This window comes from Sphingomonas arvum (assembly GCF_026013565.1).
GTDB lineage: Bacteria > Pseudomonadota > Alphaproteobacteria > Sphingomonadales > Sphingomonadaceae > Sphingomicrobium > Sphingomicrobium arvum.
Window position 1 is genome coordinate 608,220 of the sequence record NZ_JAPDOB010000002.1, and the last position, 55,778, is coordinate 663,997.

Here is a 55,778-nt window from a genome sequence, read left to right on the forward strand (position 1 = left end):
CGGCGGCGCGGACCGGGTAGTGCCCGCTTGCCACCGCCGCATAGGCGGTGGTCAGCTCCAGCAGGCTTACCCCCGCCGTGCCGAGTGCCACGCTTGGCGTACTGGGCAGCGGCGTGCTGATCCCGAGGTCCCGCGCGGCCCGCAGCACATTGGCCCGTCCAACGGCTTCGGACAGCCGCACCGTTGCCGCGTTGCTCGATCGCGCGAACGCCTCCTTCATCGTGATCTCGCCGCGATACACGCCGTCGCTGTTGGCCGGCTTCCAGCCATCGATGGTGATTGGTGTGTCCGACAGCTTGCTGTCCGGGGTCCACCCGGCGCGCAGCGCGGCGAGATAGACGAACAGCTTGAACGCGCTGCCTGGCTGCCGCCGCGCCTGGGTGGCCCGGTTAAACGGCGAGCTCTTGTAGCTTGTGCCGCCGACCATCGCGACCACCCGGCCGTCTGGCCGCATCGCCACTAGCGCCGCCTGCGCCCCGTTCAGCTTGGCACTGGACACCGCCCGCACCGCCAGCCGCTGCAGGTCCGCATCCAACGTCGTGCGCACCTGCACTTCGCCGAAGTCGGCTTGGAAGGCATCGGCCGCCTGCGGCGCGACCCAGTCGGCGAAGTAGGTCCCGGTCGGTACCTTGCGCGCGTTCGCGATCGGCCGCGCCGAGCGGGTTGCGCGCGCGCGCGACATGCTGATTACGCCCGTGTCGGCCATCTCCTGCAGCACCAGCCGCGAGCGCTTCTGGGCGGCCGGGAGGTTGCGCGTCGGCGCCAGCCGGGAGGGCGCCTGCACCATGCCCGCCAGCATCGCCGACTGCGCCAGCGACAGGTTCTCCGGCGAGCGACCGAAATAATGGTGGGCGGCCGCCCGGAGCCCGTACACGCCGTCACCAAAATAGACCGACGACAGGTAGCGCGACAGGATCTCGTCCTTGCTCAGCCAGGCCTCCAGCCAGAAGGCGATGATCACCTCCTGCGCCTTGCGCTTGAGGTTGCGGTCGGCGCTGAGGAAGCTGGTCTTGGCCAGCTGCTGGGTGATCGTGCTGCCGCCCTGTCGAACGCCGCCGGACGAGAAGTTCGCCACCATCGCCCGCCCGATCGCGCGCGGGTCCACGCCCCAATGCCGGTAGAAGCGGCGGTCTTCGATCGCCACGAAGGCAGCCGGGGTGAGTGGATTCAACCGCGTCACGTCCACCGGCGCTTCCTTGATCGCCCCGCGCCGGGCGATCGGCTGCCCCTCGGCCGACACCATCAGCATGGCCGGATCGGGCAGCGGCTCCAACGCACGGCCCAGCGGGGCGGTGAAGATCAGCCACAGGATGACAACCAGCAGCGCGGCGAAGAAGCCGGTCACCCCCCATCGCAGCCAGCGCCGGCGGCGGCGCGGCGGCGGCGCCTCGACCTCGTACTCATAGGGCGGCGGCGGCGGCGCGAATGGATCCGGCAGCTCCTCCATCGGCCGGCCGTCGCGTCGAATCCAGGGTGAGTCGCGGTCGGCCATACGCTTGCGAACCCTTGTTGAACTGGCTTAGCCGCCTAATACAGTGCGCGCGCCTTGTGAAGGCTTGGGATTGAACGGGCTGAACGCTAAAGCAAGGCAGATGAATGCACGCCGACTTGTCCTGCTCGCCGCCGCGCTGCTCGCCGCGGGCTGTCGCAAGCAGGAGGAGGGGGCGGTCCGTGTGACGGTGATTGGCGAGCCGCCCGCGATCGTTGATCCTGCCGCTGCCCCGCTGACCGAGCCGCAGGCCGTGCTCCTCGCCAACACGGCGCAGGGGCTGGTCCGGTTCGATGCCGCCGGCAACATCGTCGCTGGCCTCGCCGAGCGCTGGAACGTGTCGGACGACGGCCTCAGCTACATCTTCCGGCTGCAGACCGGCACCTGGCCTTCAGGCCGCAAGATCAGCGCCCAGGACGTCGCCCGCCTGCTCCGCCGGCAGACGGCGCGGGCCAGCCGCAACCCGGTCAAGGACACGGTTGGCGCTATCAAGCAGATCGTCGCCATGACCGACCGCGTGCTGGCCATCGAGCTGTCGGCGCCGCGGCCCAACCTGCTGCAGCTGCTCGCCCAACCGGAATTCGCACTGGTCCGAAGCGGGCAGGGGACCGGCCCATTCATCGCCACCCCGTCTGGGGATGGCCTGCGGCTCGTCCGCGAGCTGCCGGTAGGCGAGGAGGAGCAGCCCCGGCGCGAGACCGTCCAGCTGACCGCCGCCAATGTCGAAGCCGCCGTCCGCGCCTTCGCCGGTGACCGCACCGACCTGGTCCTTGGCGGGCGTTTCAGCGACCTGGGCGTCGCGCTCGGCACCCGCCTGCCGCGCGGCGTGCTGCGTTTCGATCCCGCCTCCGGCCTGTTCGGCCTCGTCCCCGCCCGCGCTACCGGCCCCGCCGCCGACAAGGCGGTTCGCGTCCTCCTTGATCAGGCGCTTGACCGTGATGCGCTGGTCGCCGCGTTGGGTGTTGCCGACCTTGTGGCCCGCGCCTCGATCCTAGAGCCCGGGCTCGACGGCGGCCTCCCCCCAGCCGTGCCGCCCTGGACCGCCCAGCCGTTGGCGGATCGCCAGGCAGCCTTGTCCGCTGAGGCCGCCCGTTTGTTGCCGCGCGAAGAAGGCCAACCGCAGCCAACGATTCGCGTGGTCCTGCCGGAGGGGCCCGGCGCCGCCATCCTGCTCCAGCGGCTGCGCACTGATTGGGGCGCCCTCGGCCTTGCGGTCGAGCTCGCCGGCAAGGGCGCTCCGGCCGACTTCCGCCTCCTAGACCAGGTCGCCCCATCGACCTCCCCGGCCTGGTTCCTGCGCACGTTCCGCTGCGACGCCGTTCCGGTCTGCTCCGCGCCAGCGGACGAACGGCTCGAAGCGGCGCGGGCCACCCTGGACCCGCGCCAGCGCGCCCAGTTCTTGTTCGAAGCCGAGCGACTGATGCGAGACGATGTGTTGTTCCTGCCGCTGAGCGCCCCCGTTCGCTGGTCACTCAACCGCAACCTGCCCGGCTTTGTCGAGAACCGTTTCGCGCGCCATTCGCTTATCGATCTGCGCAATCGACCGGAGTAGCTCACGAATGGCCGTCCGCCCCGACAAGTTCACCCGTCCCGTCCTGCCGCCCCTCGGCCGCGAGCCGCAGGACGTGCGCGAGCGGATGGAGGCGCTGGAAAAGCTGCTCGAGCGGATGGTCGTCATCCCCGGCATCAACCGTCCGGTCGGACTCGACGTGCTGCTCGATTTTATCCCGGGCGTGGGGCCGACGATTGCCGCGGGGCTGGGCGCCTATCTTGCCTGGGAAGCGAAGAATCTCGGCATGTCGAAATGGCAGCTGACCCGCATGGGCGGCAACATCGGCGTCGACTGGCTGCTCGGCCTGATCCCGTTCGTCGGCGCCGTCCCCGACTTCTTCTTCCGCTCCAACACCCGCAACCTGCGCATGATCAAGCGCCACCTCGACAAGCACCACCCCAGCACCAGGATCGTCGACGTGGACGCGAGGCGCGAGAGCTAGCGGCGGCGGCGCACTGGATAAGGAGAACGTGAGTGGCGACAGCAGCAGCGGCCGTGGTGGCGAAGGCGCGCCGGGACGTCATCTCCCACTTCATGCAGGCCCGCGCGGTGGACGCGGCCTCCGCCTCCCGCTGGGTGCCCGATCGCCGGGTCCAGCGCCGGATGCTCGCCCGCCTGGTCCGCCAGGGCGTGCTGATCGAGACAGCCGCCGACGCCTACTTTCTCGACCTGCCCGCCTATGACGACTGGAAGCGAACCCTCCGCCGCCGCATCGCCCTCCTGACCGGCTCCGCCGCGCTGATCGCCGCACTCGCGGGCATCTTCGCGTAAAAACCGCCGGATAAGCAGCCACCATCGAGGTCCGCTCACGACCCAAGGCAGGCTTAAGACTCTCGATACTAAAATCTCTGCTTTGGTAAGCATCAGCAAGGAAGAGGGATAAGTTGTCACTCCATGATGAGAATGCCGAAGTGCTGCGTCACATGGCAGCTGCCGGCGACGACCTCAGGCGGCCGCGGCCGATGGATTTTAATCACATTTTCCCGACGCGAGAGGGAGCTATTGCCTTTGCGCGCCGCGTGGATGCCGAAGGGTTCTCGCCCGTGGTCCGGCCCTATGACAAACCCGGCTTCCCATTTGACGTGACAGTCACAACGGAAATGGTGGTTCCAACTTGTGATCTCATCACGGCAACCGAGCAGCGCTTGCAGGCACTCGCCGCTGAGTATGACGGGCGGGCCGACGGCTGGGGCTGCATGGAACCTTGATTTGATTGCCCGGATGCCCGCTTTCCACCCAAAGCAGACCTTAGCTCAGAGCCCGTAACAGCTGCGCTAATCCCGCAGGGGCACCACGCTCTCGTGGCTGCCCGTGATCACCGGTCGGCCGACGTCGCCTTGGCCTACCGTCCGCCCGGCCATCTCCAGCATCCGTTCCAGCGGCACCCCTGCCTGGTCCATCAACTCGGGGCTGAGATCGACCCGCGGGGAGAGATCGCGCAGCGCTACGTACAGCTTCTCCAGCGTGTTCAGCGCCATGTACGGGCACATGTTGCAATTGCAGTTGCCGTCGCCGCCTGGCACCCCGATGAAGGTCTTGCCCGGCGCCGCTTTCTCCATCTGGTGGATGATGTGCGGCTCGGTCGCGACCAGGATCACGTCGCTGGGCGAGTTCACAGCAAAGTCCAGGATCGCGCGCGTCGACCCGACATGGTCGGCATGATCGACGATGTGCGGCGGACATTCGGGATGGGCCGCGACCGGAGCGCCCGGATACTCGGCCTTCAGCTTCAGCAGTTCGGTCTCGCTGAACGCCTGGTGGACGATACAGATGCCCGGCCACAGCAGCATCTCGCGCCCGGTCTTGCGCGCCAGATAGCCACCCAGGTGCCGGTCGGGCCCGAAGATGATCTTCTGCTCCTTCGGGATCTGCGACAGGATCACGTCCGCGCTCGACGAGGTGACGATGATGTCCGACAGGGCTTTCACCGCCGCCGAGCAGTTGATGTAGGTGAGCGCGATATGATCCGGATGGGCCGCCCGGAACGCCGCGAACTGATCGGGCGGGCAGCTGTCCTCGAGTGAGCAGCCCGCGTCCATGTCGGGCAGGATCACCGTCTTTTCCGGGCTCAGTATCTTGGCCGTCTCGGCCATGAACCGCACGCCGCAAAAGGCGATCACGTCCGCGTCCGTCGCCGCTGCCTTGCGGCTGAGGTCCAGGCTGTCGCCGACGAAATCGGCCAGGTCCTGGATCTCCGGCTTCTGATAATAATGCGCCAGGATGACCGCATTGCGCTCTTCCTTCAGGCGCTTGATCTCGGCCAGCAGGTCGACGCCCTTCAGGCTGTTGGTTTGGGCGGTCACTCGATTTCTCCAGGCGCGGGGCAGGGGAGCCCGCTTCGCACCCGAGATATGCGCGGCGTCAGCCGGCCGCAATGCTCGCGGCGAGCGTCGCGGTCAGCGGCAGCCGCGACGCCAGCTCAACGGCCAGGTGGGTGCCGACCAGCACCGCCGCTACCGTCAGCGTCGCCGGGTGCACCTGGCCGAGCACCTTGCGGTCGTGCCTGGCAATCACCGCCACCATGCCCAGCTGGACCGCCATGGCGAGCAGTTCGCCCCAGGTTTGCCCGAGGATCGGCATCGGCAGCAGCCGGCCCAGCGCCGGCTCGGTGATCAGGATGCCCGAACCGACCATCAGCCGCCGGTGCCATTGCACCTGCCGGCGGAACACGACTGCCATGATCACCACCAGCGCGAAGGCGGCGAGGCCGAGCTGATTCAGCGCCAGGAAGAAGGCGGGCGTGAAGAAGGGCGGGACCCGCCCAATGGCGATGGCGTGCAGCCCGGTGTAGCTGCCCACCACAACTACGGCGACCGCCACCCCGAGGGACAGCCAGCCGGTCTTGCGATGGTCCACCACCTGCCCGCGACTGATCAGCACCCCCTGCAGCACGAACAGGCTCAGCCAACTTAGCATCAGTGCGCCGTGCAGGTGGAGGAACGCCGGTGCCGTGCGGAAGTTGGCATAACCGCGCAGCTGGAACTGCGCGAAGCCGAGGACGATGAACATCGCCAGTCCGGCCGCGAACAAGGTGAAGAACCGCTGGTCGGCCATGAAGCCGCGCGCCGGTGCCCGACCTTCTGCCCTCCTCGCCGCCACCCGAGTCGCCATGACCATACCCCCTGTTAACCCGGCGCGATCATAGCGTTAACGGCGACTAATGGCAAAGTTCCGCCGTTTCAGCGGCCCGCCCGCTCCGCAAGAACGTCCGCGATCGAGCGGCTGACATCCCATCGTTCGGAGTCCTGCCGGCCGCGATCCGGCCCGCGCACCTCCACGTGCACTTTGCCCAGCCCGGCCGCCGCCAGCGGCGCCTGCAGGTTGCGGGCGATCGCCGCCCGCGCAGCCTCCGTCGCTGCCGCCACATTCTCCGGCTTGGCCGCTTCCGCCGCCGCCTGCTGCCGCGCGCCGACCGCCACTCCGCCGCGCAGCCGCGTCTGCATGTCGCGGGTGATCAGCGGACCGTTGTAGGCGACCACCTGCCGGCTTTCGTCGATGTTGGGGGCTTCCGGCCGCACGGTCGGCGCCCGAACCAGCAAGGTCCGCGTCCGCTCGTCCCACACATAATCGTCTAGCCCGATCGCGCCCATGTCCACGAAATAAGCCACCGACCAGGGCTGCTTGACGGTCATGGTCCCCTGGAGAATGCCGCCCGGACCGCCCGTCGTCTCCCGCTTGGTCGTGACGCTCCCCGACAGCCGATAAACCTGCAGCCGGTTGCGGTTCTCGCGCAGGGCGACGACCAGCTGGTCGATGCTGCTATGCTCGACCTTCACCTGCTCCTGTCGGTCGAAGTAGCGGGCCAGCAGGTAGCCGGCGCTCACCAGTAGCGCCGCGACCAGCAGCGTCTTGACCATGCCGGTTAGCGGCAGTCGGTTCGGGGCGGTGCTCACGCTGTCGCGCTCCATTGCTCGTCCGCATGGCTGACCAGCCCGCGTTTCGCCAGCTCCAGCAGGTGCGCCAGCACCGACGCGCCCGCCGCCGGCACCAGCCGCGGGTCGAGCCCTGGGTAGGCGGCAGCGACGATGCGCTCCACTGTCCGATCCCCAGCCTCGACCCGCCGCAGGATCTGCCGCTCACGCTGCAACCGGTGGCCGATCATCCCCCGCACCAGTCGCTGCGGCTCCGCCACCGGCTCGCCATGCGCTGGGTAATAGATGCGGTCCTGCGTCCGCCCGCGCAGCTTTTCCAGGCTGCGGACATAATCGCCCATGTCGCCGTCCGGCGGAATAACCACGCTGGTCGACCAGCCCATCACATGGTCGCCGCTGAACAGGATGCCCGCGGCCTCGTCGGCGAAGCACAGGTGGTTGGACGTGTGCCCCGGCGTGTGCACGGCGGTCAGCGTCCGCGAGTCCACGACCACGCTCTCGCCGTCGGCCAGCACCCGGTCGGGTGCATATAGGTGGTCGAAGCCGGCCTCCGTCCCACCCTCAATCACCAGCGGCGCGCACCCGACTACCGGCGCGCCGGTGGTCGCGCTGAGCGGCCGTGCGCCCGGCGAATGGTCCTTGTGTGTGTGCGTCACCAGAATCGCGGCGACCGGCCGCCCGCCGATCGCCCGGACCAGCGCGTCGATGTGCGCCGCGTCGGCCGGCCCCGGATCGATCACCGCCAGCTCGTCGCGGCCGACCAGGTGCACCTGCGTACCGGTGAACGTATAGGGCGTCGGATTGGGCGCCAGCAGCCGCGCCACGCCCGGCTCCGCCTCGATCAGCTGTCCGTAGGGTGCGTCCACGTCGGGTCAGGCGGGCAGGGCGGCAAGCCCGGCCTGCGCACCTGTCAGCGCCGCGCCGCGCCGCGCCAGCGCCGCCGGTACGATCTGGTTCAGCAACACGTCCATGCTGTGGGTCCAGGTGAACTCGCCCGCCACATAGTCGCGTGCCAGCCGGGCCATTGCCGCCCGGTCGCCGCGCCACACCTCCAGGATGTTGGCCGCCATGGCCGCGCTGTCGCCGGCCGGTCCCAGCAGGCCCATGCCCGGCCGCACCCGCTCCGGCATCGCGCCGCCCGCGACGCCGACCACGGGCAGCCCGGACGCCTGCGCCTCGATGACCGACACGCCGAACGTCTCGTTGGGCATGGCCGACACGTACAGGTCGCTCGACGCCAGCCAGCGCGCCAGCTCCGCCCGGTCCGTGACAAACCCGGGGGTGACGATCCGCGGATCGCCCAGCTTCGCGACCTGCTCGCGGATCGGTCCCTGGCCCAGCAGCACCAGCTTCGCGCCCAGCTCGGCCGGCAGCCGGCGGAACGCCTCCACCACGATGTCCGGCCGTTTCTCGATGTCCATCCGCCCGACGTAGATCAGGAGCGGCTGGTCCTCGCCCATGTCCAGTTCACGCCGCAGCGCCGGATCCCGCCGGTCCGGCCCGAACGCGTCCAGCTCCACGCCCAACGGCAGGATGTGCACCGGGTCGACGCCCAGCTCGTTCAGTTTGGTGCCCCCGCCGGCATGCGACAGCGCGTAGACCGCGTCGAACTGGCGATAGAGCCGGCGGCAATAACGGTAGCATAGGCGCGCCGCGGCCTCGCCGGCCGCGCGCCCGAATGCCTTGGAGAATGGCCGCCCAGCATAGACTTCCGGAAAGTCGGTCATGTAGCCGGCCACCAGCGCCGTTTCGGGGTGCCGCTCGCGATGGCGCAGCGCCGCCCACGGTAGGTTGTAGGCGTCCTGGCACTCGATCACGTCGGGCGCGAACCGCTCCAGCACGCTCCGCACCGCGCCATTCCTCAGCAGCAGCCGGTAGTGCGGGCTGAACGGCACGTGCGGGCTCTTCACCCAGGCCGTGATCGCCCGCCCGCCGTCACTCTCCTCCACCGCGTCCTCGGCACCCGGCAAGATCATCAGGTGGCGGTGCGGGGTATTGGCGATCAGGTGCGCGCGCTTGGCCCGCAGGTAGGTGCCGACGCCGCCGCCGACTGACGACCAGCTCTGGGTCAGGTCGCACAACAGACGCGGTCGAGAGGCGAGCGGCGCGTGCATCATCGGCAGCAACAACTCACCTGCGCGTTAGTGCCCCGCGCAACCTGTCGGAAAAGCTGACACTCGGCCATCGGCTGCTGCGGGCTGAAAAGATCAAAAGCCCGGAAAACAGACACTCTCCCAGAATTGGCACGGCCGTTGCACCATCATTGCCGTCCACATTGGTTCCACGCCAATCGGAAGGGACGGCGCCGCGGTTCTCTGGTCCCGCGACTGCCGTCCCTTCTTCGTTGGGGCTATCAGGCCTGCGCTTCGCCGCTCACCAGCTGCTGCAGCTCGCCGCTCTCGTACATCTCCATCATGATGTCCGACCCGCCGACGAACTCGCCGTTGACGTACAGCTGCGGAATGGTCGGCCAGTCCGAATATTCCTTGATGCCCTGCCGGATCTCCTGGTCCTGCAGCACGTCGACAGTGTCATAGTCAGCGCCGACCCGGTCCAAGATGGCGATCGCCCGGCTGGAAAAGCCGCACTGCGGGAACAGCTGCGTGCCCTTCATGAACAGCACCACCGGCTTGGCCTTGACCAGTTGTTCGATCCGGCTCGTTGCGTCACTCATCACTCATTCTCCGTCTGGGGCGCGGCAGTCTCAAGCTGCAGCGCGTGAAGCTCGCCCCCCATGCGCCCCCCGAGCGCGCGATAGACCAGTTGGTGCTGGCGGACCCGCGGCATTCCCGCGAACGCCCCGCTCACCACCCGTGCGGCATAATGGTCGCCGTCGCCGGCCAGGTCGCGGATGGTCACCTCCGCGTCTGGCAGCGCCGCCTTGATCAGGCCCGCGATCTCGTCCGCCGCCATCGGCATCGTTACTGCCCGTCCACTAATTGGCGCTTGGCCTCGAGCGTCTGCCCGGCCAGCGCTTCACGGATCTGCGCCTCGTCCGTGTCGACGCCCGCGCTCGTCAGGTCGCCCAGCAGCTTGCGGATCACGTCCTCGTCACCGGCTTCCTCGAAATCGGCCCGGACCACGTCCTTGGCATAGGCCTCGGCCTCGACGTCCGACAGCCCCATCAGCCGCGCCGCCCACAGGCCCAGCAGCTTGTTGCGCCGTGCCGCCAGCCGGAACTTCATTTCCTCGTCATGCGCGAACTTGGTTTCGAAGGCGCGCTCGCGGTCGTCGAAGGTGGTCATTGGCTCCCCTTGGGTTCTGCGTTGCCTCGCAGATAGGCGGGGAGCGCCCGCGACTCAACCGAAGCCGGTCAGGCCGGCGCGAAGCTCAGCGCCAGTCCGTTCATGCAGTAACGCTTGCCGGTCGGCCGCGGTCCGTCGTCGAACACATGGCCCAGATGCCCGCCGCAGCGCGCGCACAGCACTTCGGTGCGCGCCATCAGCAGGCTGCGATCACTGCGCGTCGTGACCGCGCCCGGCAGCGGCCGGAAGAAGCTTGGCCAGCCCGTGCCGCTGTCGAACTTGGTCGTCGACGCGAACAGCGGCAGCCCGCAGCCCGCGCAATGGAAGGTGCCGCGGCGATGCTCCGCATTGAGCGGGCTGGAGAACGGCCGCTCCGTGCTCGCCTCGCGCAGCACGGCGTAGCGCTTCGGACCCAGCTTGCGCTTCCAATCCGGCTCGGACAGCCGCAGCGGATTGGGCAATTGCGCCGCATCGACCCGCGGCGGCCATGCGACCAGCGCTGCGCCGGATGGGCCGAGCAGGCCAAGCATGGTGCGGCGATCCAGGGTTGCGCTCATGGCGGTGTAACTCTGCCTAGCGCATTGAACCCGCCGTGAATGGGGGAGCGATGCACCGCTCGCTCCCCCGCCACACGGGTCAGGGCATGACCACCGTGTCAATCACGTGGATGACGCCGTTCGACGCCTTGACGTCAGTCGCCGTGACGCGCGACGTGCCGCCCTTGGCATCGGTCAGCACCACGTCGCTGCCGTCCAGCTTGGCGGTCAGGGTCCCGCCCTGCACGGTGGTCAGCGTCGTGCTCCCGCCGCCCTGGCGGATGGCCGCCAGGATCCGGCTCGCCGGATAGCGACCGGACACCACGTGGTAGGTCAGGATGCCGGCAAGCGTCGCCTTGTTGGCGGGCTGCAGCAGCGTGTCCACCGTCCCCGCGGGCAGCTTGCCAAACGCGGCGTTGGTCGGCGCGAACACCGTATAGGGCCCCGGCTTGCTCAGGGTGGTGGCGAGGTCGGCGGCCTGCACCGCGCTGACCAGGGTCGAGAAGTCGGGATTAGCAGACGCCACGGAAACGATGTTGTTCGCCGGCGATGCCTGCACGACGGCCGTGGCCGGAACGGCGGCGGCCATGCCGGCAAGACCTGCGGCAGCGGTCAGAAGTCGAATGACGTTCATAATGCACTCCCTTGCTGTGGCACGCGGCACGCGCCCGCCACCAAGCGAGCAGCGGACCGACAGCACAGGTCGGGAGCGGCGAACCGAAAGTCAGATGGACTTTGGGCCGTGCCGAACCGCTGCTTGGAAGCCGCGGGGGTGCAATTGGCGGCATGCGACCCCATATGTAACCAATCGCCGGCGCACGATGAGCGCCGGTGGCGGGACGGCGCATGTGCTTTCCCCGCCTGCGGGAGCTGCCATTTGACCGACCCAGTAATTACCCTCGACGAACCCGCCGCCGCCACCCCGGCCAAGCCGCGGATGGCTTTTCGCCGCTCCGCGCCCAAGATCCGCATGACCCCGGACGACGCCCGCCGGCAATCCTCGATCGTTCAGGCCGCGTGGAAGTCGTTCGGCGAGCGTGAACCCGCCATGGCCTTTCTCAACACGCACCAGGACGGTCTTGAGGGCCGCCCGCTCGACATCGCCACCAGCAGCGACGAGGGCCTCGCCGCCGTGCAGCAGATGTTGGCGGAGCGCGGAGTCTAGAGCTCCACCACCAGCTTGCCGATCACTGCCCGCGCCGCCATCGCGGCGATCGCCTCGCCTGCGCGCTCCAGCGGGTAGGTAGCGCTGACCCGCGGGCTGATCTGCTGCGCGTCCCACAGCTCGAACAGCTCGGCGACGTGGCGCTGGTTGGCCGCCGGATCGCGCATCGCGAACGCGCCCCAGAACACCCCGCACACGTCGCAGCTCTTCAATAGCGTCAGGTTGAGCGGCAGCTTGGGGATGCCCGCCGGGAAGCCGACCACCAGGTAGCGGCCTTCCCACGCGATGCTCCGCAGCGCCGGCTCGGCATAGTCGCCGCCGACCGGATCGTAGATCACGTCCGCGCCCGCCGGCCCGACCGCACCCTTGAATTGCTCCGCGAGCGCTTTCTGCCCGTTCCGGTCGAACGGTCCGCGCGGATAGACGATCGCCTCGTCCGCGCCGGCCTCCCGCGCCGCCTGCGCCTTGTCCTCGCTCGACACAGCCGCGATCACCCGCGCGCCGCGGGCCTTGCCCAGCTCCACCGCTGCCAGCCCGACGCCGCCCGCCGCACCCAGCACCAGCAGCGTCTGCCCGGCCTGCAGCCGCCCTCGATCCCACAGCGCGTGGATGCTGGTCGCATAAGTCAGCAGCAGCGCCGCTCCGTCGGTGAAGCTGCGTCCTTCCGGCAGCCGGAACGCCGAGCGCGCCGGGATCACCATCTCCTCGACCAGCCCGCCATAGCCCGGCACCGCGATCAGCCGGTCACCGGGCGACCAGCCCTCGACGCCTTCACCGACCCCGATCACCTCGCCGGCGATCTCGCCACCGGGCGCGAACGGCCGGGGCGGCTTCAGCTGATACTTGTCCTCGATGATCAGCACGTCGGGATAGTTGATCGCGCTCGCCCGCACCCGCACGTGCAGCTCGCCCTTGCCGGGGGTGGGGGAGGGGACGTCGGTGATCCGCAGCGTGTCGGGCCCGCCCGGCTCATGGCTCAGCAGCGCCCTCATCGCGCCGCCTCCGGGAAGGCGGGGACTTTGGCGATATCGGCCGGCTCATGCTGGATCACCACGGTTGCTCCCATCTGCTTGGCCAGCGCCTCGAACTTGTCCATCGATTCCAGCGTCTGCGCCTTGTCGGTGTTGAACGGCGGCATCCCGCGCTTCGTCCGCGCGGGGGCGCCATGGTACAGGTCGCCGCTCAGCAGCACGTTCCCCGACGCGAGCTTGACCAGCAGTGAGTGGTGCCCCGGCGTATGCCCCGGCAGGTCGAGCATGACGACGCTTCCGTCGCCGAACACGTCCTTGTTGCCCTGGACGGCTTCAACCTGGCGGCCGCCGGTCAGCCATGGCTTCAGCGCGGACTGTGACATCTGGAAGAACGGGTCCTTCTTCGGCCCCTTCAGCGCGGCAAGGTCCGCCGCGCCGATCAGCAGCGTCGCGTCGGGAAACGCGTGCGCCTGGCCGACATGGTCTGCATGGTAATGGCTGATGCCGATCAGCCCGACCTGCTCGGGCCGCACCCCGCCGGCGGCCAGCTGGTCGACCAGCGAGCGGTCGAGCGTGGCCGTCTGCTGCCCCGGCTCGGTATAGGGATGCCCGACCATTGCGTCGGGAAAGCCGGTATCCCAGATCATCATGCGGTCGCCGTGCCGGATCAGGTAGCAGCTGTCGGTCAGGTCGTAGGCGCCGGGCGGGTAGACGCCGGCGCCGCTCGCAAAGCTCTTGTCCATGTTCAACACGTGGATCTTGCCGCAGTCGAGCCGGCTAAGGCTGACCGGCGCGGCCGCCTTCGTGGCGGCAGGCGCCGCAGCGGCAGGCGCCGCCGCGTTGGCCGCCGCCTCGTTCGCCGGCGTCGCCGCCTTCTCTCCGCAGCCGGCCAGCGCCAGCACCGCCAGGGGCACAAGGAACGACTTCATGGGCGGCACTCCTCCTGTTCGCTCCCCTGGCGTAGCGGGGCGGCGCGCCGCCGTCATCCGCCGACCGCTTACCAGTACGCGGGCTAGCCCTCGTACTTGGCCGTGGTCTTCGCCCGCACCTCGTCCGCGCTCACGTCCGGCGCGGTTTCCACCAGCTTGAACGCGCTCCCGTGATCCGGCCGTGCAAACACCGCCAGGTCGGTGATGATCATGTCCACGACGTTCTTGCCCGTCAGCGGCAGCGTGCATTCTGGGATGAACTTGGGGCTGCCGTCTTTGGCGTTATGCTCCATCACCACGATGATCTTCTTGACGCCGGCGACCAGGTCCATCGCCCCGCCCATGCCCTTGATCATCTTGCCCGGGATCATCCAGTTGGCGATGTCGCCACCTTCGCTGACCTCCATCGCGCCCAGCACGGTCAGGTCGATATGCCCGCCCCGGATCATGGCGAAGCTCTGCTCCGACCCGAAGTAGCTCGACGACGGCAGCTGGCTGATGGTCTGCTTGCCGGCGTTGATCAGGTCCGCGTCGACCTCGTCCTCGTACGGGAAAGGCCCGATGCCCAGCATCCCGTTCTCCGACTGCAGCGTCACCTCCAGCCCCGCCGGAATATGGTTCGCCACCAGCGTCGGGATGCCGATCCCCAGGTTCACGTAGAATCCGTCGCGCAGCTCCTTCGCCGCCCGCGCCGCCATCTGGTCTCGTGACCAGCCCTTGCTCAGTGCCTCGGTGCTCATCTCATTTCCCGGTCATGGAGGATGGAAGCGGCTGCTGCGGCGTTTCCTCTTGCCAGAGGATGGAGGCGACCCGCCACCGGCCCTCGATCTTCACCAGCTGAAAGCTGTTGATGCCGCGCTCGTGGAAGCTGCCGTTGGCGGTCCGGCCCTCGTAGGCGGACCAGACGGTGGCAAGGCCACCCCAGACTTCCAGGCGGCGCTTGCCCAGCTCCCGCTCGGTGAAGCCGTCCTTCTCGAGCACCTCCGCATTGCGGCTGATGTAATCTTCCAGCGAGCCGCCGCGCAGGCCCTTCGGCCCGATCGCCTTGAGGGTAGCGCCCGGCGCGAACATCGCACGCATGCGGTCGAAATCGCGCTTCTGCCCCGCCGGCCCGGAGATCACCGCGTAGACGCCGCGGATCAGCTGGTCGATCTCGGCAACGTCGGAGCGCGTCGCGGCTGGTGCTGCGGCCAAGGCTGCCGCGGCGAGCAGGACCGCGCTCACGCCGCCTCCCGCTGCCGCACCGTCCGGAACTCGATCTTCTTGTCGTACGGCGCACCCAGGATCAGCCGTTTCACATAGATGCTCGGCAGGTGGATGGCATCAGGGTCGAGGCTGCCGACCGGCACGATCTCTTCCACCTCGGCCACGCACATCTTGCCGCAGGTCGCCGCCGGTTGGTTGAAGTTGCGCGCCGTCTTGCGGAACTGGAGGTTGCCCGCCTCGTCCGCGCGCCAGCCCTTGATGATGCTAAGGTCGGCCCGAATCCCGCGCTCAAGGATATATTCCTCGCCGTCGAACTCCTTGACCTCCTTGCCCTCGGCCACCTTCGTGCCGACGCCGGTCTTGGTGTAGAAGCCCGGGATGCCCGCGCCGCCGGCCCGCATCCGCTCGGCCAGCGTGCCTTGGGGGCAGAACTCGACCTCCAGTTCGCCGGCCAGATACTGCCGCTCGAACTCCTTGTTCTCGCCGACGTAGCTGCTGATCATCTTGGCCACCTGCCGCGTGCGCAGCAGCTTGCCGAGGCCTTCGTTGTCGATGCCCGCATTGTTGGACGCGATGGTCAGGCCGGTGACCCCGCTGGCGACGATCGCGTCGATCAGCCGCTCGGGGATGCCGCACAGGCCGAACCCGCCCGCCGCGACCGTCATGCCGTCGTGGAGCAACCCGTCGAGTGCCGCCGCGGCATCCGCATAGATCTTCTTGGCCATCTGCCCTCCTGTGCGCCAAGCCGGTTAGGCAAAGTTGAACCGACTTTCAACTTCGCTCGCGTGGGGTCAGGCGAAGTCGTCCGGCTTCAGCTCTTCCTGGCCCAGCGCACGAACCACCGCCGGCCGCTCGATGACCCGGCCCACCAGCGACGACCAGCGCGGGTACACGCTCATGTCGAACTTCGCCCGCGTCGCCCAACGATGAAACACGGCGGCATAGCTGTCGGCGGCGGTGAACCGGTCCGCCACCAGCCAACCCGGCCCGCACAAGTCGTCCAGCTCGTTGAAATGGCTGGTCAGCGCCGCGCGCCCGCCTTCGACGATGCCGGCGTGGATCGCGTCATCGGGCGACGTGCGGACCGGCCGGAACATCTGCGCAAAGGCCACGTGGACCGAGCTTGCGAACCAGCCGAGCAGCTGGTTGCACTGCGCCCGCGCAAAGGCATCGTCGCTCGGCACCGACCCGTCGGCCTCGAAGGTGTCCCCAACGTAGTTCAGGATGGCGACGTTCTCGGTGATCGTGCCCTCGTCCGTCACCAGCGCCGGCACCCGCGCATGCGGGTTCACGCGCAGGAACTCCTCGCCGTGCTGCTCGCCCTGGGCAAGGTCGATCCGCTCAGGCCGATAATCCGCCCCGGCTTCTTCCAGCGCGATGTGGCTCACCAGCGAACAGGCGCCGGGCGAGTAATACAGGGTAAGCATGGTGAAAACGCTCCTTTGTTCAAACTCGAAGGAAGCGAACTCACCACGCTCCATTTGGACCCAGTCTTACTTGATCCGCGACAGCACGCCCTGCAGCTGCATGGCGTTGGACATGTCGCCCTCGACCTTGAGCTTGCCGGTCATGAACGCGGTCATGCCGTCCAGCTGGCCGGCGACCATCGACTGCCAGTCGGCCCAGCTCACCTTGATGGTGGTGTCGGCGGCGTCGTCGTCCTCGGTGACCTGGTTGGCCTGGCCGTCGAGCATGATCGCGCCCTCGTCGCCGAAGTGCAGCTTGACCTTCTTGCCCGGCAGAACGGCGTTCGATTCCTGCATCTTCTGCACCAGTTCCTGCTTGGTCATGCGCCTAAACTCCTTGGATTGGGATGGTGCAGCGGGGGTAGCTTTGCCGCCGCAGGGATACAAGCGGCCGGGTTGATGCGTTACACCCCCGTTATGGCAGCCGTTCCCGACTCCCAGCCCAACGACCGCCGCGCCGTCGACAACCGCCGCGGCATCGTCACCCTGATCACCGGCTGGCTAATCCTGGCGATCGCCGCCATGACCTTCATCCTGCCGCTCGGCGACCCGCGCCACGCCGGCACCATGCTCGGCCTCCTCCTGGTCGCCGCCGGCGGGCTGGAGATCGTGGCGGGCAGCCAGCGCAACGCCGCGCGGTTGCCGTCCATGGCGGCCGGCGTGCTGACCGCCGTGGTTGGCGTCCTGTTCCTCACCGGCGAGTGGCGCGGCTACATTCCGGCGGTCAACGTCGTACTCATCTGGCTCGTGCTGCATAGCATGCTGCTGTTGCTCGCCACGCTGCGCGGCGGCACCTCGTCGGTGCGCAAGTGGACCGGCATCGCCGCCGCCACCGACTTCCTGCTGGGCGCCCTGCTGCTGATCGGCGTCTCCATCTCCAGCCTGGTCTATAACCTGTTCGGGCCAACCGAATATCTGGTCGCCAGCTTCGCCTGGATCCTGGCCTTGAGCTTCGTCGCGACCGGGACCATGCTGCTTGAGGTGGCGAACTGCGAGCGGGAAGGGGCCGCCTGATCGCCGCCTGAGCGGGGAGGGGGCAGTGCGGGTCAGGATCGTTGTTGGCGCCGCGCTGGCGGCGGTGCTGCTCAGCCTCTCTACCAGCAGCTTCAGCTGCGCTGGCGGCGACGACACACCGCTGTTCGACCTGGCCAAGCGTTACGACATCACCGCCAACAGCGCCTGGCTGAGCCCCGCCAACGACACCCGTGCCAATCTGCTCATGCTGCTCGCCGACGGCGGTGCTGCCACCGCCCGCCCGCCGCTAGTCGTGCGATCTTTTTCAGCTGGAAGGAGGTACGCGGCCGCGCCGGCGCCGCGCCGGTCACGCCCGACTGGGACCAGCCTGAAGACTCGCTCGCCGGCACCCGCTGCCAGACCAACGAAAGCGGCCAGGCGGCGTTCGCCGCCGCGCTCGCCGGCAACCGCCAGCTTGGCCCTGAGGAGCGCGCGGCCCTGACTGCCGCCCGCGCCGCGCTTCGTCCCGGCTGCACCAGCGACGCCGCCAAGCTGCCCGCGCCGACGCCCACGGTCCGCTCACCCGCCGGTCGGGCATTCGCCACCTACCTCGACGGCGCCCACGCCTTCTACGTCGCCGATTACCCGCGGGCGGAGGAGGATTTCGCGCGCCTCGCCACCGCTACCGACCCGTGGCTGCGCGAAACCGCGCGCTACATGACGGCGCGCACCCGCCTCAACGCCGCCCAGGACGCGCTGTTCGACGAGTACGGCTATATGGTCGAGGCGGACCAGCGCGACCCGGCCAAGGCCGCCGCCGCCGATGCGTCCCTCCGCTACTATCTCTCCGCCTATCCGAACGGCCGCTACGCCGACTCCGCCCGCGGCCTGCTCCGCCGCACCGCCTGGTTCGCCGGCAACGATGCCGCGCTCGCCCGCGACTATGCCGCCATGCTCACGAAACCCGCCGAGCCTGTTCGGGTCATCGAGGAACTCGACACCAAGCTGCTCGACCACGACAAGGGCTACCAAGCCGCAACCGGGCCGCTGCTCCTGGCCGTGGCGGACCTCCAACGCCTGCGCAGCTCCGTCGGGGAGGAACAGCCTTACCACGGCTCCGGCCTCAGCCGCGCCGAGCTCGAGCGCCAGCGCCCGCAGTTCGCCGGCCGCGACGACCTCTACACTTACCTTCTCGCCGCCGAAGCCCTGTACAACCGCAGCGCCGCCGCCGACGTGCTGGCCCTCATCCCCGATGCCGTTCACCAGTCGCGCTTCACCACTCTCCAGTTCAGCCGCCAGGTGCTGCGCGGCCTCGCGCTGGACATGAGCGGCGATCCCAACGCCTACCGGTTCTGGCTCTCCCTGCTGCCCGGCGCCACCGGCCCCAACCAGCGCGGCGCGGTGGAGCTCGCCATTGCGCAGCACGAGGAGAAACGCGGCAGCCTCGACCGCCTGCTCGCCGACACGAGCCCGGTCCGGACCCCCGCGCTGCGCCGCATCGCCATCGCCCATCTGGCCGGCCCCGACCTGCTCCGCGCCCGCGCCGCCGCGCCCCGCGCCGCCACTGATGAACGCGAGCTCGCGCTCTACGTCCTGCTTACCCGCCAGCTCGGCCGCGGCCGCTACGCCGACTTCCTCCGCGACGTTGCGCTGTTGCCGCCCGCACCGCCGCAGCCACACGCCGAGCAGACCTACCGACTGCCGCCTGACCGGGAGCAGGAGGAACTGGAGGAAGCGGCGGTCACCAGTGGCGACCTCGCCATCTTCCGCACCCCCCGGAAGGAGCCCGGCACCGGCTGCCCGGACCTCAGGGCCACCGCCACCCGCCTCACCGCCGCGCCCGCGGACCCGCACGCCCGCCTGTGCCTGGCCGAATGGTGGCGCCTGTCCGACCTCGATTATTTTCCGTTCGACCAGCCACTGGCGGAGACCGGTCTCGGCTCCGGCCCGCCGCGCTGGCCCGGCCAGCCCTACTCGCGCCTCCTCGTCTACCAGTCGCTCCTGGCCGACGCGCGCCTAACGCCTGAGGACCGCGCCTACACGCTATACCGCGCAGTCTGGTGCTTCGGCCCGAGCGGCATCAACAGCTGCGGCGGAGACGCGCCCAAAGCCCAGCGCCGCATTTGGTTCACCGAGCTCAAGACCCGCTTCCCCCAGTCCCGCTGGGCCAGGTCGTTGAAATACCATTGGTGACCCGCCACGCCTGCGCGCTCGCCGCAGCCCTGCTGCTCTCCAGCTGCAACCCGCTCCCGGCGGATACCGTGCGTGCCGAGGATCACGAGGCCTTCTGGCTGTGGGCTGGCGTCAGGCCGCAGCCCGTGCTTGCCCGCGCCCACACGCTTTACATCCTCGATGGCGAGGTCGCCGGCGAGCCGGGCCGCTATACCGTCCTGCGTGCCACCATTCCCCGCGTCCGCGGCCCCGAGCTGTGGCTCACCGTCCGCCTCGAGACCCTCGCCTGGCAACCGCAAGTCCGCCCCGCCATCCTCCGGCGCCTCACGGACTGGCGCGCCGCTGGGGGGCGCGTTGGAGGCGTCCAGCTCGACTTCGATGCCCGCACCCGCCACCTCGGCGACTACGCCGCCTTCCTTCGCAGCTTCCGCGCGGCCCTCCCGCCCGGCACTAGGCTGTCCGTCACTGGCCTGATGGACTGGAGCGCCCATGGCGATTCGGCGCAGCTTCGCTCCCTTGCCGGCATCGTCGATGAGGTCGCGATCCAGACTTATCAGGGCCGCTCCACCATTCCCGGTTACGACCGCTACCTCGCCCGCCTCGGCGGCTTTCCCATTCCGTTCCGCATCGGCCTGGTCCAGGGCGGTGAGTGGCGGCAACCCGCGGCTCTCGCCCGCAACCCTGCCTATCGCGGCACCGTCGTCTTCCTGCTCAACCCGGAACGGCGTTAGCCCGCGGCGCAGCGGCTGCTGCGCCCTCGGCTCCACCCTCCGCGTCCGCCTTCTGTGATTTGCGGCCGGGACCAAAGCACACCCAGAGCAGCGCGAGCCCGAGCAGCACGGCCGGCGCGATCCACAGCAGCAGGGCGATCACATATACCATTGTTCGGTCCCTGTTTTCATCGCTGCGGCAACTATCGAGCGGCGGCTCAGGAACCCTGTCATGCCGGCCATGTCCCAAGGTGGAACAGCGGCGTGTGCGAACGCCAGCCGGCCATTCCCCTGGGAAACGGACCGCGTTAGCCGTCGCGCGCGCCAGCCAGCAGCTTGCGCGCGATTTCCCGCACCGCGTCGTCGTCGGCCGTTCCGTCCTTCGCCGGATCCCCAAGGTGATCGAGGCTTCGCTCGATCGTGTCGATCAGCCCCGGTCGCTGTGCTTCCACCGCCTGGACCACATGGAACAGGATATGCTCAACCGCCATCTCGCGCTGCCGGGCCTGAACGGCGGTCGGTGAAGGGGATTGCTCGACATTGGCCATGGTGTTGGCTCCCTAGTTTCGTGCATCGCGAGCGCCCGGCGCGCGCTATGGTTCCGGCTGCAGTAGTCAGCGCTCGGCGCGTCGCGTTGGCCACCGCGACGCTGATCGTCTTGGCCGCGGTTTCGCCACCGCGGCCAAGACCGGCTATTGCCGCAACGAAAGGTCTAAGCCCCCGTGACGGCTCACGATTCCGTTGAGGGGAGGGGCTGTTCAAGTTACTCTGGTAAACGCCTGATTACCGGAATGAACAAGGCCTCTGAGTCGACCTTGAGCGGTCCGGAACGAGGGGAGGCGACCATGCCTGAGCTATTGTCCGGCGACCTGCTCTTCCGCGATCACGCGTTCGAGAGCGACGTGCCGCTGCCGGACGTGATCGATACTGCATCGCGCCGCACGATCACCCTGGCGGCTCGCCAGTTCGACCAGTTCCTGGGCCTCTATGACCAGTTTGGCAACGCGCTGACCACCACCGTGTGGGGCTACAAGGCCGGGCAGCTCGGCGGCTACCCCGGCCCAACGATCGTCGCCTACGAGGACCGGGCGGTGACGATGAACTGGCAGAACAAGCTGCCCCTCACCGGCCACTTGCTGCCCATCGATACGACCATTCATCTTGCCATGCCGGTGCGGCGCCCGCTCGAGAACGGCTACGTCCCGCTCGTCGCGCACCTTCACGGCGGCCACAGCTCGGCCGCGGCCGACGGTACCGCGGAGCAATGGTTCACCCAGAACGGCGGCGGCCGCGGGCAGGGACCCCGCGAGACCGGCCGGACCTTCGCCGGCTCCAGCAGCCGCTACGACAACGACCAGGGCGCCGCGACCCTGTGGTACCACGACCATGCGCTGGGCATGACCCGGCTCAACGTCTACGCGGGCCTCGCCGGCTTCTACATCCTCCAGGACGACGAACGGCTCGCTCTCGAAGCTCAGCAGATCCTGCCTAGTGGCCGCTACGATCTCGGCCTCGTGATCCAGGACCGGGCGTTCACCGCGGACGGGCAGCTCTACTTGCCCGCCTTCCGGGACGACCGCCTGCCCGGCACGACCGACACGGTCGGCGACATGGTGCCGCAAGCCTTCTACGATGCGCACGGTGAGGGCGCGCCCTCCATCCTGCCGGAGTTCTTCGGCGACACCATCCTCGTCAACGGCATGGCATGGCCAAATCTGGACGTGGCGGCGGGCGAGTACGAGTTCCGGCTCCTGAACGGCTCGGACTCGCGCTTCTACGTCGTTTCCGTCAGCGATCCGCGGGTCGGGATCACCCTGGTCGGGACCGACGGCGGCCTGCTTCCGCACGCGCTCACCATTTCCGACGGCGACGGCGTGGCGGAACCGGGCGAGTTCCTGGTCCTGGCCCCTGGCGACCGGGTCGAGCTCGTGTTCAACTTCAGCCGGCTCGGCCCCGGCGAGACGGCCACCCTGCTCAATTCCGGCCCGGAATTTGAACCCTTCAAGGGCGTGGATCTGAGCGGCGCGCTGCTCGGCGGGGCTGAGGCCGCCGACGCTGGTGATCCTGTCGGCAACATCATGCAGTTCACCGTGACGGCCGCCATTCCTGCGTTCGACGCGCACCTGTCGGCCGGGCAGGCGCTTGCCGGCGGCTTCGCCGACCTCGCCAGCGACGCGGACGGCAACGGCATCGCGGACGCCGCCACCAACGTGCGCTTGCTCGGCCTGTTCGAAGGCGCGGACGAATATGGCCGGATCATGCCCATGCTCGGCAAGGCGGAGGCGGGATCGATCATCACCGACATGATGGCGCCCGGCGACTTCGGCCCGCTGATGTACGATGCGCCGATCACTGAAAATCCGCAGCTCGGCGCCACCGAGCAGTGGGAGTTCCTTAACTTCACGGAAGACGCCCACCCGGTCCACGTCCACCTCGTCCAATATCAGGTGGTCGAGAAACGCGAGATCTTCTTCGTGGACGAGGATGAGAACGGCTTGCCCGATGACACCACCGGCGACGGCCTGATCAGCTACGGTCACGGCACCACGCCCGACTACACCAAGGCCGACATCTGGATCGGCGACGTTATTCCGCTGCGCCCGGAGGAGACCGGCTGGCAGGACACGGTGCCGGTCAATCCCGGAACCATGATGTCTATCGTCGCCCGGTTCGATCGACCGGGCGAGTATGTCTGGCACTGCCACATCCTCTCGCACGAGGACAACGAGATGATGCGCCCCTTCTACGTCGGCGACTTGCCGGTTGGTCAGGGCATGGATTACTTCACCTGACACCCGCGCAGGCACTGTGCTGGTGGCCCAGTCGCCGGACCGTAGCCGTGCGGTCCGAAGCTGAGTTCAGCGCTGCCCGACGGCCCTGCGGCTCGCCGTCTGGCTGACCCCGGACAGCGAAGCTCTGACTGCAGTTTCGCGCTTGCCCGCCGTGCTTCCCGGCCCCAAGAATCGGACCGGGTCAGGGGGCAAGCACATGAAACAACGCGTCGACCTTCTCACGATCGTCGGCTGGGGCATGCTGCTCGGGCCGCTGCTCACCATGTGGCATGAACTTGGCGGCCATGCGGCCGCCTGCGCCGCGCAGGGCGGCCAGCTGACGAGCGTCGGCGCCTACTATGTCGAATGCACCGGCCTTACGGCTCTACCCGACCTAGTGGTGGCGGTCGCCGGGGTGCTGGTGAACGCCCTGCTCGCGCTGGTCGCCTTCGCGCTCTGGCGGCGCGCCCGTAGCGACCATGCTCGCCTCGCCTGGTGGCTGGTGTGGGTCAGCGAAGCGTTCGTTGCGGCCGGCTACCTCTGTTTCTCGGGCGCGAGCGGCTTCGGGGATCTCGGCACCGGTCCGGGCGGCAGCTTCGCGAACTTCCCTCACCCGCTCGCCATCCGGGTGGCCGAGCTCGCCGCGGGCATCGTCCTCTACGTCCTGCTGGTCCGCGCGGGCATCCGCTCACTTAACGAGATGCTCGGCACGGGCCGGTCGACCAGCCCCGCGCGCCGCCGCATCGCCCACGGCTACTACGCCACGGTCGGCGCCGCCGCGATCCTGGTCGGCCTGCTCAACCCCGTCGGGCTGGTGATCACGATCATGTCGGCGCTGGCCTCCTCTTTCGGCGGTCTGGCCGGCTTCATCTCCATCGGCTTCGCCCCCGGCCGCGAGGACGCCCCGCATCCCTTCGTGATCGAACGCAGCTGGCCCGTCTTCCTCGCCGGTGCCGCCGTCCTCGCCGCCTTCGCGGTGGTCCTCGGCCGCTCGCTTCACTTCTGAGCGGGCGGCACTGCCACCTGGTCCGCGAGCCGCGCTAGAAAGTTCGCTTGCCCGCCACCAGTCGCCGATCTCGACGATCAGCTCGTCACCCAAGCAAGGCCGCGGGCGAGTCCTGCGCCAGATCGGCCCTTCGTTGATTGCCGGTCTCAGTGGCGCCAGCCAGCGCTCCAACGCCGGCCTGAACGCCTCGAACAGCGTTGCAAAGCAGACTTCGAACAGGAAACTCAGCTATTCGCAGGCAGTGACAGACCGGGGTTAAGTGCCCGTTAGGCCATCGCGCGCCTCGTCTCAGTCGACGCCGCGTCGTGCCCGCCACGCCAGCAGCGCCCAGCCGCCGATCATCAGCAGCCCGCCCGCCGGCGTTACCGCGCCCAGCCAGCGCGGCGCTCCTAGCGCCATCGCCGCCAGCGTACCCGCGAACACCGCCGACCCGCTCGCCAGCAACAACCCCGGCGCTCGCCACGCGGGCCGCGCGGCCAGCCCCAACGCCATCACCGCCACTCCGTGGGGCAGCAGATATTGGGCGCCCGTCTGCCACCAGCCGAGCGCCTCCGCATCGACCCGGCCCTTCAGCCCATGGCTGCCGAACGCGCCCAGCGCCACCGCCGCCCCGGCCAGCACCGCGCCGAGCGCCACCAGCCGCGACGACCCGCGCCCGCTCACGCCTGGTGGATCGCTTTCACCACTTGGTAGCTCTGCAGACCCTCGGTCCCGCCTTCCGATCCGAAGCCACTTTCCTTGACGCCCCCGAACGGCGCGTCCGCGACCGAGATGGCGAAGCTGTTGATGCCGACCATGCCGGCCTCGATCGCATCGCCCAGCCGGTTGGCCCGCCGCCCGTTCTCGGTGAAGGCGAATGCCGCCAGGCCGTAGGGCAGGCGGTTGGCCTGCTCGATCGCCTGGTCCTCGGTTCCGAACGGCGCCATGAGCGCCAGCGGCCCGAACGGCTCGTTGTTCATCGCCTCGGCCTCCAGCGGCACGTCCGCCAGCACCGTCGGCTGGAAGAAGAAGCCGCCGTCGCCCTTTTCACCGCCGGCCAGCACCCGCGCGCCCTTGGCCCGCGCGTCCTCGACCAGGCTCGCGATCGCGGGCACCCGCCGCCCGTTCGCCAGCGGCCCCATGCTCGTGCCCTCGGCCAGGCCGTTGCCGACCTTCAGCGCCTTGGTCCGCTCGGCGAACCCGCGCGCGAACGCGTCGTAGATGCCCTGCTGCACGTAGAAGCGGGTGGGCGCCACGCACACCTGACCCGCGTTCCGGAACTTCTGCGGCACCACCATGTCCAGCGTTTTGTCGAGGGCGCAATCGTCGAACACCAGCACCGGCGCGTGCCCGCCCAGCTCCATGGTCACCCGCTTCAGCCCGTCAGCGCATAGCTTCATCAGGTGCTTGCCGACCGGAATGGAACCGGTGAAGCTCACCTTGCGGATCACCGGTGAACCGATCAGGTGACGGGACACCGTGTCCGGCACGCCGTGGACCAGCTGGAACACGCCGGCCGGAATGCCGGCGTCGCTGAGCGCCCGCGCCATCGCGCCGGTGCAGCCCGGGGTCTCCTCCGGCGGCTTGCTGATCACCGTGCACCCGGCCGCCAGCGCTGCCGCCACCTTTTTCGCCAGCAGGTAAATCGGGAAGTTCCACGGGGTGAACGTCGCGGTCGGGCCGACCGGCTGGGGGATGACGATGCTCCGCTGCCCGGTCGGCCGCACCAGCACCCGGCCGTAGGCGCGCTTGGCCTCTTCGGCGAAGAAGTCGAACATCTGCGCCGACCCGATCACCTCGCCGATCGCCTCGGGCAGCGGCTTGCCCTGCTCCTGCGTCAGTAGCGCGCCGATGTGCTGCGCCCGCTCGCGCAGCAGGGCCGCGGCCCCGTGCAGGATGGCGGCGCGCTTTTCCACGTCCATCGCCCGCCATTCCGGCCACGCACGCTCGGCCGCGGCCAGCGCCTCGTCGAGGTCGCCGGTACTGGCCAGCGGCACTTCGGCGATGGTCTCGCCGGTCGCCGGGTTGATAACGGGAGCGGCGTCATGGCCCTCCCCGGAGCGCCAGCTGCCATCGATGAACAGCTGGAGCTCGGCGTCATAGGCTGCGGAGTCGGTCATGGGCACGGACTTAGGCCCGTGCCCACGCCCTCACAAGGTGCGTAAGGACGGCGCCGCCCGCCGCTCCAGCAGCGCGGTCAGCGCCCAAACCATCGCATCCGCCCGGTCCGGGCTCGGATCGGGCACCTCGCCCGGCACCAGCCGCTCCAACTCCGTCTCCAGCTCGGGGAAGCGGCCCGCCAGCCACGCCCGCCCGCTCTCGAACGCCACCGCCACCGGTTCGGCCCGCGCCACCTTGCCCCGGCTGGCATTGACCAGCGTCAGCGGCAGGGCAGGGGCCGCCTGCTCCAGCACGCTGCGCACCATCGCCCCGCCCATGTTCGACTCCGCCACCACCCGGTCCGCATCCCACGCCGTCGCCGCGTCGGCCACCGCCCGCGCCCAGCCTTCCGGCGATCGCCCGCTGACACTGCCATCGTGCAGCACGAACAGCTGCCCGGCCTCGTCGGACGCCGCCACCACGATGCCGCACGTCCCCCCAGCCGACGCGGGTGGGTCCACCCCGACTACCACCCGCGCCGGCGCCCCCGGCCGCTCCGCCCGCTGCCGCGCCAGCAGCGCGGGCGGGAACAGCGACCCTTCCACCTCCTCCAGCAGCTCGCCGGCCAGCTCCTGCCGCCCCAGCCGGCTGTTCCCGTACAATCCCTCCATCGCTGTCACGAACGCCACGGGCAGGTGCGGATTGTCAAAGGTTGAGCCCTTGCTCGTGACGATCCCCGGTTCGGCGAGCACCCGCTTGAGCAACTGCGATCCGCCGCGCGGAGTCGTCGTGACCAGCACTTGCGGCCGCTCACCCAGGCGCAGCCCCATGGTGAGGTTATCCCACGCTCGCGCTCCGCCGCCCCCCCATTTGCCGAGTTCATCGCACCAGGCGACATGGTGCTGCGGCCCCCGCAGCGCCTCCGGCGCCGCCGCCGAGTAGACCGTGGCGATCGCCCCGGACGGCCACTCCAACTCGCCGCGACTATGCAACCATTCGGGCCGCCAGTCCGCGCTCGATGTCGCCAACAGCCCGCTTTCCCCCTCGACCATCACCCGCACCGCCTCCTCACGGCTGGCCGCGACCAGCGCAACCCTGACGCCCGTTTCCATACGTGCAATCGAATGAACCCATTCGGCACCCGCTCGCGTCTTGCCGAACCCCCGGCCCGCCTGGATCACCCACAGTCGCCAGTTCCCGTCGGGCGCCAGCTGCGGCGTACGGCCGCGACCGGCGCCCCAATGGCCCTTGAGCGTATCGATGATGCTGGGCGGCAACTCGACAATGAAATCAGTCCACGCCGCGGGATCGTCGCGGCACAGGAGAGCGGCCCGGCGGAGCACGCGATTGACCTCACGCGGCGACATACCGGGCATCACGATGGTTGCGGCGGCGGCGTTTCGGCGATGATCTCTGCGCCGAACTTGGCCAGCCGCTCGCTCAGCGCCGCTACGACTTCTGCGTCGGTGGCCGGAGGGCTCGCGCGCTGCGGCTGCACTTTCCGCCCCGCCTCGCCGTCCTTTGCTGCGGGCGCCACTCGGGTCTTCGTGACCCGGTCTTGATGGTGCTTGAGCAACTGAAGCGCCCGCGCCGGGTCTTGCACAGGCGGGTCGGGCACGTCCCAATCCCCGGTGAGATCGATCCGCTCCAGCTCCTCCTCGACATCGTCGAACTGCTGCTGCAGCACCCGCATCTCCAACCGCGCATAACCCTGTTCCAGCGCCCGGTCCCAGGCGCTGGCAAAAGCAGCACTGGTCATACGATGACGGTAAACGGTGGAGCAGGTCACGCCCGCTCGACGAGCCGACCACCTGGCGTTGCACGTTGCCGCGAACAATTCCAGAAAGGTTCGCTGCATCTTCGCGCTGAACTTCCGCGCATCCTGGTCTGAGGTATTCATCAGCTGCGTCGTGCGACCGCGGCCCGACCGGACGTCAGCCTCAAGCGTTTCGGACCGTGAATGGGGTTCTGGTTTCCTTGACACCCTCACCGCTAACCAAAAAGGTTCCTACATGTCAAGCTCGGTATGCCAGAGCGGGGTACACGACGCGCCCGCCGGCTGCCGACCACGCAGCGGTACGGGCAGCCACCCAGGCAGTCAGAAGCCTGTCGACCGACCCCATGGATCCTGTCGGTAGTACAACCCAGTTCGCGCGAGTGCCTCTAGGCCGCCTTGTTGCGCGATGGTGCGGCCACGCGGGCCAGCGGGCGCGGCCGGCCCAGCAGGTGCCCTTGGCCAAGGTCACAACCCAGGCGCCGCAGGTATTCGCGCTGGTCGTCGGTTTCGATCCCCTCGGCTACGACCTTGCGCCCCAGGTTGTGCGCCAATGATACAATGGCTCGCACGATCATGGTGCTCTCCACGTCACGCTCCAGGCCGGCAATAAAGGACCGGTCGATCTTGAGTACGTCCGCTGGCAGCTCTCGCAGGTGCACGAGCGAAGCATAGCCAGTGCCGAAATCGTCCAAAGATACGCCCACGCCTTCCTTGCGCAGCCAGCGAAGGCACTCCACCACTGGCCCGCCCGGCCGCCCCAGAACCACGTTCTCGGTTACTTCAACCGTCAGCGCCGATGGCGGAAGGCCCCGTGACGCCAGGCGGCCGAGAATGTGGCGGGCCGCTCGCCGCCCCTGCAACTGACAGGCAAGGAAGTTGACGCTGATCGCCTTAAGCTCACCGGCCGTACGACCGGTCTGCAGCGCGTCCAGCGCCACCTCCAGCACCCAGTTCTGAATGGCCAAGCTCAGGGCTTGATCGTCGAAGGCCTGGTTGAATTCGCCCGGTCGGATGAGGCCGCGCTCCGGATGCCGCCAGCGCAGCAGCGCCTCGTGGTAGCTGACCTCTTGCGTGCGCAGGTCGACGATTGGCTGGTAGTGCAGTTCCAATTCGCCCCGTTCGAGGCCGGTGCGGGCCTGCGTGATCCACCACCGCCGGGCTTCCTGCTCATCGCAGATGGCGCTCGAATACGCCCGCCAGCAGCCGCGCCCGTCGGCCTTGGCCCGGTAAAGCGCCAGATCGGCTTCTTTGGCCAGCCGGTCCGGGCTGCCGTCGCCCGCGGTCCAGCTCGACAACCCGCCCGACAAACCGATCGCCAGCAATTGCCCGCCATGGCTCAGCCGCTGACCGCCCGACCGCCCGACCAACTCCAGCACTGGTGGCAGGCCGCCGCGTTCCTCGTCGACGAGCAGCACGGCGAACTCATCGCCGCCGATTCGCGCCACCAGTCCGCGCCCGCCGGCCGCCTCGGTAAGGCGCCGACCCGCCTCGATGATCAGGGCGTCACCCGCATCATGCCCAGCCGAGTCGTTGGCCTCCTTGAGGTCGTCTAGATCCACGATCAGCAGGTCGGCGCCGCTATGCTGCCCGAGCGTTGCAATTCGTGCCTGGAATGCGGCGCGGTTGGCCAAGCCCGTCAGCGCGTCCGTGTTCGCCACTCGGCGCAGCGTGTCGCGCTCGGCATCGGCCGCGTCGCGCTGGCGCAGAAACTCGCGAAAGCGGTCGGCCACGGCAATCGACAGGATCACCGCCTCGAAGGCGATCGCAACGAAGCTGGCCATGTCGACCAGGTCCGACTGGCTGAGCAGCCCGAAATTGCGCCCGACGCGAAGCATCAGCACGATCATCGGCGCGGTCCATGCCGCGAGGTAGAACCACACCGCGCGGCTGCCGCGCCGGATGCCGTGGCAGATCCCCGCTCCGACCAGCCCGATGGAGATCACCAAGAGCACGTTGAGTGCGAGGTCAGCAGGCCGCGCCGGCAGCAGCCAGTCCAGCGCGGCGAGTGCTCCGGCAAGCGGGATCAATGCGGAACAGACCAGGCCTGCCTTGACCAATCCCTCCGGCATCTTGCCGCGCTCGACAAAGTCGAAAAAGAAACCGGTCGCCGACCCTACCAGGATGCTGACCAGCACGAAGTCGGCCCGCACCCGCAACGCCCCGTCCAGGCCTGGCGCGAACAGGTACACGCCGCCCGTCCAGAACAGGGTGTAGGTCAGCCCGCTAGCCAGCCACACCACGTTCCAGCGCTGGAAGTCGCTGCGCAGCCAGGTCATCAGGAAGAGGTTGTACGCCAGCGCGCAGAACAAGACGCCGCAGACCGCCGAGACGAGGACCAGCCAGCGGTCCACATGCCGCTCGAACGCCGCCGGCGACAGGGCCTTGACGCTGCGCATCAGGCTGAGGTCGTCGAGGTCCCGGAAGCCAAGGCAGATGCGGGTCACTGCCGCCGGCGCCACCGGCACTGCAAATACCAGTCGGTTGCCAAGCGTCGACGCGCCGCTCAGTTCTGCCGTCCGCCCGCCCAGCAGCAGGGGCGGCCCGTTCGTGCGCGCGATCGCAATTCGCAGCGCAGAAAAGCGGGTATGGTCGATCATCAGTCGCCAGTCGCGCCCGAGCTCCGCGGAACGCGGTGGCTGCACCTGCACGAAAGTCCAGTTGGTTGCGTCCGCCGGGCGGCAGGCGGCGCTCGGGCCATAGGCCAGCTGTTCGACCTGGCGGGCCGCGGCCGGCGTGCCCCAGCCCGCGGCAATCACCAGGAGAAGCACCAACCAACGCCTGAACATTCGCCCTCCGTACCGTACCTGTAGCGGGCGAATAGCTGCCGGAGGTTTAAGAACCGTCGTTAAAACGCGCACTGATGCGGAAATGTCGCTGGCGCCGGGACCGCCAAGGACAGGGCCGCCGCCCACTCCCGTTAACCACGATTGTTCCAGATAGGTGTGAACCGCTGGTCAACAGCATCGTTCTACCCCTCGCACAGCCAAGAGGGCGAGTAGAGTGACGGGCAAGTTCGGCAAGCGTATCGACGGTCCTGCGGGGCGCCGCCAGAACCCGCGCGAGGAGCTCGCGCTAGAGGCGCTGGTGGAAACGGTCGGGGCGCGCCATTCCGCTGCCATGCTCGACCTGTCGCAGACGGGCGCGCGGCTCGGCGGTAACGACCTTCCCGCCGCCGGGGACGAGATGCTGCTGCGGGTCGCGGGCGCCGCCCTGATGGGCGAGGTGGTCTGGTCCACCGGCGAAGAGTGCGGCGTCCGCTTCGACGAGCCGCCGACGGCGGGCGAACTCCAGGCACTGCGGCGCGAGGGTGGCGCTGACATCGCCCGCCGCCTCACCCCTGACGAGCGCCGTGCGGCCGAGGATTGGCGGCATGGACTGGCGCGCTGAGGGATGGCGGCGTTATGGACCGTCGAAGTTAGCTCCGCCGAGCCCGCGCGTCCGCAATCGCCTTCTTGAGCGCGTCATAACCGACTGCACCATTGAACACCTGGTCGCCTATCACGAACAGCGGCGTGCCGGTGGCGCCTAATTCCTGCGCCAGCTGGTAGTTGCGCTTGAGCTCCGTCTCGATGTCGGGGCTTTGCGGCACGGCAGCCGGCACGCCGGCCGCCTTGGCGGCGCTGGTCAGGCCCGCCTCGTCCGGGTGGCCAGCTGCGTAGAGCGCGTCGTGGAAGGCGAGGAACTTGCCGGCCTTGCTGGCGCCGAGCGCCATGCGGGACGCGGCGACGCTGCCTTCGCCCAGGATCGGGAACTCGCGGTAGACCACCTTCAGCTTCGGGTCTTCCTTGATCAGCCGGTCGAGCACCGGCAGCGACGCCCGGCAATAGCCGCAGGCATAATCGTAGAACTCGACCAGGGTCACGTCGCCATCGCGCGCGCCTTCCCACGAGGATGCAAACGGCGTCTCCAGCGCCGCACGGTTGGCGGCGAGGGTCGGAGCGAACTGCTTTTGCTTGAGCGCCTCGGACGCGGCGATCAGGATGTCGGGATCGCGCACCATGGTTTCCCGCACGTAGCGGTCCAGCCAGCCAGCTCGCGCAGCCAGCACCAGGAAGATCAAGGTCAGCAGGGTCCCGCCGAGCGCGCCCATCAGCGCGGCTCCCCACGGCGACCGCCCCCGTGTCGTTTCGCTCACTTGCTTCGCCCGCCCTTCCGGTTCTTCTCCACTTCGGCGCGCGACACCATGGCGATGTCCTGCGCGCGAAGATAGTCCGGCGTGCCGGCGGGGATGCCCTTCATCGCCGTCTCGGCGCTGGTCAGGGCCAGCTTGGGGTCGCCTTCCAAATTCCAGCGCTCGGCTGTCGCCAGCGCGGCTCGGGCGATGTCGCCCTTTCGATCGTAGATGACGCCGAGCTGGTACCAGGCGAACGGGTTGTCGTTGTCGCGGTTGACCGCCGCCTTCAGTACCCGTTCCGCTTCCGGGTAGTTGCCGCTCTGCTCCGTCGAGATCAGCGCATGGCCGAGCATGGCGGCGATCATCGGCTTGTCCGGCGCAGCCGCTACCGCCTGCCGCAATGGCGCGATCGCTTCCTGCGGCCGACCGGACTCGAGCAGCACCTGGCCCTTCAGCTCGAGGAAATAAGGGTCCCCGGGCCGCATCTGCAGCAGCGCGTCACTTTCCGTCAGCGCACGGTCGCGATATGCCTGGCGATGATAGGCGTAGGCACGGGCATAACGTGCGGGGATGGACGTATCGCTCGCCGGATAGCGCTGCAGCACCTGCTCCGGGTCTGAGATGTAGCCGACCAGTTTGGCCCGCACCCGCTGAAACCGTTCCTCGATCTTCGGATCGACGGCACGACCCCAGGCCGGGTCCTTCTGGTAGATGGTCTTCAGCGTCTGGATGCGCTCGGACGATAGCGGATGGGTGCGATCGTAGCTGTCCGTAGCATAGACCGCGAGCCGATACTCCTGGTTCTGCAACTTCTTGAAGAACTCAAGGCTGCCGCGGCCGCTCACGCCAGCCTTGGCGAGGTAGGACGCGCCAGCCAGGTCCGCGCTGGTCTCCTGCGCCCGGGTGAAGGACAGGAAGCTGCCCTGCGCCACCTGCTGCCCCAGCGCCACAGCACCAAGCGCCGCCTCGCCGGCCCCCGCGGCGGCGGCGAGGCCGCCCAGCACCAAACTCAGGATCTGGATCACACCCGCCTTGTGCGCGCCCTCGTATATGCGGATCGAGTGGCCGCCGGCGACGTGGCCCAGTTCGTGGGCGATCACGCCCTGCAACTGGTTGGCATTGTCCGCCGCCATCAGCAGGCCTGAATGGATGTAAACCACCTGGCCGGTCGCGACAAAGGCATTGATCTCCGGATCGTTGATCATCACGACTTTGACCGACCTGGGGTCGAGGCCGGCCGCCTGGATCAACGGCTTGGAGATGTCGTCGAACAGCTGCTCGGTTTCGCTGTCGCGAAGGATCGACTGGGCGGCCGCCGGCTGAGCGGCGGCGAACACCAGCGTCAGCACCAGCATCAGCCGGCGGATCAGCAACGACGTGAAGGCGCGTCCCATCGACCTGCCCTTTGCGGTTCGGGGCTGAATGAGGGGTGAAAGGCTCCCCGCGGCCACTCGCCGGGGGAGCCCATCAAGTCAGCCGAACGTCCGCTGCCACCAACCCTGGCGGCGCGGCGCCTGCGGCTCCTCGCTCACCGGTTCCGCGGCTGGGGCGGCCTCGGGCGCGGTATCGTTGCTGGCCTCGGGCGCGACCTCCGGAGCAGGCTCCGCAACCGGCTCCAAGGCGAGTTCCGGAGCCGTGTCACCCGCCTGCTCGGGAGCAGGCTCCGCTACGAGCGCCGGCGCTTCGGCAACCTGCTCGGCCGCCACCGGCTCCGCCTTCTTGCGGCTGCGGCGCTTCGGCTTCTCCGGCGCTGCCGCGGCCTCCTGGGCAGCGACGTCGGCCGGCGCTTCCGGAGCCACCTCCGCCAGCGGCGCTGCCGCGTCGGCCTTGCGCGCCCGCGGCCGGCGGCGAGCCTTGGGCTTCTCGTCACCGACGGGCGCGGGTTCGGCGGGAGCTTCGACGGTGTCCGGGGAAGGGTCCTCCGACGGCACCGGCTCCTTCATCGGTGCTTCGTCCGGGGCCGGCAGATCGACCGGGGTCTCCGGCGCCTGCTGCTCGTCGGCAGTAAGGACTTCGTCACCCTCCCGGCGGCGGCGTCCATTGCGGCGGCGGCGACCACGGCGGGACTGTTCCTCCTCACCGGCGTCACCCGCTTCGGCCTCGGCGGCTTCCGCTTCGACCAACTCGTCCGAGCCCTCGGCCGCAGCCTCCTCGCCGGCGTCGGCACCTTCAACTGCGTCGCCCTCGCGCCGGCGATTGCGGCCACCGCGCCGGCGGCGCCTGCGGCGGCGCTTGCCACCCTCGCCATGGTCGCCCTCGCCACGGTCCTCGCTCTCGGCCGAGGCGTCCGCCTCGTCCTCGAAATCTTCGCCGTCTTCCTCCTCGACATCGTCGAACTCGGCGTCGTCAACATCGTCCATGATCGGAGCGGGCAGGGGCTGCGGCCGCGGCGGCGCGATCGGCCGCGGGCCAGAGCTTTCCACCATCATCCGCGCACCCTCGAAGCTCGGATCGACCAGCACCTCGACCGACACGCCGTAACGCGCCTCGATGTCGGCCAGCTCGGTCCGCTTCTTGTTCAGCACGTAGATGGCAGCCTCGGCGCCGGCCCGCAGGCAGACCTTCTCGCCCCGGCCCCGGGCTGCTTCCTCCTCAAGCAGGCGCAGCGCCTGCAGGCCGGCAGACGACGCGGTGCGCATCAGCCCGGTGCCCTCGCAATGCGGGCACGCCTTGGTGGACGCTTCCAGCACGCCGGTGCGCAACCGCTGGCGGCTCATTTCCATCAGCCCGAAGCTCGAGATCCGGCCGACCTGGATGCGCGCCCGATCGTTCTTGAGCGCCTCCTTCATCGCCTTTTCGACCTTCCGGACATGGCTGTTCTGCTCCATGTCGATGAAGTCGATGACAACGAGGCCGGCCATGTCCCGCAGGCGCAGCTGGCGCGCGATCTCGTTGGCGGCCTCCAGGTTGGTCTGAAAGGCGGTCTGCTCGATGTTGTGTTCGCGCGTCGACCGGCCCGAGTTGATGTCGATGGAGACCAGCGCCTCGGTGGGGTTGATCACCAAGTAGCCGCCGCTCTTCAGCTGGACGATCGGCTGGTACATGGCGCCCAACTGGTCCTCGACGCCGTAGCGCTGGAACAGGGAGGTCGCCTCCGTATGGGCGGTCACCCGCCGCACATGGCTCGGCATCAACAGCTTCATGTAGCCGCGGGCCGCGCGGAAGCCGTCCTCGCCCTCGACGATCACTTCCTCGATCTCGCGGTGGTAGAGGTCGCGGATGGCGCGCTTCACCAGGTCGCTGTCGCGGTAGATCAGCGCGGGCGCGCTGGACTTGAGCGTGTTCTCCCGCACCTCGTCCCACAGACGGGCGAGGTAGTCGAAGTCGCGCTTGATCTCGGTCTTGGTGCGCTGGAGCCCGGCGGTGCGGACAATCAGCCCCATGGTCGACGGCAGCTTCAGCTCGGCCATGATCGACTTCAAACGCTTGCGGTCGGCACCGTTGCTGATCTTCCGACTGATGCCGCCGCCGTGGGACGTGTTGGGCATCAGCACGCAATAACGACCCGCGAGGCTGAGATAGGTGGTCAGCGCCGCACCCTTGTTGCCGCGCTCTTCCTTGACGACCTGAACCAGCAGCACCTGGCGCCGATGGATGACGTCCTGAATCTTGTAACGACGGCGCAGGTTCTGGCGCTTGCGGCGCAGTTCGTCCGCCTCGTCGACTACGCTTCGGCGACCATTGCCGCCGGTTTCTTCGGACTGGACCGGCTCGTCGCTGTCATCCCCGTTCTCGTCCTCATCGTCGTAATCGTCGGGACGGTCGTCGGTGCCGTCGTCTTCGTGGTGGCTGTCGATCGGCTCCAGGTCGTCCGCCTGATTGCGCAGGCGCTCTTCCTCGGCCGCATGCTCGGCTTCCTCGCGCAGCAGCGCTTCGCGATCCTCGCGTGGGATCTGATAATAATCCGGGTGGATTTCGCTGAAGGCGAGGAACCCGTGGCGGTTTCCGCCATAGTCGACGAACGCGGCCTGGAGCGAGGGCTCCACCCGGGTCACCTTGGCAAGGTAGATGTTGCCCTTGAGTTGCTTGTGCTCGGCGGATTCGAAGTCGAATTCTTCGATCCGGTTACCCTTGACGACCGCGACCCGGGTCTCCTCGGGGTGGCGCGCGTCGATCAGCATGCGCATGGTCATGAAATAGTCTCCGCTCGCGCGCCACGACCTTCCGAGGGCGGCGCGCGCGTGATGAATCCAGCGTTGGCGCGGCAGGGCCGCGGGCGCTGGGGATGATGATGAAATTTGCTGCTGCTGCCTCGATCACCCTGGAAGGCGCACCGTCCGGCTCATCGCGGAGCTCGGGTCGGGCAACGGGTGACGTCATTCAGCTTCAACCTGTTCGAAGCCGCGGTGCCCAGTGACGGTGCCGCGGCGCCGGTCCGCTCGCTTGCATTGGGACGCAAGCGGGACCGGCGGTGGACCTAGCATCCCCTCAGCCCTGCCGCAATGGCGCCCACCGTGGCTTTTCTGCCGCTTGGTAGGTCCATGGTGCCGCGCTAGTCTGGCCCGGCATGAGCTTGCCCGTCCGAACCCTGGTCGCCTGCGCGGCGGCGCTGACCGCCGCGGCCTGTTCGCGCGACTCCTCGGACCACGGCGGCGCCATTCCTGGCGCGGCGCAGCGCGGAGGGCTGACTGTCGGCCTGCCCGATCCCTTAACGGATGTGGCGGTGACCGAGGCCCGGGTGCCCGGCCGTCCGCTGGTGGTGATCGACCCGGGCCATGGCGGCCGTGATCCGGGCGCGCCGGGCGCCGCCAGCGGCGTGCGCGAGAAACAGCTGACGCTGCAGGTCGCCCGCGAGCTGCGGGCGCGACTGGCCCGCGACGGGCGAGTGCGCGTCGCGCTTACCCGGGACGCCGACCGAAGCCTGGAACTCGATCAGCGTTCCGACATCGCCCGGCGGCTCGGCGCGGACCTGTTCGTCTCGCTTCATGCGGACAGCTCCACGGACACCGATGCGCGTGGCGCGAGCGTCTATTCCCTGTCGGAGGTGGCGTCCGACGTCGACGCCGCGCGCATGGCGGCCGGGCAGGGCACGGGCGCTGGCCGCAGTGCGCCGGCCGGCAGCGTTCCAGCGCTACTTGCCGACCTCGCGACGCGTGACTCCATGAACGCGTCGGCCGACTTCGCGCTTCGGCTGGTTGGAACGGCCGGCCGGCAAGTCGCGCTGCGCCCCGAACCTCATCGCTTTGCCGCATTCCGGGTGCTGCGCCGGGCCGAAGCACCGGCCGTGCTGGTCGAGATGGGCTATCTGTCGAATGCCCAGGACGAGGCCATGCTGCTTGATGACCGCCAGCGATCGCGCATTGTAACTGCTCTGGCCCAGGCGATCGAGACGGAGCTGGCGATCAAGGCGGCAAACCGCTGACGCAGACGCTTTCCCCCGCAAACCCAAGCGGCTAGAGCGAGGCGCAATGGACGCCGTCGCGACTCCTCCGTCTTCGCCGTGGCTCGCACGCCACCACCGGGTGGCTGACGCCTTTCACCGATGGTGGGGCCGGCGCTGGGTTCGCTGGCTCGGCTGGCTCGTCGCGCTCGGCTATGCCGCCTTCCTGATCGGCTGGCTGGTGTTCGCCGCCGGGCTGCCAAGCTCGGAAAAGCTTCTGGCCTACCAGCCGCCGCTCCCGACCAATATCCGCGGTTACGACGGACAGCCGGTGCAGACCTTCGCCCGCGAACGGCGGGTGGAGCTCAATTACGACGAATATCCCAGGATGGTCGTCCAGGCCTTTGTCTCGGCCGAAGACAAGACTTTCTTCACCCATGGCGGGATCGACTACCCCGGCCTGGTCGGCGCGGTGTTCGACTATGGCACCAAGAAGGTGACGGGTGGCGGTCGCGCCCGCGGCGGTTCGACCATTACCCAGCAGGTCGCCAAGGGCCTGCTGCAGGACAGCAGCTACAACGTGTCGCGCAAGGCGCGCGAAGCGATTCTGGCCTTCCGGCTGGAATCAACGCTGAGCAAGCAGCAGATCCTAGAACTCTACCTCAACCAGATCTTCTTGGGCCGGAACGCCTATGGCGTGCAGGCGGCCGCGCGGGCCTATTTCGACAAGGACGTCGGCGACCTGACCCTGCCGGAAGCCGCCTACCTTGCCGTGTTGCCCAAAGCGCCCAGCAACTACGATCCCGTCCGCGCAACGCAAAAGGCCCTCGACCGCCGCAATTACGTGCTGCGGGAGATGTTCAACAACGGCTACATCGGCGAGACTCAGTGGCGCGAAGCCGCGGCGACGCCGCTCGGCACGATCCCGTACGGTTCCAACCTGAAATTTCGCGACCAGGGTGGCTATTTCATGGAGGAAGTCCGCCGCGACCTGATCAAGCGGTACGGTGAGACGGCCGATAAGGGGCCGAACAGCCTGTACGCCGGCGGCCTGTGGGTCCGCGCATCGATGGACCCGAAACTGCAGGACGCCGCCGCCGCCGCGCTCCGTGAAGGCTTGGCCAGGTTCGATGGCGGTCGGGGCTGGCGGGACCTCGGCAAATCGGTGGACGTCAGTGGCGACTGGAAGGGCGAACTCGATCGCACCCCTGTGCCCACCGGCTTCCCCGATTGGCGTAAAGCGGTAGTGTTGAGCAAGTCGGGCGGGAGCGCCCAGCTTGGCTTCGAGGACGGCAGCACCGGAACGATCAACAGCGGCAATGCGCAGCAGCCCAAGAAGGGCGTCGGCGGCAGCGCGTTCAGCTACTTCCGACCGGGCATGGTGATCGTGGTGAAGCGGATCACGGGCGACGATTATGCGCTGCGCTCCATCCCTGAGATCGGCGGCGGGTTCGTGTCCGAAGAGGTGCGCACCGGCCGGGTGCTCGCCATGCAAGGCGGGTTCGACGCGACCGGCTCGTCCTACAACCGCGCCACTCAGGCGCTGCGCCAGCCGGGCTCCACCTTCAAGCCGATCGTCTACTACACCGCGCTCGCGAACGGCATGACCCCGGCGTCCATCATTCCGGACTCGCCGTTTTGCGTCTGGCAGGGCGCTGGGCTGGGCAACAAGTGCTTCCGCAACTTCGACGGCCGCTACTACGGTCCCAAGACCATGCGCTGGGGCGTGGAACAGTCGCGCAACCTGATGACCGTGCGCACCGCCAGCCAGACCGGGATGGCCAAGATCACGGACACCGCCCGCAAACTCGGCGTTGGCGACTATCCCAACTACCTGTCGATTGCCTTGGGCGCGGGCGACACCACCGTGCTGAAGCTGACCAATGCCTACGCGATCCTGGCCAACCATGGTCGGTCCGTCACTCCGACGCTGATCGACTATGTCCAGGACCGTAACGGCAAGGTCATCTACCGCACGGACAACCGCTGCCAGGTGATGGGCAACTGCGACAGCTACAACGGCGGCTTCATGCCGCGCCCGCCGAGCCGCTCGAAGCAGATCCTGGATCCGCAGGCGGCATTCCAGATGGTGCACATCATGACTGGCGTGATCGAGCGCGGCACCGCGACCGTGCTGCGCGATCTCGGCCGGCCCATGTTCGGCAAGACCGGCACCACCTCGGGCCCGACCAACGTCTGGTTCGTCGGCGGCACGCCGGACGTGATTGGCGGCGTCTACCTCGGCTACGACCAGCCACGCTCCTTGGGCGGCGCGGCGCAAGGTGGCCGCGTCGCGGCGCCTATCTTTAAGCAGTTCGCGCAGGTCGCCTACAAGGATGTGCCGCCCGTGCCATTCGTCGCGCCGGCCGGCATCCGCATGGTCCGCATCGATCGCAACAGCGGCCGGCGCGTGTTCGGCACCTTCCCGACCCAGGAAGATCCCAAGTCGGCGGTGATCTGGGAAGCGTTCAAGCCGGAAACGGAGCCGCGTCGCTCGGTCCGCCGCTACGAGACCGGTAGCGCCGTTCAGGCCCTCCGTCCGGCCACGCCTGCTCGTCGGCCAGCCGGGCGGGCCAGTCCGCCCGTACGCCGGCCGACCGCCCCGGCCCAGGCCCGTCCGGCGGACGACTTCTTGCAGAGGCAAGGCGGCATCTACTAGAGGTGCAGGCCCGACCAATCGGGTCATGCTGAACTTGTTTCAGCATCCATGCCGCCGCCGCGAAGGGGTGAAAATGGACTCTGAAACAAGTTCAGGGTGACGCGCACACGAACCTGAGGACTGTTTCATGCGCGCCGAAGCGCAGGCTCATATCGACCAGATCAATGCGGCTACCCAGCTGCTCCGCCGCTTTCTCGACTGGGACCGCGCGCTGCGCCGGCTCGAGGAGCTCAACGCCAAGGTCGAGGACAGCAGCTTGTGGGACGATCCCAAGGCCGCGCAGGAGGTCATGCGTGAACGCCGCCGGCTGGAGGAAGCGATCGGGGCCACCCGCAAGCTTGAGACCGAGCTGACCGACACGGTCGAGCTGATCGAAATGGCCGAGGCCGAGGGCGACAGCAGCCTCGTCGACGACGGGGTGAACAGCCTGGCGGACCTCGCCGAACGCGCCGAACGCGACAAGGTGGCGGCGCTGCTGGCGGGCGAGGCTGATGCCAACAACAGCTATGTCGAAGTCAATTCAGGGGCAGGCGGCACCGAAAGCCAGGATTGGGCCGGCATGCTTCAGCGGATGTACTCGCGCTGGGCCGAGCGGCACGGGATGAAGGTCGAGCTGGTCGACTTTCATGCTGGCGAGCAGGCCGGCATCAAGTCGGCGACCCTGCTGATCAAAGGCGAGAACGCCTATGGCAACCTCAAGGTGGAAAGCGGCGTCCATCGGTTGGTCCGGATCAGTCCGTACGACAGCTCGGCTCGCCGGCACACCAGCTTCGCCAGCGTGTGGGTCTATCCCGAGGTCGACGACGACATCGACATCGAGATCAACGAAAGCGAACTCAGGATCGACACCTACCGTGCGTCCGGCGCGGGCGGGCAGCACGTCAACACCACCGACAGCGCGGTGCGCATTACCCACCTGCCGACCAACATCGTGGTGCAATGTCAAAACCAGCGCAGCCAGCACAAGAACCGGGCCGAAGCCTTCAAGCAGCTCAAGGCCCGGTTGTACGAGCTGGAACTGCAGAAGCGCGAAGCAGAGGCGAACGCCAGCGCCGCCTCCAAGACCGACATTGGCTGGGGCCACCAGATCCGTTCCTACGTGCTTCAGCCGTATCAGCTCGTGAAGGACCTGCGGACCGGTGTCACGTCCACAGCACCCGGCGACGTGCTCGACGGCGATCTCGATCGTTTCATGGCTGCAGCGCTGTCGCAACGAGTCACGGGCGAGAAGGTCGACGTGGAGGACGTGGATTGAGGCGCCTCGTCCCGTTGCTTCTGTTGCTGTCCGCCTGCCGTGCCGAAGCGGGGGCGGAGCGAAGCTTTCCGGCGGCCGGACGGGACGTGGCGCCGATCGTGTCCGATGCCTTCTCGACCGAAGATGCCCGGGACAGGATTGGCGAGTTCGAGCAGGTGATGGCGTTGGCCGATGTGCGCTCCGGCATGTGGGTAGCGGACGTCGGCGCGGGCGAAGGTTATTATACCACTCGGTTGTCGCCCCTAGTGGGCCAGAAAGGTCGGGTCCTGGCGCAGGACATCATGCCGGCCACACGTGACGCGCTGGTCCAACGGGTCCAGCGCGAGCGGCTCGACAATGTCGCGGTGCGGCTCGGGACTCCGGACGATCCCATGCTACCGGCATCCAGCTTCGACCGCATCTTCCTGGTGCACATGTACCATGAGGTGACGGAGCCCTATGCCTTCCTGTGGCACCTCGCCGGCGGGCTGAAGCCGGGCGGCGAGGTGGTCGTGGTGGACGCCAGTCGCCCGGTAAAACGGCACGGCATGCCGCCGGCCGAGCTGCGCTGCGAATTCGCGGCGCTCGGCCTCACCCCCGTTCGGTTCGAGCGGCTGCGCGGCAGCGACAGCTACCTGATGAGCTTCCGGCAGACCGCACCGCGGCCGTCGCCCGCCGCCATCCGCCCGTGCCGCGCCACACGCTGACGGTGGTCCGGTGAACCTGGCGCCGCTGGTCCCAACAATGCTGGTGCTGCTGGCCGGCGGCATGATCGCACTGCAGGCGCCGACCAATGCCATGCTGGGCAAGGCTGGCGGTTCCCCGGTCCTTGCAGCGCTCATCTCCTTCGCGGTGGGCACGGCCAGCCTGCTCGGCGTGTGGCTCGCCACGGGTCAGCGACCGGCCGCTGGCGCCTTTGCCGGCCTGCCCTGGTATGCTTGGCTTGGCGGCGCTTACGGCGCCCTCTACGTCGGCGTCGCCGCCTTTGCCGCACCCCGGATCGGCCTGGCTTCATTGATCACGATCGGGATCGCCGGGCAGATCGCCACCGCGCTGCTGCTCGATCACCTTGGCGCGTTCGGCCTGCCGCGCGAGCCGATCAGCCTCGCGCGCATTGCCGGCGCCGTGCTGGTGGCGGCCGGGGTCCTCTTGGTCCGTCGCAGCTGACCCTACCCGAACGCGGTTCAGCGCTTCGCTACGCGGACGATCTTGCCATATGCGGGGTTGCGGCGCGCGGTCGTAGCTCGCCGCCCGTGGGCTCCGCCTAGCAGCATCGGGCTGGGCAGGGTTACCGGGCAAACCGTTCGGCCGCGTCGGCGGTCGTGGCGGAGGCAATCGCTGCAGGGCGCTACAGCAGCCCCGCACGGCGCAGGCTGGTGCACTCGCCGCCGGTGAAGATCAGGTGGTCAAGCACAGCCACGTCCATCGCCTCCGCTGCGAGCGACAGCTGTCGCAGCCCTGCGCGGGCCGCCGGCACGTCGGGCGCGTCACCCGTGCGGTGCTCGGCTACGACCATTCCCACGCTGCTCAGCTGAGCCGCCTGCTCGATGATCTTTTGAACTGGCAAGTCGCCATCCACGGCTCCGGCTGGATAGGCCGCGAGTTGAATGCAGCGGGCCTGTCCATCTACGTGGGCCACCCACAATCCGTTCACGCCAGCCGAGCCGGCCATGCAGTCCGCAAAGAAGTCGCGGCAGGCTTCGACCCCGGTGAGTCTTGCAGGTGTTTCGGACCGCAGGAACATAGGGTCATTCTAGTGCTCCCCGCCGCCGCGCGAAGCGGAACCAGGTCCGGAATGCGGCCAGTCCGATCCATTCCGGACCGACTGGAAATGCTCGCCAGCGTCTTCGCCGGCGGCTAGCAAGAGCGTCATGCAAAGCTATCACGACCTCATGCAACGCGTGCTCGACGAGGGCGTGCGGCAGGATGACCGGACCGGCGTTGGCACCGTTTCGCTGTTCGGCGCGCAGCTGCGGTTCGACCTTGGCAACGGTTTCCCGCTGGTGACCACCAAAAAGCTCCACTTGCGCTCCATCATCGTTGAACTGCTGTGGTTCCTGCGCGGCGACACCAACGTGCGTTGGCTGCAGGACCGAAAGGTGAGCATTTGGGACGAATGGGCCGACGAGGCCGGTGACCTCGGGCCCGTATACGGCAAGCAATGGCGCGACTGGGAAACGGCGGACGGCCGCCATATCGATCAGATCCGCGAACTACTGGACTTGCTTCGCCGTGATCCCGCCAGCCGGCGGCAGATCGTCACCGCGTGGAACCCGGGTGAGCTCAGCCGGATGGCGCTGGCCCCGTGCCATTGCCTGTTCCAGACGCAGGTTGCGGCAGGTCGTCTCAACCTGCAGCTGTACCAGCGCAGCGCCGACCTGTTCTTGGGTGTTCCGTTCAACATCGCCTCCTACGCCCTGCTCACCCACATGCTGGCGCGCGCATGCGGGCTGGAACCTGGCGTGTTCGTGTGGACCGGCGGCGACGTGCACCTCTACTCGAACCATCTTGACCAGGCTCGGCTGCAGCTGACGCGCACGCCGCGCGCCCTTCCGCGGCTCCGGATCAAGGACCGCGGGCAAGACCTGTTCGGCTACGAGCTCGAGGATTTCGAAGTGGTCGGCTACGACCCGCATCCGCATATCGCGGCCCCAGTTGCGGTTTGACGAAACTAACCAGCACCGAAACGGTTATTCAGCCGTCAGACAGGAGAGAAAGCCATGCTTCGCAAGGTAATGACCCTGGCCCTGATCGGCAGCTCGCTGGCGATTGCGGCTTGTAATACGGTTCGTGGCGCAGCCGCGGACGTGAATTCGGCGGCGAACACGGTCGACAACGCGACCTGATCCGGGCCATGGTCGTTCCGCGTTCGTAAGTAGAGGGATGACCATGGTAAAGAACGTTGTGACCCTTGGCCTGATCGTGGGTTCGCTGGCGCTGGCCGCCTGCAACACCGTTCGCGGAGCCGCGGCCGACATGAACTCGGCCGCCAACTGCACGGAAAACACGATCAACGGTCAGCGCTGCCGGTAAGCGCTGGGTTCGCAAGAAAGGACCCCGTCGGAGCGATCCGGCGGGGTTTTTCTTATCCGCTCCACAGTAATGACAGGGCAATGGAGCCGAGCAGCACGGCTTCGCGATCCGGCCCGGCCGTCGGTGCGAAGATCACCCGCGGCGAGGCATTCACGTCCACGGCGCCCACGGTCCCGAAGCGATAGCCGAGGGGATCACCGCTCGGAACGGCAAGAGCGGGAGAACGGTGGATGGGCTCTATGCGGATCACCCGTCCGTTTGCTCTTATCTCCCCTGCGCGGGTCTCCCCGGTCAGTAAGCCAATCCGCAGGGGAGCTGCAGCAAGCAGCAATTCCGCATCCATCGGCTTACCGTCCCGAGTGAAGCGGCATCGGTAGCGGAACGGCACATCCGTCACCCGAAGACTGCCCCCGACCTCGCCCTCCACGTGCCGACAATCGGCACTGGTTGGCGCGCCAAAGTCTGGTCCTGTTACGGCAAAGGCCACGTGGCCGAAGGAGCGGGTTAGCCGAGGGGTCGAGAAGGGCTCGACCTGCCGCATCCTTGCATAGCTGCGGGTGAAGGAGCCGCTCGACGCCCCCAGCCGGAAGTGACCGGTCTCGCCGAACCCTATGCCGGTCAGTTCGATTTGCTGCGTGTGCGCAACAAGGTCCGGCGCCACGGCGATCGGTGCTGCCGCACAACCTGCCAACCACGCGCTGCCAAGCGCAAGAACCATCATCCGCATGTGCTGCCCCCCTCGTTCGAGTGACGAAGGTGAAGCGTCGGGCCTGTCGCCGTTCTGAACGAAAAAAAGAGCCCCGCCGGCGGACCGGCGAGGCTCCCTTTCAGTTAGCTCATGCCTGAGGCGTTAGCCCTGCAAGTAGTCGCCGGCATCCGCGTCGGTACCGTGCCCGCTGGGCACCACCTCCGACAACGGGTCCGCACCCGTGCCGGCGGTGTCGTCCCGGGTCGATCGGGCCAACTCGGCCGCGCGCAGCTCGTCGGCCGAGTCCGGCGCCACCAGCGCATCGGCCAGCTTGCGCTGGGCCGCCCGCAACGACGCGTCACGGCTGGACGCCGCCACCCGCAGCCGGTTCATGCCTGCACCGGTACCCGCCGGAATGAGGCGGCCGACGATGACATTCTCCTTGAGGCCGTTGAGGCTGTCGATCTTGCCCTGAACCGAGGCCTCGGTGAGCACCCGGGTGGTCTCCTGGAAGGAGGCCGCCGAGATGAACGACCGGGTCTGGAGCGAGGCCTTGGTGATGCCGAGCAACACGGGCTTGCCGACCGCGGGGCGGTCCTTCTTGGCGAGCCTGCTGTTGATCTCGTCCATCTCCTCACGATCGACCTGCTCGCCGGCGAGCAAGGTGGTGTCGCCGCCGTCGGTGATCTCGACCTTCTGTAGCATCTGGCGAACGATCACCTCGATGTGCTTGTCGTTGATCTTGACGCCCTGCAGTCGATAGACCTCCTGGATCTCGCTGACGAGATATTCGGCCAGCGCCACGACGCCGAGCACTTCCAGGATGTCGTGCGGGTCCGGAGAACCACCGACCAGGTTGTCGCCACGCTTCACGTAGTCGCCTTCCTGGACGTCGATCACCTTGGACTTGGGCACCAGATATTCGACCGGATCACCGCCGTCGTCGGGCACGATCGCGATCTTACGCTTGGCCTTGTAGTCCTTCATGAAGGTGACCTTGCCGGACACCTTGGCGATGATCGCATTCTCCTTCGGCTTGCGCGCCTCGAACAGCTCCGCCACCCGCGGCAGACCGCCGGTGATGTCGCGGGTCCGGGCCGCTTCGCGCGGCAGTCGGGCGAGCACTTCGCCCGCTTCCACGCTCTGGCCGTCCTCGACCGCGACGATCGCGTTGGTCGCCAGGCGATAGACGCCAGCTTCCGCCGCATCCGCACCCAGCAGGGTAAGGCGCGGCCGCAGGTCGTCCTTCTTCGACCGACCCATGTCTTCCGTCACCACGCGCTGCGCGATGCCGGTCGACTCGTCGGTCTGCTCCGTCATGGTCCGGTTCTCGATCAGGTCCTGGAACCTGACGGTGCCGGCCCGCTCCGTGATCACCGGCGCGAAGCTGGGGTCCCACTCGGCGATGCGGTCGCCCTTGCTGACGATATGCCCGCTCTCGCACAGCAGGTGCGCGCCGTACGGCACGCGATGCGTGGAAAGCTCGCGACCATCCATGTCGAGGATCGCGATTTCGCCCGAGCGCGACAGCGAGATGTGTCGGCCGCGCGGATCGGTGATCGTCGGCATATCGCGCAGTTCGATGGTGCCGTCGACCGGCGCCTCGAGGTTGGACTGCTCGTTGAGCTGGGCGGCGCCGCCGATGTGGAAAGTCCGCATCGTCAGCTGGGTACCCGGCTCGCCGATCGACTGGGCGGCAATGACGCCGACCGCCTCGCCGATGTTCACCGGCGTACCGCGGGCGAGGTCACGCCCGTAGCACTTGCCGCAGACACCCTGGCGGCTGGCGCAAACCAGCGGCGAGCGGATCTTGAGACCCTGCAGACCGGCGGCCTCCAGCTTGGCCACCATCGGCTCGTCGAGCAGCACGCCTTCCGCGACCAGCGTTTCGCCGGTCTTGGGATCGACTACTTCCTCCGCCGTCGTGCGGCCGAGCACGCGGTCGCCGAGCGATGCGATCACCGCGCCGCCCTGGACGATGGCGCGCATCTCCAGCGCCTGGTCGGTGCCGCAATCCTCCTCGACGATCACCGCATCCTGCGACACGTCGACGAGCCGGCGGGTCAGGTAGCCCGAGTTCGCCGTCTTGAGCGCCGTGTCGGCCAGGCCCTTGCGGGCGCCGTGAGTCGAGTTGAAGTATTCAAGGACGGTCAGGCCTTCCTTGAAGTTCGAGATGATCGGCGTCTCGATGATCTCGCCCGACGGCTTGGCCATCAGGCCGCGCATGCCGGCCAGCTGCTTGATCTGAGCCTGCGAACCACGGGCACCAGAGTGCGCCATCATGTAGATGGAGTTGACCGGACGCTCCCGGCCGTCGTCGCCCTTCGGCGTGGCCGAGATTTCCTTCATCATCTCCTGCGCGACGCGGTCACCGCAACGCGACCAGGCGTCGATTACCTTGTTGTACTTTTCCTGCTGGGTGATCAGGCCGTCCTGGTACTGCTGCTCATAGTCCTTCACCAGCGCGCGGGTCTCCTCGACCAGCGGGTCCTTGGCGGCCGGAATGACCATGTCGTCCTTGCCGAAGCTGATCCCGGCCTTGAACGCGTGGCGGAAGCCAAGGCCCATGATCGCGTCGGCGAACAGCACCGTGTCCTTCTGACCGGTGTGACGATAGACCTCGTCGATAACGTCGCCGATGTCCTTCTTGGTGAGCAGCCGGTTGACGGTTTCGAACGGCACCTTGTGGCTCTTCGGGAGCGTTTCGCCCAGCAGCATGCGGCCCGGCGTTGTCTCGAAGCGCTTCATGTAGGTGTTCCCGGCCTCGTCCGTCTGCGGAACGCGGCTGACGATCTTGCTGTGCAGGGTCACCGCACCCGCGGACAGGGCCGAGTGGACCTCGGCCATGTCGGCCAGCAGCATGCCCTGGCCCGGCTCCCCGTCCTTTTCCATCGACAGGTAGTAGAGACCGAGCACCATGTCCTGCGACGGCACGATGATCGGCTTGCCGTTGGCGGGGCTGAGGATGTTGTTCGTGCTCATCATCAGCACGCGCGCTTCCAGCTGGGCCTCGAGGCTCAGCGGAACGTGCACGGCCATCTGGTCGCCGTCGAAGTCGGCGTTGAACGCGGCGCAGACCAGCGGGTGGAGCTGGATCGCCTTGCCCTCGATCAGCACCGGCTCGAACGCCTGGATGCCGAGGCGGTGGAGCGTCGGCGCGCGGTTCAGCAGCACCGGATGCTCGCGGATCACCTCGTCGAGGATGTCCCAGACTTCCTTGCGCTCCTTCTCGACCCACTTCTTGGCCTGCTTCAGGGTCATGGACAGACCCTTCGCATCGAGGCGCGAGTAGATGAATGGCTTGAACAGCTCGAGCGCCATCTTCTTCGGCAGGCCGCACTGGTGGAGCTTAAGCTCCGGACCGGTGACGATGACCGAACGGCCCGAATAGTCGACGCGCTTGCCGAGCAGGTTCTGGCGGAAGCGGCCCTGCTTGCCCTTGAGCATGTCGGACAGCGACTTGAGCGGACGCTTGTTGGCACCGGTGATGGTGCGGCCGCGACGACCGTTGTCGAACAGCGCGTCGACCGCCTCCTGCAGCATGCGCTTCTCGTTGCGGACGATGATGTCCGGCGCGCGCAGCTCCATCAGCCGCTTCAGGCGGTTGTTGCGGTTGATCACGCGGCGGTACAGGTCGTTGAGGTCCGACGTCGCGAAGCGGCCGCCGTCCAGCGGCACCAGCGGGCGCAGTTCGGGCGGGATGACCGGAACGACGTCGAGGATCATCCACTCCGGACGGTTGCCGGACTCAAGGAAGCTCTCGACGACCTTCAGGCGCTTGATGATCTTCTTGGGCTTGAGCTCCGACTTGGTGACCGCCAGCTCTTCCAGCAGCTGCTTGCGCTCGCCTTCCAGGTCGAGGTCCATCAGCATGATCTTGACGGCCTCGGCGCCGATGCCGGCCGAGAAGGCGTCCTCGCCATACTCGTCCTGCGCGGTCAGCAGCTCGTCCTCGGTCAGCAGCTGGTACTTCTCGAGCGGGGTCAGGCCCGGCTCGATCACCACGTAGCTCTCGAAGTAGAGGATACGCTCAAGCTGCTTCAGCTGCATGTCGAGCAGCAGGCCGATGCGGCTGGGCAGCGACTTCAGGAACCAGATGTGGGCGACCGGCGCGGCCAGCTCGATGTGGCCCATGCGCTCGCGGCGGACCTTGGACACGGTCACTTCCACGCCGCACTTTTCGCAGACGATGCCCTTGTACTTCATCCGCTTGTACTTGCCGCACAGGCACTCGTAGTCCTTGATCGGACCGAAGATGCGCGCGCAGAACAGGCCGTCACGCTCGGGCTTGAACGTGCGGTAGTTGATCGTTTCCGGCTTCTTGATCTCGCCAAACGACCAGGAGCGGATCTTGTCGGGCGACGCGATGCCGATCTTGATCTGGTCAAAGGTCTCCGGCTTGGCGACCGGGTTCGCGAAGTTCGTCAGCTCGTTCATCTGTTACTCCTGAGCCCCATGGAGAGGCCTCGAGTGCAAAACTTGTCGGGTCGGTGAGGTGAGGGCGCCCTGCGCCCTCACTCCGCCGCCAGCGCCGGCGGCTCGTCGGTCTCGTCGATGCTGTTCAGTTCGACGTTGAGGCCGAGCGAGCGCATTTCCTTGACCAGCACGTTGAAGCTCTCCGGGATGCCCGCCTCGAACGTGTCGTCACCCTTGACGATCGCCTCGTAGACCTTGGTCCGGCCGATCACGTCGTCCGACTTGACCGTCAGCATCTCCTGCAGCGTGTAGGCGGCGCCGTAGGCCTGGAGCGCCCACACCTCCATCTCGCCGAAGCGCTGGCCGCCGAACTGCGCCTTGCCGCCCAGCGGCTGCTGGGTGACCAGGCTGTACGGCCCGATCGAACGCGCGTGGATCTTGTCGTCCACCAGGTGGTGCAGCTTCAGCATGTAGATGTAGCCCACCGTCACCTTGCGGTCGAACGGATCGCCGGTGCGACCGTCGAACAGGGTGACCTGGCCCGACGGGTCAAGACCCGCGCGCTCCAGCATGTTGGCAACGTCCGCCTCGCGGGCGCCGTCGAACACCGGAGTGCCCATCGGCAGGCCGCCCGTCAGGTTCTGCGCCAGCTCCATGACGGCGTCGTCATCACGGGCGTCGATCGCCTCGTCATACTGCTCGCCGTACATGTCCTTGAGCTTGGCGCGGACCGCCGGAACGTCCTTGCCGGCCAGGTCCTGGCCACGCTGGTGCATGCTTTCCAGCATCTGCGAGACCTGCTGGCCGAGGCCGCGGGCGGCCCAGCCCAAGTGGGTCTCGAAGATCTGGCCGACGTTCATGCGGCTCGGCACGCCCAGCGGGTTCAGCACGATGTCGACCGGGGTACCGTCCTCCAGGAACGGCATGTCCTCGTTCGGCAAGATCCGGCTGATCACGCCCTTGTTGCCGTGCCGGCCGGCCATCTTGTCGCCGGGCTGCAGCTTGCGCTTCACCGCTACGAACACCTTGACCATCTTGAGCACGCCCGGGGCGAGCTCGTCGCCGGCCTCCACCTTCTGGACGCGGTCTTCGTAGCGCTTGACGATGACGTTGACCGCCTCGTCATACTGGCCCTTGAGCGCCTCCAGGTCGGCCTGGCGGGAGTCGTCCTTCACGGCGATCTTCCACCAATCGTACTGGTCGACGCTGCCCAGCGTCTCCTCGTCGAGGGTCGCGCCCTTCTTCATGCCCTTTGGTGCCGCGGTCGCGACCTGGCCGAGCAGCATGTCCTTGAGACGAGCGAAGGTGGCGCGGTTGAGGATGGCGCGCTCGTCGTCCGCGTCCTTCTTCAGCCGGTCCTTCTCCTCGGCCTGGATGGCCCGGGTACGGTCGTCGATGTCGATACCGTGCCGGTTGAACACGCGCACGTCGACAATCGTGCCGGCGACGCCCGGCGGCAGGCGCAGCGACGTGTCGCGCACGTCCGAGGCCTTTTCACCGAAGATGGCGCGGAGGAGCTTCTCTTCCGGCGTCATCGGGCTCTCGCCCTTCGGCGTGATCTTGCCGACCAGGATATCGCCCGGCTCCACCTCGGCACCGATGTAGACGATACCGGCCTCGTCGAGGTTGCGCAGCGCTTCCTCACCGACGTTCGGGATGTCGCGGGTGATGTCCTCCGGCCCGAGCTTGGTGTCGCGAGCCATGACCTCGAACTCCTCGATGTGGATCGAGGTGAAGACGTCGTCCTTCACGATCCGCTCGGAGATCAGGATCGAGTCCTCATAGTTGTAGCCGTTCCACGGCATGAACGCGACGAGGACGTTGCGGCCGAGCGCCAGCTCGCCGAACTGGGTGGAGGGACCGTCGGCGATGATCTCGCCGCCTTCCACCACGTCGCCGACCTTAACCAGCGGGCGCTGGTTGATGCAGGTCGACTGGTTCGAGCGCTGGAACTTCATCAGCGTGTAGATGTCGACGCCGCTCTCGCCCGGACGGAGCTCGCCCGTCACGCGGATGACGATGCGGGTGGCGTCGACCTGGTCGACGATGCCCGGACGACGGGCGGCGATGGCCGCACCGGAGTCACGCGCCACCGTTTCTTCCATGCCGGTGCCAACCAGCGGAGCGTCCGCCTGGATCAGCGGCACGGCCTGGCGCTGCATGTTCGAACCCATCAGCGCGCGGTTCGCGTCGTCGTTCTCAAGGAACGGGATCAGCGAGGCCGCAACCGACACCAGCTGCTTAGGGCTGACGTCCATGAGGGTGATCTGCTCGCGCGGGGCGATCAGGAAGTCGCCGGCCCGGCGCGAGGAAATGATCTCCTCGGCGAAGGTGCCGTCCTCATTGATCTCCGCGTTCGCCTGCGCGATCGTGTGCTTGGCCTCTTCCATCGCCGACAAGTAGACGACCTCGTCGGTCACCTTGCCGTCAATGACCTTGCGGTACGGCGTTTCGATAAAGCCATACTTATTGACGCGGCTGAACGACGCGAGGCTGTTGATCAGGCCGATGTTCGGGCCTTCCGGCGTCTCGATCGGGCAGATGCGGCCGTAGTGCGTCGGGTGAACGTCGCGGACCTCGAAGCCCGCGCGCTCACGGGTCAGACCGCCCGGCCCGAGGGCCGAGACGCGCCGCTTGTGCGTCACTTCGGACAGCGGATTAGTCTGGTCCATGAACTGCGACAGCTGCGAGGAACCGAAGAATTCGCGAACCGCGGCCACCGCCGGCTTGGCGTTGATCAGGTCGTTCGGCATGACGGTCGACACGTCGACGCTGCTCATGCGCTCCTTCACCGCGCGCTCCATGCGCAACAGGCCGACCCGATACTGGTTCTCCAGCAGCTCGCCGACCGAGCGGACGCGGCGGTTGGCGAGGTTGTCGATGTCGTCGATGTCGCCCTTGCCGTCCTTGAGGTTCACCAGCTCCTTGACGACCGCCAGGATGTCCTCGCGGCGCAGCGTGGTAACCGTGTCCTCGGCGTCGAGGCCCAGGCGCATGTTGAGCTTGACCCGGCCCACGGCGGACAGGTCATAGCGCTCCGGATCGAAGAACAGGCCGTAGAACAGCGCGTCTGCGGTCTCGCGGGTCGGCGGCTCGCCAGGGCGCATGACGCGATAGATGTCGGACAGCGCCTGATCACCGTCTTCGGCTTTGTCGGCCTTGAGGGTGTTGCGAATCCATGGGCCGGTGTTGACGTAATCGATGTCCAGCAGCTCGAGCCGGTCGACGCCAGCCTTGTCGAGCTTCTCCAGGTTCTCCGGAGTGACCTCGTCGCCCGCTTCGATGTAGATCTCGCCAGTGCCCTCGTTGATGAGGTCGTAGGCCGAGAAACGGCCGAAGATCTGCTCGGTCGGGATGATCAGGTTCGCAAGACCGTCCTTGCCGGCCTGGTTGGCGCGGCGGGGAGTGATCTTCTCGCCGGCCTTGAACACCACCTCACCAGTGTCGGCGTTCACGATGTCGTAGGTTGGCTTCTGCCCGCGCCACGCTTCGGCGGCGAAGGGAATCTGCCAGCCATTTGGCCCACGGCCGTAGGTCACCCGGCCATAGAATTCGTTAAGGATCTCCTCGGAGGAGAGACCCAGCGCGTGCAGCAGCGCGGTGACAGGCAGCTTGCGCTTGCGGTCGATGCGGACGTTGACGATGTCCTTGGCGTCGAACTCGAAGTCCAGCCAGCTGCCGCGGTACGGGATCACGCGGGCGGCGAACAGATACTTGCCCGAGGCATGGGTCTTGCCGCGGTCATGGTCGAACAGCACACCCGGCGAACGGTGCATCTGGCTGACGATCACGCGCTCGGTGCCGTTGACGATGAACGTGCCGTTCCCCGTCATCAGCGGCATGTCGCCCATGTAGACATCTTGCTCCTTGATATCGATCACCGACTTGGCCTCGGTGTCCGGATCGATCTCAAAGGAGGTCAGGCGCAGGGTGACGCGCATCGGCGCGGCATAGGTCAGCCCGCGCTGGCGGCACTCGTCCGTGTCGAACTTGGGGTCCTCGAGAACGTAATGGTCGAAGTCGAGGTGCGCGGTGCCGGCGAAATCCTGGATCGGGAACACCGAACGCAGGGTCTTCTCCAGGCCCGAAACATAGCCGGTCGCGGGGTCGGAGCGGAGGAACTGCTCATACGATTCGCGCTGAACCTCGATGAGGTTCGGCATCTCGCTGATCTCGTGAATGTTGCCGAAGATCTTGCGGATGCGCCGCTGCTTGCTGTTGCGGCCCGAAGAAGTGTTGTGGGGAGCGTCAATCGCCTTGGTCGCCATGGTGTTTCCCGCGTTGGCGAAGCACGGCTTCCCGCGCTCCGCTGGCCCCCTGCCGTCAGGCATGGGTCAGTTCCGCCCCGAAGGGCCCAGTGATGGAGCGCTGGCTCCTGCGTCTCCTCCCCATGCGTTGAGCCCGTGCGCCGTTCGGACCCTGTCCCGGGGAGGGCAGGAAAGGCCCCAGGCGCACGAGAGCGTGCGGCGGAGCCGTTATGTTTGTTGGATGTGCCTCAGATACGCTTCGGCGAGCGGATTGCAAGAGGCAAAAGCAACCAAATCCCCGTCCGGCCATTGGCGGTCCGACAGTTGACGGAAGGACCCACCCGAATGCGCCTCATCCCCATCGTTCCGGTTGCCCTGATGCTGGCCGCCTGTGGCTCCAGCGAGAACCCGGCCGGCAAGGACCTGTCGGATGCTGCCAACCAGTCGGATCCCGCGGCCGCGGCGGTGATCAACCAGGCCGAGCAGGCGGGCATGAACGAGCAGCAGGCGCTCCAGGCTGCCAGCAACGCCGCCGCCGCCAACGACCAGGCCGCGGCCGCTCGGGCTGCCCGCGGTCCGGTGCAGGCCGTGCCCAACACGGTGCAGACGCCCAACCGTCCCGACGGCACCCGGCCGCCGGCCAAGGGCACCGGTTCGACCAGCATCCCCGGCATGCAGATGGGTGGGGAGCAGAAGCAGCCTCAGCCGAGCGGAGGGCAGCGCTAACGCAGGCGCTCGCGCCTTGGTGTTGTCTTAACGCGCGGATGCTACAAGGCCGTCCATGGCGACGGCGGCAGCGAGCATCGATCAGTCCGGAAGCAGGGAAGGAAGCTGGTGGCGGGGCCCGGCCGCCGTGTGGGCCGTGGCCTTGCTGGGCGCCCTTATCCTGCTGATCCACCCGCGTCGCCTGTTTGGCGACGGCGACACTGGTTGGCACCTCGGCGCGGGCAACTGGATCCTGCGGACGGGCACCATACCGCACGTCGATCCCTTCTCTTTTACCTTTCGAGGCGCGCCCTGGACCGCGCACGAGTGGCTGGCCGAGATATTGATGAGCGGCGCCTTCCGGCTTGCGGGCTGGAACGGTCTAACGGTTCTCTTCACGCTAGTCGCAACCTGCACCCTGCTGCTGGTCGGGTGCGAGCTGCTCCGCTGGCTCCCGCCGCGGTGGGCCGGCGCCGGGCTGTTCGCCGCCGCCTGCACGGCTGTGCCGATGGTCCACGCGCGACCACACATGCTCGGCTGGCTGCTGTTCGCAGGCTGGCTGATCCTTCTGCTGCACGCCCGCGAGCGGCGGGGTTTGCCGCCTTGGTGGGCACCGTTGCTCATGGCGATCTGGGCCAACCTCCACGCCAGCTATATCCTTGGGCTGGGCATCGCCGGCCTGTTCACCCTGGAAGCGCTGATCGACCATCGCCGCGAGCCCGCCACAGCGCTGCGCTGGGCGGCCTGGGGCTTGCTCGCGCTCGCCGCCACGACGCTTACCCCATTGGGGCTGCAGGGCTTTCTTTATCCCTTCCAAGTCAAGGACATGAAGGTCCTAGCAATCATCACCGAATGGCGCCCGACCCGACTGCCCGACGATGCGCCGTTCCTCTTTTATGCGGCGCTGTTCTGGGCCTTCGTGGCGACCCGCTGGCGCCGTTTCCCGCCGCTCCGCCTGCTGCTGCTGGCCGGCCTGTTCGGCCTGGCGCTGCTGCACGTCCGGCACCAGCCGTTGTTCGGGCTCACGGCGGCGCTGGTGGCCGCGCCCTTGTTCGGGCAGCCGCAAGCTAAGCCGCACATGCGCTGGGGCTGGGTAGTGGGCGTGCTGGCGGTGCTCGCGGGCGCCCGATTGCTGGTGCCGTGGCAGATGCCGGACACCGCAGAATATCCGCTCACTCTCATCAACCGCCTGCCGCCCGACCTGCGGTCCCGGCCTGTGCTCAACGACTACAGCATGGGTGGTCCACTGATCATGAGCGGGATCGCGCCAGCGATCGATGGTCGAGCCGACATGTACGGCGACGATTTCAGCTTTGCCCACCTGGCCATGCAGAACGGCGGCATGCCTAAGTTCCGTGCCTTCGTCCGCCGCTGGGACGTCAGGTGGACCATCCTGACCCGCGACTCGCCACTGGCGGCGAAGCTCAATCGGGAACCCGGCTGGCGCCGTTATGCGGCAACG

At 67.9% G+C, this 55,778-nt stretch carries 54 protein-coding genes (2 of these 54 cut by a window edge); 22 read left to right on the forward strand and 32 right to left on the reverse strand.

All coding sequences use genetic code 11. The features are described from left to right. Positions 1 to 1,492 carry the 5' portion of a transglycosylase domain-containing protein gene (locus OMW55_RS10515; RefSeq protein WP_264882977.1) on the reverse strand. 506 nt of this gene lie to the left of the window's left edge, so the window shows 1,492 of its 1,998 coding nt (coding positions 1–1,492); the start codon lies at positions 1,490 to 1,492; its stop codon lies off the left edge, out of view. Positions 1,493 to 1,592: 100 nt separating this feature from the next. Between OMW55_RS10515 and OMW55_RS10520 the strand changes: the two genes are divergently transcribed. The 4 genes from OMW55_RS10520 (at position 1,593) to OMW55_RS10535 (ending at position 4,249) form a co-directional block, all read left to right on the forward strand. Further along, positions 1,593 to 3,041 (forward strand): ABC transporter substrate-binding protein, encoded by a 1,449-nt coding sequence (locus OMW55_RS10520; RefSeq protein ID WP_264882978.1) that lies wholly within the window; start codon positions 1,593 to 1,595, stop codon positions 3,039 to 3,041. 7 nt (positions 3,042 to 3,048) lie between these two features. Continuing rightward, positions 3,049 to 3,483, forward strand: a complete 435-nt coding sequence (locus tag OMW55_RS10525) for a DUF4112 domain-containing protein (RefSeq protein WP_264882979.1) — start codon at positions 3,049 to 3,051, stop codon at positions 3,481 to 3,483. A 32-nt stretch (positions 3,484 to 3,515) separates the two neighbouring features. Next, complete coding sequence (locus OMW55_RS10530) at positions 3,516 to 3,812, forward strand: hypothetical protein (RefSeq protein WP_264882980.1); 297 nt, start codon at positions 3,516 to 3,518, stop codon at positions 3,810 to 3,812. 113 nt (positions 3,813 to 3,925) lie between these two features. After that, a complete protein-coding gene (locus OMW55_RS10535) occupies positions 3,926 to 4,249 on the forward strand; it encodes a ribonuclease E inhibitor RraB (RefSeq protein ID WP_264882982.1) in 324 nt (107 codons plus the stop codon). 66 nt (positions 4,250 to 4,315) lie between these two features. Here the strand turns inward: OMW55_RS10535 and nadA are convergent, their stop codons facing one another. From nadA to OMW55_RS10585, 10 genes are all read right to left on the reverse strand, one after another. Beyond that, complete coding sequence (gene nadA / locus OMW55_RS10540) at positions 4,316 to 5,344, reverse strand: quinolinate synthase NadA (protein WP_264882984.1); 1,029 nt, start codon at positions 5,342 to 5,344, stop codon at positions 4,316 to 4,318. A 58-nt stretch (positions 5,345 to 5,402) separates the two neighbouring features. Further along, the gene (locus tag OMW55_RS10545) at positions 5,403 to 6,152 is read right to left on the reverse strand and encodes an adenylate cyclase (RefSeq protein WP_264882985.1); all 750 of its coding nucleotides are present in this window, start codon (positions 6,150 to 6,152) and stop codon (positions 5,403 to 5,405) included. A gap of 68 nt (positions 6,153 to 6,220) precedes the next feature. Then, positions 6,221 to 6,934 (reverse strand): hypothetical protein, encoded by a 714-nt coding sequence (locus OMW55_RS10550; protein ID WP_264882987.1) that lies wholly within the window; start codon positions 6,932 to 6,934, stop codon positions 6,221 to 6,223. After that, on the reverse strand, positions 6,931 to 7,779 hold the full coding sequence (locus tag OMW55_RS10555; protein ID WP_264882989.1) for an MBL fold metallo-hydrolase: 849 nt from the start codon (positions 7,777 to 7,779) through the stop codon (positions 6,931 to 6,933). Before OMW55_RS10555 ends, OMW55_RS10550 begins: the two co-directional genes overlap by 4 nt. Before the next feature lie 6 nt (positions 7,780 to 7,785). Further along, positions 7,786 to 9,030 (reverse strand): glycosyltransferase, encoded by a 1,245-nt coding sequence (locus OMW55_RS10560; RefSeq protein WP_264882991.1) that lies wholly within the window; start codon positions 9,028 to 9,030, stop codon positions 7,786 to 7,788. A gap of 236 nt (positions 9,031 to 9,266) precedes the next feature. Next, positions 9,267 to 9,587, reverse strand: a complete 321-nt coding sequence (gene grxD / locus OMW55_RS10565) for a Grx4 family monothiol glutaredoxin (RefSeq protein WP_264882993.1) — start codon at positions 9,585 to 9,587, stop codon at positions 9,267 to 9,269. Then, positions 9,587 to 9,832 (reverse strand): BolA family protein, encoded by a 246-nt coding sequence (locus tag OMW55_RS10570; protein WP_264882995.1) that lies wholly within the window; start codon positions 9,830 to 9,832, stop codon positions 9,587 to 9,589. The genes grxD and OMW55_RS10570 overlap by 1 nt, the downstream gene beginning before the upstream one ends. Positions 9,833 to 9,834: 2 nt before the next feature. Beyond that, positions 9,835 to 10,158 carry a DUF1476 domain-containing protein gene (locus OMW55_RS10575; RefSeq protein WP_264882996.1) on the reverse strand — a complete coding sequence of 108 codons (324 nt, stop codon included), beginning with the start codon at positions 10,156 to 10,158 and terminating at the stop codon, positions 9,835 to 9,837. 68 nt (positions 10,159 to 10,226) lie between these two features. Then, complete coding sequence (gene msrB / locus OMW55_RS10580) at positions 10,227 to 10,715, reverse strand: peptide-methionine (R)-S-oxide reductase MsrB (protein ID WP_264882997.1); 489 nt, start codon at positions 10,713 to 10,715, stop codon at positions 10,227 to 10,229. 79 nt (positions 10,716 to 10,794) lie between these two features. Beyond that, the gene (locus tag OMW55_RS10585; RefSeq protein WP_407822136.1) at positions 10,795 to 11,328 is read right to left on the reverse strand and encodes a fasciclin domain-containing protein; all 534 of its coding nucleotides are present in this window, start codon (positions 11,326 to 11,328) and stop codon (positions 10,795 to 10,797) included. Between the two features lie 243 nt (positions 11,329 to 11,571). Between OMW55_RS10585 and OMW55_RS10590 the strand changes: the two genes are divergently transcribed. Beyond that, entirely contained in the window at positions 11,572 to 11,859 is a 288-nt protein-coding gene (locus OMW55_RS10590; protein ID WP_264882998.1) for an antitoxin Xre/MbcA/ParS toxin-binding domain-containing protein, read from the forward strand. On the opposite strand, the gene OMW55_RS10595 is transcribed toward OMW55_RS10590, so the two are convergent. The 7 genes from OMW55_RS10595 to OMW55_RS10625 all read right to left on the reverse strand — a co-directional run bounded on the left by OMW55_RS10595 (position 11,856) and on the right by OMW55_RS10625 (position 16,755). Beyond that, positions 11,856 to 12,851, reverse strand: a complete 996-nt coding sequence (locus tag OMW55_RS10595) for an NADPH:quinone oxidoreductase family protein (RefSeq protein WP_264883000.1) — start codon at positions 12,849 to 12,851, stop codon at positions 11,856 to 11,858. The genes OMW55_RS10590 and OMW55_RS10595 overlap by 4 nt on opposite strands. Further along, positions 12,848 to 13,759 carry an N-acyl homoserine lactonase family protein gene (locus tag OMW55_RS10600; RefSeq protein WP_264883001.1) on the reverse strand — a complete coding sequence of 304 codons (912 nt, stop codon included), beginning with the start codon at positions 13,757 to 13,759 and terminating at the stop codon, positions 12,848 to 12,850. Before OMW55_RS10600 ends, OMW55_RS10595 begins: the two co-directional genes overlap by 4 nt. 83 nt (positions 13,760 to 13,842) lie before the next feature. Beyond that, positions 13,843 to 14,499, reverse strand: coding sequence for a CoA transferase subunit B (locus OMW55_RS10605; protein ID WP_264883003.1), 657 nt, complete (start codon positions 14,497 to 14,499; stop codon positions 13,843 to 13,845). 1 nt (position 14,500) lies between these two features. After that, a complete protein-coding gene (locus OMW55_RS10610) occupies positions 14,501 to 14,983 on the reverse strand; it encodes a nuclear transport factor 2 family protein (protein ID WP_264883004.1) in 483 nt (160 codons plus the stop codon). Beyond that, complete coding sequence (locus tag OMW55_RS10615; RefSeq protein ID WP_264883006.1) at positions 14,980 to 15,690, reverse strand: CoA transferase subunit A; 711 nt, start codon at positions 15,688 to 15,690, stop codon at positions 14,980 to 14,982. The genes OMW55_RS10610 and OMW55_RS10615 overlap by 4 nt, the downstream gene beginning before the upstream one ends. Before the next feature lie 66 nt (positions 15,691 to 15,756). After that, a complete protein-coding gene (locus OMW55_RS10620; protein WP_264883007.1) occupies positions 15,757 to 16,392 on the reverse strand; it encodes a glutathione S-transferase family protein in 636 nt (211 codons plus the stop codon). Between the two features lie 66 nt (positions 16,393 to 16,458). Beyond that, positions 16,459 to 16,755 (reverse strand): SCP2 sterol-binding domain-containing protein, encoded by a 297-nt coding sequence (locus tag OMW55_RS10625; protein ID WP_264883009.1) that lies wholly within the window; start codon positions 16,753 to 16,755, stop codon positions 16,459 to 16,461. Between the two features lie 75 nt (positions 16,756 to 16,830). Between OMW55_RS10625 and OMW55_RS10630 the strand changes: the two genes are divergently transcribed. The 4 genes from OMW55_RS10630 to OMW55_RS10645 all read left to right on the forward strand — a co-directional run bounded on the left by OMW55_RS10630 (position 16,831) and on the right by OMW55_RS10645 (position 20,288). Further along, positions 16,831 to 17,445 carry a hypothetical protein gene (locus tag OMW55_RS10630; protein WP_264883011.1) on the forward strand — a complete coding sequence of 205 codons (615 nt, stop codon included), beginning with the start codon at positions 16,831 to 16,833 and terminating at the stop codon, positions 17,443 to 17,445. 25 nt (positions 17,446 to 17,470) lie between these two features. Beyond that, positions 17,471 to 17,887, forward strand: coding sequence for a hypothetical protein (locus tag OMW55_RS10635; RefSeq protein WP_264883013.1), 417 nt, complete (start codon positions 17,471 to 17,473; stop codon positions 17,885 to 17,887). A gap of 215 nt (positions 17,888 to 18,102) precedes the next feature. Continuing rightward, positions 18,103 to 19,578: a hypothetical protein gene (locus OMW55_RS10640; RefSeq protein WP_264883015.1), complete on the forward strand. Its 1,476-nt coding sequence runs from the start codon at positions 18,103 to 18,105 to the stop codon at positions 19,576 to 19,578. Continuing rightward, complete coding sequence (locus OMW55_RS10645) at positions 19,575 to 20,288, forward strand: DUF3142 domain-containing protein (RefSeq protein ID WP_264883016.1); 714 nt, start codon at positions 19,575 to 19,577, stop codon at positions 20,286 to 20,288. The genes OMW55_RS10640 and OMW55_RS10645 overlap by 4 nt, the downstream gene beginning before the upstream one ends. On the opposite strand, the gene OMW55_RS10650 is transcribed toward OMW55_RS10645, so the two are convergent. Continuing rightward, a complete protein-coding gene (locus OMW55_RS10650; protein ID WP_264883018.1) occupies positions 20,269 to 20,439 on the reverse strand; it encodes a hypothetical protein in 171 nt (56 codons plus the stop codon). The genes OMW55_RS10645 and OMW55_RS10650 overlap by 20 nt on opposite strands. Positions 20,440 to 20,575: 136 nt before the next feature. Then, positions 20,576 to 20,815 (reverse strand): hypothetical protein, encoded by a 240-nt coding sequence (locus OMW55_RS10655; RefSeq protein WP_264883020.1) that lies wholly within the window; start codon positions 20,813 to 20,815, stop codon positions 20,576 to 20,578. Between the two features lie 297 nt (positions 20,816 to 21,112). Here OMW55_RS10655 and OMW55_RS10660 point away from each other — a divergent pair, with 297 nt between their 5' ends. Continuing rightward, positions 21,113 to 23,059: a multicopper oxidase family protein gene (locus OMW55_RS10660; protein ID WP_264883022.1), complete on the forward strand. Its 1,947-nt coding sequence runs from the start codon at positions 21,113 to 21,115 to the stop codon at positions 23,057 to 23,059. Between the two features lie 196 nt (positions 23,060 to 23,255). Further along, positions 23,256 to 24,044 carry a hypothetical protein gene (locus OMW55_RS10665; protein WP_264883023.1) on the forward strand — a complete coding sequence of 263 codons (789 nt, stop codon included), beginning with the start codon at positions 23,256 to 23,258 and terminating at the stop codon, positions 24,042 to 24,044. 288 nt (positions 24,045 to 24,332) lie between these two features. Here the strand turns inward: OMW55_RS10665 and OMW55_RS10670 are convergent, their stop codons facing one another. The 5 genes from OMW55_RS10670 to OMW55_RS10690 all read right to left on the reverse strand — a co-directional run bounded on the left by OMW55_RS10670 (position 24,333) and on the right by OMW55_RS10690 (position 30,668). Then, positions 24,333 to 24,707 (reverse strand): DUF423 domain-containing protein, encoded by a 375-nt coding sequence (locus OMW55_RS10670; protein ID WP_264883024.1) that lies wholly within the window; start codon positions 24,705 to 24,707, stop codon positions 24,333 to 24,335. Continuing rightward, a complete protein-coding gene (locus tag OMW55_RS10675; RefSeq protein WP_264883025.1) occupies positions 24,704 to 26,143 on the reverse strand; it encodes an NAD-dependent succinate-semialdehyde dehydrogenase in 1,440 nt (479 codons plus the stop codon). The genes OMW55_RS10670 and OMW55_RS10675 overlap by 4 nt, the downstream gene beginning before the upstream one ends. 30 nt (positions 26,144 to 26,173) lie before the next feature. Continuing rightward, entirely contained in the window at positions 26,174 to 27,499 is a 1,326-nt protein-coding gene (locus tag OMW55_RS10680; protein WP_264883027.1) for a phage terminase large subunit family protein, read from the reverse strand. Next, entirely contained in the window at positions 27,499 to 27,882 is a 384-nt protein-coding gene (locus OMW55_RS10685) for a hypothetical protein (RefSeq protein WP_264883028.1), read from the reverse strand. The genes OMW55_RS10680 and OMW55_RS10685 overlap by 1 nt, the downstream gene beginning before the upstream one ends. Positions 27,883 to 28,286: 404 nt before the next feature. Then, positions 28,287 to 30,668 (reverse strand): putative bifunctional diguanylate cyclase/phosphodiesterase, encoded by a 2,382-nt coding sequence (locus tag OMW55_RS10690; RefSeq protein WP_264883030.1) that lies wholly within the window; start codon positions 30,666 to 30,668, stop codon positions 28,287 to 28,289. Positions 30,669 to 30,900: 232 nt separating this feature from the next. On the opposite strand from OMW55_RS10690, the gene OMW55_RS10695 reads away from it, so the two are divergent. Continuing rightward, on the forward strand, positions 30,901 to 31,287 hold the full coding sequence (locus OMW55_RS10695) for a PilZ domain-containing protein (RefSeq protein ID WP_264883032.1): 387 nt from the start codon (positions 30,901 to 30,903) through the stop codon (positions 31,285 to 31,287). Positions 31,288 to 31,315: 28 nt separating this feature from the next. On the opposite strand, the gene OMW55_RS10700 is transcribed toward OMW55_RS10695, so the two are convergent. The 3 genes from OMW55_RS10700 to OMW55_RS10710 all read right to left on the reverse strand — a co-directional run bounded on the left by OMW55_RS10700 (position 31,316) and on the right by OMW55_RS10710 (position 36,147). Then, positions 31,316 to 32,035: a DsbA family protein gene (locus OMW55_RS10700; RefSeq protein ID WP_264883034.1), complete on the reverse strand. Its 720-nt coding sequence runs from the start codon at positions 32,033 to 32,035 to the stop codon at positions 31,316 to 31,318. Continuing rightward, on the reverse strand, positions 32,032 to 33,408 hold the full coding sequence (locus tag OMW55_RS10705; protein WP_407822137.1) for a M48 family metalloprotease: 1,377 nt from the start codon (positions 33,406 to 33,408) through the stop codon (positions 32,032 to 32,034). The genes OMW55_RS10700 and OMW55_RS10705 overlap by 4 nt, the downstream gene beginning before the upstream one ends. A 78-nt stretch (positions 33,409 to 33,486) precedes the next feature. Next, entirely contained in the window at positions 33,487 to 36,147 is a 2,661-nt protein-coding gene (locus tag OMW55_RS10710) for an Rne/Rng family ribonuclease (RefSeq protein WP_264883036.1), read from the reverse strand. 374 nt (positions 36,148 to 36,521) lie between these two features. Here OMW55_RS10710 and OMW55_RS10715 point away from each other — a divergent pair, with 374 nt between their 5' ends. From OMW55_RS10715 to OMW55_RS10735, 5 genes are all read left to right on the forward strand, one after another. Continuing rightward, positions 36,522 to 37,376 (forward strand): N-acetylmuramoyl-L-alanine amidase family protein, encoded by an 855-nt coding sequence (locus OMW55_RS10715; protein WP_264883038.1) that lies wholly within the window; start codon positions 36,522 to 36,524, stop codon positions 37,374 to 37,376. Between the two features lie 46 nt (positions 37,377 to 37,422). Next, a complete protein-coding gene (locus OMW55_RS10720; protein ID WP_264883039.1) occupies positions 37,423 to 39,993 on the forward strand; it encodes a penicillin-binding protein 1A in 2,571 nt (856 codons plus the stop codon). Positions 39,994 to 40,120: 127 nt separating this feature from the next. Then, on the forward strand, positions 40,121 to 41,248 hold the full coding sequence (prfB, locus tag OMW55_RS10725) for a peptide chain release factor 2 (RefSeq protein WP_264883040.1): 1,128 nt from the start codon (positions 40,121 to 40,123) through the stop codon (positions 41,246 to 41,248). Next, complete coding sequence (locus OMW55_RS10730; RefSeq protein WP_264883042.1) at positions 41,245 to 41,934, forward strand: class I SAM-dependent methyltransferase; 690 nt, start codon at positions 41,245 to 41,247, stop codon at positions 41,932 to 41,934. Before prfB ends, OMW55_RS10730 begins: the two co-directional genes overlap by 4 nt. Before the next feature lie 10 nt (positions 41,935 to 41,944). Next, complete coding sequence (locus OMW55_RS10735; protein WP_264883043.1) at positions 41,945 to 42,394, forward strand: DMT family transporter; 450 nt, start codon at positions 41,945 to 41,947, stop codon at positions 42,392 to 42,394. A 181-nt stretch (positions 42,395 to 42,575) separates the two neighbouring features. Here OMW55_RS10735 and OMW55_RS10740 read toward each other — a convergent pair whose 3' ends face one another. Beyond that, positions 42,576 to 42,971 (reverse strand): JAB domain-containing protein, encoded by a 396-nt coding sequence (locus OMW55_RS10740; protein ID WP_264883044.1) that lies wholly within the window; start codon positions 42,969 to 42,971, stop codon positions 42,576 to 42,578. A 127-nt stretch (positions 42,972 to 43,098) separates the two neighbouring features. On the opposite strand from OMW55_RS10740, the gene OMW55_RS10745 reads away from it, so the two are divergent. Genes OMW55_RS10745 through OMW55_RS10755 form a run of 3 tightly spaced genes read left to right on the forward strand, consistent with a single transcriptional unit; the run spans position 43,099 to position 44,260 of the window. Continuing rightward, on the forward strand, positions 43,099 to 43,893 hold the full coding sequence (locus tag OMW55_RS10745) for a thymidylate synthase (protein ID WP_264883045.1): 795 nt from the start codon (positions 43,099 to 43,101) through the stop codon (positions 43,891 to 43,893). Between the two features lie 54 nt (positions 43,894 to 43,947). Further along, complete coding sequence (locus tag OMW55_RS10750; protein WP_264883046.1) at positions 43,948 to 44,073, forward strand: entericidin EcnA/B family protein; 126 nt, start codon at positions 43,948 to 43,950, stop codon at positions 44,071 to 44,073. A 43-nt stretch (positions 44,074 to 44,116) separates the two neighbouring features. After that, a complete protein-coding gene (locus OMW55_RS10755; RefSeq protein ID WP_264883048.1) occupies positions 44,117 to 44,260 on the forward strand; it encodes an entericidin EcnA/B family protein in 144 nt (47 codons plus the stop codon). Between the two features lie 52 nt (positions 44,261 to 44,312). Here the strand turns inward: OMW55_RS10755 and OMW55_RS10760 are convergent, their stop codons facing one another. The 3 genes from OMW55_RS10760 to rpoB form a co-directional block, all read right to left on the reverse strand. Beyond that, a complete protein-coding gene (locus tag OMW55_RS10760) occupies positions 44,313 to 44,987 on the reverse strand; it encodes a hypothetical protein (protein ID WP_264883050.1) in 675 nt (224 codons plus the stop codon). A gap of 123 nt (positions 44,988 to 45,110) precedes the next feature. Next, entirely contained in the window at positions 45,111 to 49,385 is a 4,275-nt protein-coding gene (gene rpoC, locus OMW55_RS10765) for a DNA-directed RNA polymerase subunit beta' (protein ID WP_264883052.1), read from the reverse strand. Between the two features lie 77 nt (positions 49,386 to 49,462). After that, positions 49,463 to 53,632 (reverse strand): DNA-directed RNA polymerase subunit beta, encoded by a 4,170-nt coding sequence (rpoB, locus tag OMW55_RS10770; protein ID WP_264883063.1) that lies wholly within the window; start codon positions 53,630 to 53,632, stop codon positions 49,463 to 49,465. A gap of 324 nt (positions 53,633 to 53,956) precedes the next feature. On the opposite strand from rpoB, the gene OMW55_RS10775 reads away from it, so the two are divergent. Beyond that, positions 53,957 to 54,337 carry a hypothetical protein gene (locus OMW55_RS10775; protein ID WP_264883064.1) on the forward strand — a complete coding sequence of 127 codons (381 nt, stop codon included), beginning with the start codon at positions 53,957 to 53,959 and terminating at the stop codon, positions 54,335 to 54,337. A 55-nt stretch (positions 54,338 to 54,392) separates the two neighbouring features. Further along, on the forward strand, positions 54,393 to 55,778 hold the 5' portion of the coding sequence (locus OMW55_RS10780; protein ID WP_264883066.1) for a hypothetical protein. Its footprint extends 33 nt past the window's final position; 1,386 of the gene's 1,419 nt are visible here — the first part of the coding sequence; its start codon is at positions 54,393 to 54,395; the stop codon falls past the right edge of the window.

Excerpts from the sequence above, each read along its gene's own strand:
- OMW55_RS10520 (WP_264882978.1), top strand. The coding sequence starts at position 1,593 with ATGAATGCACGCCGACTTGTCCTGCTCGCCGCCGCGCTGCTCGCCGCG.
- OMW55_RS10525 (WP_264882979.1), top strand. The coding sequence starts at position 3,049 with ATGGCCGTCCGCCCCGACAAGTTCACCCGTCCCGTCCTGCCGCCCCTC.
- OMW55_RS10545 (WP_264882985.1), bottom strand. The coding sequence starts at position 6,152 with ATGGCGACTCGGGTGGCGGCGAGGAGGGCAGAAGGTCGGGCACCGGCG.
- OMW55_RS10560 (WP_264882991.1), bottom strand. The coding sequence starts at position 9,030 with ATGATGCACGCGCCGCTCGCCTCTCGACCGCGTCTGTTGTGCGACCTG.
- grxD (WP_264882993.1), bottom strand. The coding sequence starts at position 9,587 with ATGAGTGACGCAACGAGCCGGATCGAACAACTGGTCAAGGCCAAGCCG.
- OMW55_RS10570 (WP_264882995.1), bottom strand. The coding sequence starts at position 9,832 with ATGCCGATGGCGGCGGACGAGATCGCGGGCCTGATCAAGGCGGCGCTG.
- OMW55_RS10575 (WP_264882996.1), bottom strand. The coding sequence starts at position 10,158 with ATGACCACCTTCGACGACCGCGAGCGCGCCTTCGAAACCAAGTTCGCG.
- msrB (WP_264882997.1), bottom strand. The coding sequence starts at position 10,715 with ATGAGCGCAACCCTGGATCGCCGCACCATGCTTGGCCTGCTCGGCCCA.
- OMW55_RS10585 (WP_407822136.1), bottom strand. The coding sequence starts at position 11,328 with ATGAACGTCATTCGACTTCTGACCGCTGCCGCAGGTCTTGCCGGCATG.
- OMW55_RS10595 (WP_264883000.1), bottom strand. The coding sequence starts at position 12,851 with ATGAGGGCGCTGCTGAGCCATGAGCCGGGCGGGCCCGACACGCTGCGG.
- OMW55_RS10600 (WP_264883001.1), bottom strand. The coding sequence starts at position 13,759 with ATGAAGTCGTTCCTTGTGCCCCTGGCGGTGCTGGCGCTGGCCGGCTGC.
- OMW55_RS10605 (WP_264883003.1), bottom strand. The coding sequence starts at position 14,499 with ATGAGCACCGAGGCACTGAGCAAGGGCTGGTCACGAGACCAGATGGCG.
- OMW55_RS10615 (WP_264883006.1), bottom strand. The coding sequence starts at position 15,690 with ATGGCCAAGAAGATCTATGCGGATGCCGCGGCGGCACTCGACGGGTTG.
- OMW55_RS10620 (WP_264883007.1), bottom strand. The coding sequence starts at position 16,392 with ATGCTTACCCTGTATTACTCGCCCGGCGCCTGTTCGCTGGTGAGCCAC.
- OMW55_RS10625 (WP_264883009.1), bottom strand. The coding sequence starts at position 16,755 with ATGACCAAGCAGGAACTGGTGCAGAAGATGCAGGAATCGAACGCCGTT.
- OMW55_RS10630 (WP_264883011.1), top strand. The coding sequence starts at position 16,831 with ATGCGTTACACCCCCGTTATGGCAGCCGTTCCCGACTCCCAGCCCAAC.
- OMW55_RS10640 (WP_264883015.1), top strand. The coding sequence starts at position 18,103 with ATGACGGCGCGCACCCGCCTCAACGCCGCCCAGGACGCGCTGTTCGAC.
- OMW55_RS10650 (WP_264883018.1), bottom strand. The coding sequence starts at position 20,439 with ATGGTATATGTGATCGCCCTGCTGCTGTGGATCGCGCCGGCCGTGCTG.
- OMW55_RS10655 (WP_264883020.1), bottom strand. The coding sequence starts at position 20,815 with ATGGCCAATGTCGAGCAATCCCCTTCACCGACCGCCGTTCAGGCCCGG.
- OMW55_RS10660 (WP_264883022.1), top strand. The coding sequence starts at position 21,113 with ATGCCTGAGCTATTGTCCGGCGACCTGCTCTTCCGCGATCACGCGTTC.
- OMW55_RS10665 (WP_264883023.1), top strand. The coding sequence starts at position 23,256 with ATGAAACAACGCGTCGACCTTCTCACGATCGTCGGCTGGGGCATGCTG.
- OMW55_RS10675 (WP_264883025.1), bottom strand. The coding sequence starts at position 26,143 with ATGACCGACTCCGCAGCCTATGACGCCGAGCTCCAGCTGTTCATCGAT.
- OMW55_RS10680 (WP_264883027.1), bottom strand. The coding sequence starts at position 27,499 with ATGCCCGGTATGTCGCCGCGTGAGGTCAATCGCGTGCTCCGCCGGGCC.
- OMW55_RS10685 (WP_264883028.1), bottom strand. The coding sequence starts at position 27,882 with ATGACCAGTGCTGCTTTTGCCAGCGCCTGGGACCGGGCGCTGGAACAG.
- OMW55_RS10705 (WP_407822137.1), bottom strand. The coding sequence starts at position 33,408 with ATGGGACGCGCCTTCACGTCGTTGCTGATCCGCCGGCTGATGCTGGTG.
- OMW55_RS10710 (WP_264883036.1), bottom strand. The coding sequence starts at position 36,147 with ATGACCATGCGCATGCTGATCGACGCGCGCCACCCCGAGGAGACCCGG.
- OMW55_RS10715 (WP_264883038.1), top strand. The coding sequence starts at position 36,522 with ATGAGCTTGCCCGTCCGAACCCTGGTCGCCTGCGCGGCGGCGCTGACC.
- OMW55_RS10720 (WP_264883039.1), top strand. The coding sequence starts at position 37,423 with ATGGACGCCGTCGCGACTCCTCCGTCTTCGCCGTGGCTCGCACGCCAC.
- prfB (WP_264883040.1), top strand. The coding sequence starts at position 40,121 with ATGCGCGCCGAAGCGCAGGCTCATATCGACCAGATCAATGCGGCTACC.
- OMW55_RS10740 (WP_264883044.1), bottom strand. The coding sequence starts at position 42,971 with ATGTTCCTGCGGTCCGAAACACCTGCAAGACTCACCGGGGTCGAAGCC.
- OMW55_RS10745 (WP_264883045.1), top strand. The coding sequence starts at position 43,099 with ATGCAAAGCTATCACGACCTCATGCAACGCGTGCTCGACGAGGGCGTG.
- OMW55_RS10750 (WP_264883046.1), top strand. The coding sequence starts at position 43,948 with ATGCTTCGCAAGGTAATGACCCTGGCCCTGATCGGCAGCTCGCTGGCG.
- OMW55_RS10755 (WP_264883048.1), top strand. The coding sequence starts at position 44,117 with ATGGTAAAGAACGTTGTGACCCTTGGCCTGATCGTGGGTTCGCTGGCG.
- OMW55_RS10760 (WP_264883050.1), bottom strand. The coding sequence starts at position 44,987 with ATGCGGATGATGGTTCTTGCGCTTGGCAGCGCGTGGTTGGCAGGTTGT.
- rpoC (WP_264883052.1), bottom strand. The coding sequence starts at position 49,385 with ATGAACGAGCTGACGAACTTCGCGAACCCGGTCGCCAAGCCGGAGACC.
- rpoB (WP_264883063.1), bottom strand. The coding sequence starts at position 53,632 with ATGGCGACCAAGGCGATTGACGCTCCCCACAACACTTCTTCGGGCCGC.
- OMW55_RS10775 (WP_264883064.1), top strand. The coding sequence starts at position 53,957 with ATGCGCCTCATCCCCATCGTTCCGGTTGCCCTGATGCTGGCCGCCTGT.